The following is a 57,001-nucleotide window of genomic DNA, read 5'->3' as shown; positions in this document are numbered from 1 at the left end:
GAAATGTCTCTTTCGTGCCAGAGAGCTACGTTCTCTAGAGCGACATTCACGTAGGATCTTAAAATTCTCGAAAGACCCGTAATGTTTTCGGCACTGATAGGATTCTTCTTGTGAGGCATGGCACTGGAACCTTTTTGTCCTGGTGTAAAACCTTCTACAACTTCCCCCACTTCTGTTCTTTGCAAATGTCTTAATTCCAGGGCCAATCTTTCTAGAGCAGATCCAGTTTGCGCAATTGCCAAAATCACCTGCGCATGTCGGTCGCGAGGAATCACTTGGGTTGCGACACTTTCCTGTGTGAGTTTTAATAGATCGCCAACTTTTTTCTCGACCTGAACGCTTTGCGCCGAGTAGGTGCCCACTGCCCCACTCAACTTTACAATTTCGATTTGCTCTAGTGCATCTGAAAGTCTTTTTTTATTTCTTTTAAATTCAAAAGCATGTCCCAAAAGTTTATAACCAAACGTTGTTGGCTCCGCGTGCATTCCGTGAGTTCTTCCTGCGCACAAAGTGTTTTTGTATTTCATTGAAGATTTTTTTAAAGTCTCAATTAATTGATCTAAGGTTTCAGAAAGTAATTCTCCTGCATCACGAATCTGTAGGCTTAGTGCAGTATCTAAAACATCCGAACTTGTTAGTCCATAATGAATGTATTTTCCATTGGGTCCAACGTTCTCTGCCACATTAGAAACAAAAGCAATTACGTCGTGCTTTGTTTCTTTCTCGATTTCATTGATTCTCTCAATCTGAAATTTGGATTTCTTTTGAATATCTATAGAAGCTTTTCGGGGAATGATTCCTGCAGCCGCTTGTACGCGCGCGACTGCTTTCTCGACTTCCAACATATAACGAAACCTTGCTTCGGGTTCCCAAATTTTTGCCATTTCCTTACGAGTATATCTCGCTATCACGACCGCGTCTCCTGTGTATGCCTTGTTTATCTTGCTCACCTTGAATAATATCTAAAATCTGAAGTTGGTAATCGAGTAGAAAACTAGTATCAAGTCTTTCCCAAGCTTCCGGGCCACACCACATAAAGTTCTTATGCTTTGGTTTTTTCATCTCAGCCAATTTACTTTGCGAGTAGATTGGAAGATGGGGCGCATGCACTTGAAATTCTGTGGCCAGGCACTCCAGAGGTAATTCCATTTGCTGCACTTTGATTCCGATAAATTTTTCCGTGAATACCCGATGAATCTCTTCACCCACATTCTCCAGCATATTTTGCTGCAGTCTATAGTTTGAAGGAATTCTCACCCACGCGATAAATTCATGGGCTCTCAAGCCTCTATGAATCATTATCAAATTATGATGAGTCCAAGGCATAAAGCGGTCTTCAATCATGCAGAAAGACTGAGGTAAGATCTCCGTCACGTCATTTTGATTGGTAAAGAATCTGTATCGGGTCCAGAACCAATCACTAGTGACAGGGTCCCCATCGATCAAATTTGAATAAGATGTTGGATGAATAGCAAAAAGCTCTTCTTGCGAGAGAAAATTAATAAAGGTTTCGCCCGCGATGTCTTTTGTTATGTCTTTGGAATTAGAAATTTGCAGAGACTCTAGATTTGATCCCGAAGCCTTCACTGATTTCAAAGCTTTTACAGAATGCACCTCAACGCCTTTATCTTGGCTCATCTGAAGAGTTTCTTGAGCTCCACGTCTTGATAAAGTTCGTACCGACCAACTTTCCGTCAGAGGCAGAGTACGATTTTTATTTCTGATCGCAAATGCATTTTCAAAGTAAGTTTGCGAAGCCAGCTGGTGACTCAAATGCAAAAGCCAAGTTTGCTCAAAAGACATTCCCGAAAAATGGTTTTTGAATTTCTGATAAGCCTCATCATTCATGGTGATCGAAGCTCTCAGATAATCCAATTCGTCTTGATCAATGTTATATCTTTTGTAACTTAAACGGTTCAAAGGGCCTTGAAACTCAATGGGTCCTTTTTCTGAAAGAACCGTAAATCCGTTGGTGATGGTGCCCGTGGCAGTCCCTTCACTCAACCAAACATTTTGCGAGTAATTGATTTTTGCGGTTTGAAAATATCCAAAAGGAGCAATCCAAGCCTCAGGACTGAGTCCGCCGAGACGCCCCGAAAAATCCAAGTACACAACCTCATGACCCTTGGACTTGAGTTCATTCGCAAGCCATTGCGCACGATGATATGCAGATAGAATTACAATTTTACTTTTCATGGCTATTGTCCTCAAAGCAAAGATTCAGAACTTTCCTTGAAAGTTTATGTTCTTGGATATGAACCATCATTTTGGTCCACTCCAAATTTTTTTCTAAAGGAACTTTTTTTTGAAAAAGAACCTTTCCAGTATCCACGCCCTCGTCGACAAGATGCACACTGCACCCAGTATGCTTTTTGTCATGAAAAGCTCTCTCGATGCTCTGTAGACCCGGATAATCAGGCAACGTGCTCGGATGAATATTAAAAATCCTACCCTCAAAAGCTTTGATAAACTCGGGAGGCAAGATCTTCATAAATCCAGCAAGCATGATATTATTTATGTTGTGACTTTTTAGGGTTTCGATCAAGTCATTCCACGTGTTAAGCGCATTGTCAGAATGAAGCTTGCTATTAAATACAATCGTAGGAACTGATCTTCTTTTAGCTCTTTTAAGCCCATAGGCATTTGGATTTGAACTCACCACCAACGAAACATGAGCTAAGTTTTGCTTTTCAAGAATGGCTGTCATATTCGACCCTGTTCCTGAAATGAAAACTGCCCATCTTTTCATCATGAAAAATCCTTCATGATGAGCTGATCTTTGCTTTTGACCACTTTACCTAGATCATAGGTTTTATATTTTAACGAGGCCGCAGCCTTCAGAATTTCCGAAACTTTCGCTTCATCTGCAAAAACCACAAGGCCAATCCCGCAATTGAGGGTGTCCATCATTTCTATTTTTGTCATTCCCGTACGTTTTTGCACCTCTTTGAATTCCTCTGGGAATTCCCACGACTTAAGCGCCAAACCTAAACCTTCAGGTAACACTCTAGGAATGTTCTGAACTCCACCGCCAGTAATATGTGCCAGCGCATGAACGCCGATGGTTTTAAGTTCTTTTGCGAGTTTTACGTACAGATGCGTGGGTTTTAAGAGAACGTCTTTCCATTCTTCGAGATCTTTTTCAAAGACCTTCCTCAATAATGAGTAGCCATTGCTATGGAATCCATTGCTTGAAATCCCGATCGCCACGTCACCTTCTTTGACAAGATGAGAGCCCAATCTTTTATCTTCATCCACAATTCCTACGGCAAAGCCTGCGCAGTCAAAGTCTTTTCCTTGATACACGCCAGGCATCTCCGCCGTCTCACCACCAATGAGTGCGCAATCGCTTTCGTAACAAGCTTTCTTAACACCGGTTAAAAATTTTTGAGCAGCATTGAGATCTAATTTTCCCGTGGCATAATAATCTAAGAACAAAAGAGGATCAGCACCTGTTGTGATCAAATCATTCACGCACATGGCAACCATATCTTGAGCCACTCCCTCATAAGATTCAAATTGCACAGCCAAAAGAACTTTCGTTCCCACACCATCAGTGCAAGTCACTAAACATGGTTTTTGAATGTCTTTGAGATTGAGTCTAAAAAGAGAAGCAAATCCACCGATACCTGATAAAATTTGAGATTTGTGAGGAGTTGGAATCTTAGAATGTTCAGGATCTTGCGACAACCAATCAACAAGTGCATCACCTGTTTCTACATCGACGCCAGATTTTTTGTAGAGATCATTACTCAAAAGAGTTCCTCTCAAAATGAATGTGCGGGTCTTAGGTATACATATCAAAGCCCTCAGCACCTGGCAAGATAACATTGGGCATCATTGAAAAGAATTAAGGGATGATCTTCCTCTCAAAAACCAGCTAAAATAAAAAGTTGAATGCAAAAAGAAAAACTCCTCATCATTCGATTTTCTAGCTTTGGAGACATCATTCAAACCTTATCGGTTGTGGAATGCTTCTTAAATAAATATCCGCAAGCTGAGATCCATTGGGCTGTTCGCGCAGACTTTCTAGAATTGCTGAAATATCATCCAAAAATCACAAAAATTTGGTCGCTTGATCGCAAACAAGGCTTTGCAGGTCTCTGGAAACTCACCAAACAACTGCAAAGCGAAAAATACACTCACGTGTACGATGCTCATAACAACCTCAGATCAAGGTTCTTAAGCTTTTTCTTATGGCCAAAATTCTTCTTAAGACGAGGTAAAGATAGACTAAAACGATTTCTTCTATTCAATTTCAGAATCAATTTTTATCCAAAAAGACTTCTCGCTCATGATACCTACATTAATCCTCTTAAGAAATGGAATATCCCAAATGCTCCGCTTAAAAATTCACAACTTTATATTCCCGAGGAATTAAAACAAAAAATTCAAAGTAAAATTCCATTCAAAACTTTCACCGCGCTCATTCCCTCTGCGGCATGGGCCTTAAAGCGCTGGCCCATTGAATATTGGAAACAAATGATCGAAGCCTCACCGGACAAAAACTACGTGATCCTCGGTGGACCTCAAGATACTTTTTTAAATGAACTCGTAACTCCAGAAAATAAATCTCGCGTTTTAAATTTAAGCGGACAACTTTCGCTTTTAGAAAGTTGTGCTGTAGTCTCAATTTCAAATGCATCTGTCGGTTGCGATACCGGGCTTTCCCATGCTGCCGATCAACTGGGCATCCCGATTGTTTTCTTAACGGGACCGACGGCATTTGGTTTGCCCTCCAGAGCAAGTTCAAAATCGATGGAAGTAGATCTTTGGTGCAGACCTTGCTCAAAAGATGGACGAGGCAAATGCAAAAATAGTACTTACAAAAAATGTCTTTACGATATAAAACCAAAAGATGTTCATGAAGAATTAAATACTTTAGGGACAAGCAGAGATACGTCCAACGGCAGGTTATGAGTTTTATTTATTTAGAAGTCTACAGAATCATCTACCCATTTTGCCTTTTCTTGGCGAAGCTCTGTGCGCCATTGAATACAAAATTAAAAAAAGGTTTAAAAATGAGAGAGGATCGCAACCGCGTCCCTCCTTGGCTCAATTTCACAAACATGGAAAACCCGATTCTCATTCACTGTGCATCCGGAGAATTTGAATATGCCAAACCTTTGATCCGTGAAATCAGAAAAAAAAATCCCCAGCAAGCCATAGTTGTCACTTACTTTTCTCCGAGCTTTGAATCCCAAATCAAAAATACCGAGGGCGTCACTTTTGCTTGTCCGCTTCCTTGGGATCTGCCTTATGTCCAAAGAGAATTTTTAGCCAAGCTTAAACCTAAAATGATTTTGATATCTCGAACAGATTTCTGGCCAGAGTTTTTATACCAAGCCAAGGCGATGAAAATTCCAGTATGCCTTTTCTCTGCCATGCTTTCATCTTACAGTTCAAAGATCACAAATCCTTTTTTAAAATCTTATTACCGCTGGCTTCATACACTCATTAGTCATGTTTATTGCGTAAGTGAAGACGATAAAAATAATTTAGCACAACTTACAACTCCCCAAAAGATAACGGTCATTGGAGACACAAGATTTGATCAAGCAATATATAGAATTTCAAAATCCAGTTTTTTAAAAGACGGCCTACTCGCAAAAAAATCTGAAAGATTAAATTCCGTCTTTATCGCAGGCTCTACCTGGCCGGAAGACGAAAGAGAAATTCTTCCGGTCTTCAAAGAGCTTTTAAGAAATACTATTCAAGTGATCATTGCTCCTCATGAACCCACCGAGGAACATATCGCAAAATTAAAAAAACAAATCACGGACATGGGAATAAGACCCTTACTTTATAGCGAAGCAACAAGCTGGCCACCCAATCAAGTTTTGATTATCGATCAAGTAGGTATCTTGGCCGACCTCTATGCCTGGGCCGATTGGGCCTTCGTGGGCGGATCATTCAAAAAACAAGTCCACAGCGTGATGGAACCACTTGCTCAAGGCTGCAAAACTTTTTTCGGTCCTTATTATGGAAACAATCGCGAAGCGATCATTTTTGCAAACATCAACCACTACGCTACACCAGTTCCAAGCGGCGCGCAGATGCTCAAACACATTTTGGACAACCGAAACATGGACACTTCGACATCTTTCAAAGAAGGATTAAAAGAAACGGTTAAGGCTAAAGCAGGAGCTTCAGAAAAACTCGCCCAAATTGTTACTAAACCGACATTTAACTAAATATCACTTGCGGCGCCGAATAAACTCTGCGTTAATTAAATTGTAAGACTAAAATATCAATGGGAGATTTTATGTTTAAAACTTTATTGATCACAGCACTCACTTTTATCGCCACAACATCCATTGCAAGAACTCCTCCGATTTACACCTGCTCTTGCACGCAAACTTTCGAAGACTTTATGGAAAATGAATCTGAAGTAACAGTTCATGTGACTTGTCCAACTGCTCCTAAAGAACTCTTAACCTGTAATTCACAAATTACGAAGAAAACATTTTCTACGATCTGCACAAACACTGAGACCGAAGAATCCAACGTTACTAAAATCAATAACGAGCCCGGCACAAAACCAACATTTGGTTTTGCTGGCTGCTATTTGAATTAGTTCTTAAGTTCTTTTTTTAATTTATTAAAGGATTCGTAGTCCGAAGCCAAAACTACACCCTTATTTATGGCTTCGAAAGTTCGCACACTCCACTCCGTCGAAAAGAGCATCACTGTATTTCCATCAGCATCATTGATAAAGGTCCAATCACTGGATGTTGAATTTTTATATTCATCGGTATCAGTAACCAGGAGCCGTGACGTCACCCACGGAAGCTTAGTCACCTTCACATTCACGCCGTACTCCGAAAGAAGCCGACTTGATAATACTTCAAACTGAAGATCCCCAATAGCTCCCAACGTTGGCAGCACGCTCGATTGAGTAGAGGTGGTTAAGCACTGGATAATTCCCTCGCCTGACAATTGCTCTAAACCTTTATTCAGTTGTTTTCTTTTTTCAGGATCCATCAATCTTAGATCGGCAAACACTTCAGGTAAAAATCTTGTCCACACAACGTATTCAATATCTTTTTGTACAGCTAATGTGTCGCCAATGCGAAGCGAATTGGAAGTGTCCACGATACCAATGATATCCCCAGCAAAAGCGTTATCAATCGGAGTTCGATCTCTACCCAGAATTGAAAAAGCATTGTTCACCTTGTATTCTTTGCCCGTTCGAGGAAGATTCACTTTCAAACCCTTTTCGTAAGCACCCGAACAAATTCTTAAAAACGCCAAGCTATCTCGATGATTCACGTCCATATTGGCTTGAATTTTAAAAATCACGCCAGAAAATTTTTCCGCTTGAGAATGAGTTGTTCCTTTGGTTGTGGCTCTCGGCACCGGACTGGGCGCAAGATCAATAAAGTAGTCTAAGAACAGCTCCATACCAAAATTATTCATCGCGGATCCAAAGAACACCGGCGAAAGATCACCCTTCATGATGCGATCTTTATCAAAGGAATGTCCTGCTGTATTGATCAAATCAATCTCGTTGATAAAATTATCAAGAGCTTGCTGTACAAATGAAGTTTGAAAGTCGGGATGAGTTTTTAAATCTTCTACAGATTCATAAGTTTGAGATTTTGGTTTTTCACCGCGCTCTAAAACCGCAATGTCAAAAGCATGGAATTGCTTATCCAAAACATCATAAACTCCACGGAAAGATTGCCCACTGCCGATCGGCCAGTTCACTGCTGTGCAGTCCATCTTAAGAACGTTTTCAATTTCATCGATGATTTGCAGAGGGTTCTTCGCTTCTCTATCGAGCTTATTGACGAAGGTAAAAATCGGAATTCCCGCCTTACGACAAACTTGAAAAAGTTTTTTAGTTTGCTCCTCGACACCTTTTGCGGCATCGATCAACATCACGGCCGCATCCACAGCCATCAATGTTCTGTAAGTATCTTCAGAAAAGTCTTTATGGCCGGGAGTATCGAGAAGGTTGATACAAAAGCCTTTGTGTTCAAATTGAATCGCCGTTGTAGTGATCGAGATTCCGCGCTTGCGCTCCATCTCCATCCAGTCGGATGTTGCGTGTTTCTTTCCAGCTTTGGCCTTAACGGAACCCGCTTCGCGCACCACGCCGCCATAAAACAACAATTTTTCAGTTAAAGTTGTTTTCCCCGCATCAGGATGCGAGATGATGGCAAAGGTTTTACGCCTTGCTATCTCATCATTGATAGTTTTTTGATTTAACGTTGCAATTTCAGCCACAGAAAAATGTTCTACCTAAAAAATATTAGGATGTCAGTCCTTTTGACGCATTATGGACGCGAAAAACTAGGGGGTACCTTTTTAGAAGGTGAATGCGATGGGAATGAGCACTTCGAATGTCATGAGAATGGGATCACCATTGGGTACGATTCCCACTTTGATTTCTGGTAGAATAAAGAACCTGCCGGACAAATTCAAATCGTAACCCGCACTCAATGTTGCCAGGGCGTACAATGGATCTTCCGTAACGGTACCTTCAAATGATGTATCGATAGGTGTGCTGCCTTTCACGTCAAACTTTGTCGTCTTTGCGATCTCTAGGCCCGGCCCCCACCAGAATATTGCATTCTTTGAAGCATAGAATTTTAAAGTAGATCCCAGCGCCATCATATCTTGCGTGATCGTAAAGTTACCGCTCGCGCCTTGAGTTGCCGCCGAACCTGATCTTTTCATGTTTCTCATTGCGAAATACCCACGGATTGCCATCGTATCTGAGATATTGAAATCTCCAAATAATCCTACAAACACGTTCGCCCCACTCAAACTGGAATAGCTCACCTCGGGAGTAACACCCGGAATGCTGGTCTGTACGTTCACGGAACCCTGAGTTTGATAAACATAAGAAAGATTCCCCATGATTCCTACGCCCGTTCTTCGGCGGTAAGAGATCTGTCCATCCTTTTCATCTTCTTCCATTTGACGAGCTTTTGAGTCTTTGATCCGCGCACCACGAATGTCTTTTGTAAGCACCCAGGCCACAGTTTTTTTGCCTTGAACATCCACGATCACTTTTCTCCAAGCACCATAAACCTTACTGGAAATCGGAACCGTGTCTCCGCGATCATAAACTCCGAGCACTTCTGAATTTTCATTTCGTTTTGAATAAACTTGGGTCTGCTGCCTAAAGATAACTTCTTTCACCGCAAGAGCAGCTTGAGAGACAGAAAGTAATGCTAATAAGACCAGGATGTTGAATTTTTTTTGCATATCTATAGAGTATAAGCCCGACTTCCCACCTCTTCCAGTTTTACATTGAAAAAACCCACCAAAGGTCATATGTTTTGCCCCATGATTATTTCAGCGCGCGATATCCCTCATGAGGGAGAAGATTTTGATTTTCAAGAAGACGGTTTAAGCGTTAAAGGCTTTATATATCCGCTCAAAAATGGCTTCGACATCAACGGCGAAGTGGAAGCAGAAATCGATACGGAATGTTCGTTTTGTACCAGCCCCATGAAAGTTCCGGTAAAAGAAAAATTCCATGAAATGATGATGATAGAGGGAAAGATTGCCAGACAGCTTAAAGAAGTGGATGTGGACCCCAATGATCTTGAAATCCATTACGTGAACGGCAATGAAATTGATTTAAGACCCATAGTTGATGAATTAGTGGGCTTAAATATGCCAATTCAACCAAAATGCACGCAAGAAGTAAATGCCAGCGGCCAACCTCTTTGTGTTGAAGGATCTCCATACCAAAAATATCTACAGCAAAACGTTGAAAGTCCTTTAAAGAGCCCCTTTGAAGTACTTAAAAACCTTAAGAAAAACTAAATCGAAGGGAACCTTAATTTGTGTTTGACAAACATGTGTCAGACAAGCGAAATTACATCCTTTCAAAAAAACTACATAAAAGAACGAGGAACATAGCATGGCTCATCCATCGGATAAGATGACGAGATCAAAAAGAGGAATGAGAAGATCACACGATTTTCTAGTTAAGCCTGGTAATTCAACTTGCGCAAACTGTGGAACTGCAAAAAAACCACATATCGTTTGCAAATCATGTGGTCATTATAAAGGCCGCCTAGTAGTTGCAGCTAAGCAATAATCTTTAATAACTTTTAAGGTAAGGGAGCATCTTTGTACAACTCCAAGATTCTATCTACTGGCTCTTACCTTCCACTCAAGAAACTCACTAATAAAGACATTGAAAAAATGGTCGACACGACAGCCGAATGGATTGTCGAGCGCACGGGCATCGAAGAGCGTTCTGTCGCATCTGAATCAGAAGTCACAAGTGACCTTTGCGTGAATGCCGCGAGGGTCGCCCTTCAAAGAGCCAATCTAAAACCTGAAGACATCGATATGATCATTGTGGCAACCGTTTCCGGGGACCAAGTAATGCCTTCAACAGCGTGTATGGTCCAAGCTAAGCTCGGATGCAGACATATTTTTGCTTTTGATTTATCCGCAGCGTGTTCTGGTTTTGTTTATTCACTCTCTATTGCCGATCAATTTATCAAAACAGGAATGTACAAAAATGTTTTGGTTATTGGCGCTGAGATTTTAACTCGACTCGTAGATTACAAAGACAGAAACACTTCGATCCTTTTTGGTGATGGAGCCGGTTGCGTAATTATTTCGCGAGCTGATGAAAATTCAGACTCTAAAATCTATAGCACTCACCTCTTTGCTGATGGACAATTGGGACACCTATTAGAACTCAAAGGGAACCACAAACCGACTCAACCTTTCTCAGACAAAGTCGTTGAATACGAATTTCAATACATCAATATGAAGGGTAAAGAGATTTTTAAAAATGCGGTAAGAACTCTTGTGGATTGCGCTCAAATGGCTCTGGACCAAAACAATATGCCCTTAGAAAAAGTGGATTGGTTCATCCCCCATCAAGCAAACATGAGAATCACTGAATCCGTAGCAAAACATTTTAAAATTCCAACGGAAAAAGTCGTAAGTACAATTCATTTTACGGGTAATACTTCTGCTGCTTCAATCCCAATTGCTTTTGATCATGCCGTAACTGATGGCAGAATTAAACGTGGCCAACACATTTTACTCTCCGCGTTTGGAGCAGGTTTGACTTCCGGAAGCGCTTTACTTAAATTTTAAATAAACAGGCGACCACAAGGCCGATGAGATTTTTATATTTTAAAAGATTCCGCTCGGCCGCGTAAGTAAAAGAACTTTAAGTAAGTTTTGAGGTATTTAAGATTTCGCCTGTTTATTTAAAATTTAAGTAAAGGATTATATGTTAGGTTTAATTTTCCCAGGCCAAGGATCACAATTTGTAGGGATGGGTAAAGTTTTTTACGAAAACTTCAAAGATGTTAAGCACACTTTCGACGAAGGCAGTGACGCTCTCCAAATCAATCTCAAAAAGCTTCTCTTTGACGGACCAGATTCCGATCTAAAACTCACGCACAACACACAACCTGCAATCTTACTAGTGAGCGTAGCTCTTGATAGAATTCTAAAAGACATTCTAAAAGAAAAGAAAAAGATCTGCGCTGGACATTCTCTTGGGGAATATTCAGCATTGGTTTCCAACGGTGTGCTTGATTTTGCTGAAGCGATTAAAACTGTTCGCATCAGAGGCGAATTGATGCAGAAAGCAGTTCCTCCGGGCGAAGGTGCGATGATCGCAGTTCTGGGTTGTGAAAATGAAAATGTAGAAAAAATTTGTCAGTGGGTTCAAAAAGAATCAAAAGAAATTCTAGAACCCGCAAATTACAATGCCCCTGGACAGGTTGTGATCAGTGGATCTGCAAAAGCGGGAGAATGGTTGATGGCCAATTGGAAAACTTCAGAGCTTGCAACACAAATCAAGGCCAAGTTCATTCCCCTTAATGTGTCTGCCCCATTCCACTGCTCGATGATGATGCCGGCACAACTTGAGATGACTCCCGTGATTTCAAAATTAAAGTACTCTTTGGCTAAATTCCCAGTGGTTCAGAACGTTACAGCGATGCCTACATCAGAGGCAAATGAGATCCAAAAAAACCTAATTTCACAAATTTCTGCCCCGGTAAAATGGGTACAAAGCGTTATAAAGTTGAGAGAATTAGGTGTTACGCGTTGTATAGAGGTGGGCCCAGGCAAAGTATTGAGCGGATTGGTGAAAAAAATTGACTCCGAGGCTCTCTCAACATTGAATATCGAAACTATTGAAGATTTCAAAAAATTAGAGGCAGATCTCTAGGGATTTCGTTAATGAATTTGACCGGAAAGAAAATTTTAGTCACTGGTGGAAGCCGCGGTATTGGAGCCGGAATAGTTCAGCATCTTGCTGAACTTGGCGCACACGTTGCTTTTACATATTCTTCAAACCAAGCATCTGCTGAAAAAATCTTGAGTAGTCTTAAAAATCCCTCCAATCACATGATGGTACAAATGGATGTTTCTAACGAAACTTCCATGAATGAGGCTATCGCAAAAATTTTAGAAAAATTCCAAGGCCTCGATGGCTTAGTGAACAACGCAGGAATCACCAAAGATCAATTGATATTGAGAATGTCTTTAGAAGATTTCGATCAAGTTTATCAAGTGAACTTGAGAGGTGCATTCTACTGCTCTAAGCTCGTACTCAAACCTATGTTAAAAGCGAGAAAAGGTTCTATCGTAAATATCTCAAGCGTTGTAGGTCACACTGGAAATCCAGGACAAACGAACTACACAGCAACTAAAGCAGGTGTCGAAGGTTTTAGCCGATCACTTGCCTTAGAACTTTCAAGTAGAAATATTAGATCAAATTGTGTTGCTCCAGGATTTATTGAATCGGATATGACTCAAGAACTCACGGAAGAACAAAAAGAAAAAATGTTTTCCAGAATTCCTTTAGGAAAAGTTGGAAGCGCAAAGGATGTAGCTAATGCTGTCGCGTTTTTATTGAGCGAAGAATCAAGCTACATCACAGGTCACACGTTGCACGTCAATGGTGGCTTATATATGAATTAGACCAGATATGAATTAGATCGGACATGAATTGGGTTTTTAAAATTAGAATATTAATATACTAACACTTTAGGTGTGGCGAGAATCCGCCACCAAAGGTTAAGAGGAGAGAATTAAAATGGCAACTGTAAAACCAAAGATCAAAGACATCATCGTAGAACAACTTGGTGTAGATCCAGAGAGAGTAAAGTTTGAAGCAAAATTCATCGACGATTTAGGTGCTGATAGCCTAGACATCGTTGAGCTTATTATGGCTATGGAAGAAGAATTCGATATCGAAATTCCAGATGAAGACGCTGAGAAATTAGCTTCTGTTAAAAACGTACAAGACTACCTTGAGTCAAAAGGTGTTCAACTGTAATGATGAACTATACTAGATCAACACCTTCGACTGAGAGACGCGTCGTCGTTACCGGGATTGGACTTGTCTGTCCCACTGGTAACACAACTCGTGAATCCTGGAAGAATATTCTAGAAGGTGTTTCTGGTATTGACCGCATCACGCAATTCGATGCTTCAACCTACGATTGTCAAATCGCAGGCGAAGTTAAGAATTTTCAAACTGAAAATTACATCGAAAAAAAAGAAGTCAAAAAAATGGATCGCTTCATTCAGCTGACAATGGTCGCTGGCCAAGATGCTCTGAAGGATTCAGGATTTGAAATCAACGATCTCAACAGAAAAAAAGTAGGCTGCTTTATCGGCGTGGGAATCGGTGGATTACCGGCGATCGAAGCTCAACACTCTAACCTCCTTGAAAAAGGTCACGGGAGAGTTTCTCCATTTTATATTCCTATGGTCATTGCCAATATGGCAGCTGGCTATTTGAGTATGAGAGTCGGAGCACAAGGTCCAAGCTACTGCATTACTTCTGCATGCTCTTCAGGAGCTCACGCTATCGGCGAAGCCGTAAGGTACGTGAGATCAGGATTTGCGGATATGATGATCGCAGGCGGAGCAGAGAGTGCAGTCGTACCAACAGCAATCGCAGGCTTTGAAAATATGAAAGCTCTCTCTACCAGAAACGATGAACCTAAAAAAGCCTCAAGACCTTTTGATCAAGACCGTGATGGTTTTGTATTGAGCGAAGGTTCTGCTGTTTTAATTTTGGAAAGCTATGAAGCCGCAGTAAAAAGAGGCGCAAGAATTTACGCTGAAATAACTGGCTACGGTTTGAGTAGTGATGCATACCATATCACTTCACCCGCACCGGAGCATAGAGGCGCTCAAGATTCAATGAGAGCAGCTCTCACCGACGCCAGATTAAACCCTGAAGACATTCAGTATGTGAATGCTCACGGAACATCCACTCCTGTTGGTGATGGTTTAGAAACTCTTGCTATCAAACACGTATTTAAAGATCACGCTAAAAAAATAATGGTTTCTAGTACAAAAAGTATGACCGGACATTTGCTTGGTGCTGCTGGCGCTCTAGAGAGTGCGTTCTGTGCCTTGGCCGTTCACGATCAAGTGGCTCCTCCAACAATCAATCTAGAAAATCCATCGCCTGATTGTGATTTGGATTATGTGCCAAAAACTGCAAGAAATACTAAAATCAATCATGTTATAAATAACAGCTTCGGATTTGGTGGAACAAACGCTTCAGTTGTCTTTTCTAAAGTTACCTGACTTTTCCTAAAGGAGGCTCTTTTGAAAATTCTAATCGCTTCAGACCATGCTGGTTATAATCTCAAAAAATATATCATTGAACATTTTCATGAACTTCATTTTGAAGATCTTGGAACTTACGACACTCAAAGCGTGGATTACCCAGATTACGCCGAAAAACTTTGTGAACTTTTGCCTGCCGGAAGCTTGGATCAGAATCCACAACACATGGGAATTCTCATTTGTGGCTCTGGTCAAGGTATGGCCATCAAAGCAAATAAACATTCGCATATCCGCGCAGCTCTTTGCCACAACGTAGTGACTTCAAAACTTTCCAGAGAACACAACAATGCCAATGTGCTCTGCATCGGCGAACGCATCCTACCCTACACTCTAGCAACTGAAATCGTGGACACCTTCTTAAAAACAAAATTCCTAGAAGGCCGCCACACCAACAGAGTAAAGAAACTTTGCTAATCTATGATTTTAAAAATCGATTCTAAATTAGAGCTTAGACAAATTAGAAAAGAAGATGCTTTAGAGTTTTTTAATCTTGCAGATAAAAATAGAGCTTATCTTCGTCAATGGTTAGGCTGGCTGGATCTTTCTAAAGTTCCTCTGGACACGGAATATTTTATCAATTCTACGCTAAAGTTAATTGCAGACAAAGTATCTCTCTGCTTTCTTATTTGGAATGAAAATAAAATCGCTGGGATTATAGATCTTCGAGAAATCAATACTAGCAATAAAAATGCTCTTATCGGCTATTGGGTTGGCGAAGAATCCCGAGGTCAAGGCCTGGCTAAAAAAGCTACCAAAGCTGTGGTTAATTATGCCTTTCATGAGCTGAAATTAAATCGAATTGAAATCAGATGCGCCACTGGAAATACGGCCAGCCAAGCCGTTCCTAAAAGTTTAAACTTTAAAGAAGAAGGAATTCTTCGCGAAAACGAATGGCTCTACGATCATTTTGTAGATCACATCGTTTACAGTATTTTAGCTAAAGAATGGAACCTAAAAACTGAAGTTTAATCTTATTGATCAAGGCCCGTGAAAACTGAAATTTCACATAAGGACTAAAAGCACTGAGAATCTTTATAGTAATGAACTGCAAAGCTTCCATCTGCCTGCACGGTAGTTCCAACCATTAGCTTGCGTTGTTGTTCCGGAAGAGGATGATAACCATCTGTATCGAAACCGCCAGAAATACGATACTCAATCACCGTATAGTAATGAATTGGATAACGAACATGATCATCGCCTTCATTGCCCGTTCGGGTAAAAATTTCTTTTCCTATATGAGCGTCAAAAGCTGGGCAATTCGTAGAGATGGATTCCCGAATGGTATTTTCCATATTTGCAGACAATCTATGTGTACGCTTATTTAAAACAAAGTCCACTTGCGCAAAGCTTTGGCTTGAAGTGAGTAATAAAACACCAACGATAATTTTAGTAAAATTCATAATTGCTCCGTTTATGCGTTAACTTTTTAATAGCCTTTTTATACCATAAAAACATAAAACGTCGTGTTAGGAACAAGTTATTCATAAAAATTACATGACCTGTCTAAAAAGTTGATAGAAACTAGCTCCAATACATCTCGCGCCAAAGGAGCTTTCCATGCTTAAGGACAACGACCCTAAAATTGCCGAACTTATTGAACTAGAAAACCAAAGACAAAAGTTCGGATTAGAGATGATTGCCTCTGAAAATTACGTCTCCAAAAGCGTATTGGAAGCTCAGGGATCCATTCTCACCAACAAATATGCCGAAGGATACCCCGGAAAACGCTATTACGGTGGATGCCACGTGGTGGATGAAATCGAAACCTTAGCCATTGAAAGAGCGAAGCAATTGTTCGGATCTAAGTTTGCCAATGTTCAGCCGCATGCTGGGTCTCAAGCCAATATGGCAGTGTTTTTTGCCTGCGCAAAAGCTGGTGATCGAGTTCTGGGAATGGATTTATCCCATGGTGGACACTTGACGCATGGATCTCCTGTGAATTTCAGTGGATTTTTATTTGACGCACACTTTTATGGGTTAGATGCAAAAACCAGCCTCATCAATTATGATACTGTTAGAAAAAAAGCTCAGGAAGTAAAACCTAGAATTCTTGTAGCAGGATTTAGTGCCTACCCAAGGACTTTGGACTTTGCAAAATTCAGAGAAATTGCGGATGAAGTTGGTGCAACTCTAGTAGCCGATATTTCTCATATCGCTGGTCTTATAGCTGCGGGACTTATTCCTTCTTCAATTCCTTACGCCCATTATACAACAACGACGACTCACAAAACCTTGAGAGGCCCTCGCGGCGGCATGATCATGAGCCAAACTGAAGAGGACGCTAAAAAAGTAAACTCAAAAATCTTTCCCGGAATTCAAGGTGGACCACTCGAACACATTATCGCCGCCAAAGCCGTGGCATTCGGTGAAGCACTTAAGCCAGATTTCAAGGAATATTCTAAACAAGTCATGAAGAACGCAAAAGTTTTGGCCGAAGAATTAATGAAGTTGGATTACGAACTTGTGACTGGCGGAACAGACAATCACCTGATGCTGCTAGATCTATCTAACAAAAGCATCACTGGAAAAGAAGCTGAAGAAGCACTAGATAAAGCAGGAATCACCGTAAATAAAAATACAGTTCCCAATGAAAAGCGCAGCCCCTTTGTCACGAGTGGGATTCGCATCGGAACTCCGGCTCTTACCTCAAGAGGAATGAAAGAATCTGAAATGAAAAAAATCGCTCAATGGATTGGTCAAGTTCTTGCAAATAAAGAGGACATGAAAAATATCGAAAAAGTGAAGGGCCAAATCAAAGAACTTTGCGATAGTTTCCCTATATATTAACCAACATATTAATCGACTTTGGTCCTTAAAAATTTGAAATTCTCCCCAAAAAGTGGCACCATATATGGAGTGGCAAAGAATATATTTAGGACCTACATTTTAGGTATTATTTTAATTGTATCTAATTCTTGCGGAAGTCTGGAAACGGCAGACTACGTTGGCCCTGGCCAAATGCGAATACCTAACGGTGTCGGCACGCCCATAGGAAAAACCTCCATCGTTGATGAGTTGAAACTAAGATGGCCCGTTTCTTCCCCTCGCATCACTCAAGGATTTAAAGCCGGATCAAAAAGATCCAGACATCAAGGGATTGATCTTGGCGGATCAAAAAATACTCCTATACTAGCCGCTCATGATGGAAAAGTCATTTACACCGGTCGCGATTTTCAAGGTTACGGAAAACTCGTTATTGTAGAAAGTCCCAATGGCTATGCGACATTTTACGCTCACTTGAATACAATCAACACGCGTGAAGGCAAATGGGTTATGGCTGGCGAAAAGATCGGTGGAATGGGGCGCACAGGGCGAGCTACCGGCGTTCACCTTCACTTTGAACTGAGAATTGCAGAAGTTGCCGTAGACCCATCATCATATTTCAAAGGCAATCGACAAGCCAACCGGACTCGCAACGAATAAGACTTGATCCTCTCTCTGATTCTTCCTAAAATTATTGCAACAAGTGAGATCAAATGAAATTTTTTGGTTTTTTAACTTTAACTATTTTTGCTTTAACTATTTTTACGGCGTCTTTTCAAGCTATCGCGCAAATTGAAACCACCGAAGAAAATTTTGCAGAATCAAAAGCCATTCTTCAAGAAATCCAAAAAGAAAATTTTTATAAAAAAGGTTCTTTTGATATTCGCACAGGGTTACTGCAGGTTTCTGCCAATAAACCTTCTGATCCTCTAAAATTAAACTCTAGAAATGAAATGCCTTTCGTAGAGTTCGTTTACGAAAACCAAATCTACAAACGCTGGGGCTTTTCTGGAAGCTTTCTCCATGCGCAAAATGCCTTAGGCACCGGGACCTTGAATGGAACCTCTGCTTCTCAGCAGGTCTATCAAGTCGGTGTGATCTATAAAATGATTCTCGATGAAACCATCATCAAAAACTACATCACTTTAAAACTTCAGTATTATGGAATGAGCAATAATTTTAAACTCGAAAATACTCAGGATTTTTATATCAAGTCTGAATCAGGAATTCTTTTAGGCGTAGAGAGAAGTATTCCAGCAACAGAACTCTTTGATCTTCGAGGAAGCTTTGATTTTATTTATATCTCCTCGGCCGACACCGACAGCATCATAGAATACAAACCTCACGGTAACGGTCTTCAGCTGAGAGCTGATGTATTTTATAACTTCAGTAAGGTTTCAAGATTAGGATTGGGATACGGTATCAGCGCGTTCTTCAATAAGTTCACAGAACCCGATTTTGAAGCCAGAGATCGCCATACCCAAACATACAAAGCCATGTATCTTGATTATTCATATCTATTTTAAAGCTTTCCTGAGATTTTTTCGTCGAATATTTTGACAAGCATTTCTTGTTTACAAGTCCCCGTCGGACACATCTTAATCATGGTATGTTGGTGTTGTATGAAAAACTTATTTCTATTCAGTTTTATTACATTCTCCATCTACTTATCTCAATTGAACATTGCCAATGCTATGTCGGTTACTCCAGCAGTAAAAAAAGAGATATCCAATATTGATTTTAGTGGAGATCTCTACATTCACTATTCCTCAGAATCTAAAAGCGAGGTATCTGCTAAATGGGTCAGAAAGTGCGAGATTGCCAACAGATCCTTTAAGACGGGTTCAGACATCAAGTACAAAGTAAAACTACTTAGCCCTATTTACAAGTGCAATGTTGGAGCGATGCCTTTCCAAGGGAACCACTTATTTTTACTGAGTATTAAAAATAAACTTTACCTCAGACACGAATTGACCTGGAAGTCGCTTACCTATGAAGTTAACAGCATTATAGAAAATAAAATTTATGTCGGCGAACTGGCTCAATACGAAACTGCTGATCCAAAAAAATCTTTTTCGGATATATAACTCAAATATATAAGTTGCAGTATTTATTTAATGACAGGTATCACCTCCCTTGAATAAACTAGGTTTATCTAAGGGGAAAAATTATGTTTCGTATTTTCGTTATAGCAATCACAATCAATTTATTTGTTTATTCCAACTCACATGCATGTTCCAGTTTTCAACTGGAACCTCATTTTAACACCTATGTTGGGAAAAATTATGACTGGAGTTTTGGCGATGCCTACGTGATTTATAATCCCAAGGGCTTACAAAAATTCTCGCTCACCCTAAAACCTGACCAAAAGAAAACTCAATGGGTCTCTCAACATTCAAGTCTCACATTCAACCAATATGGATTGGATTTCCCTAATGGCGGGATCAACGAAAAAGGTTTAAGCATTGAAGTTCTTTGGCTCGATGAGAGTATTTTTCCTGCACAAGATGAAAAAGCTGTCTTTAATGAACTCCAATGGATTCAGTATGCCTTGGATACTCAAAGCACAACTGCGGGAGTTGTTCAAACCCTTGAAACTGTAAGAATTGAACCTATCTACGCTAAGGTTCATTATTTTGTTTGTGACCTTGAAAGAAACTGCACCACCATTGAATTTGTGAATGGCAAAGCTGCAATTGGAACTTATGAAAAATATGGATTTGATGTGATCACAAATTCTACTCACAAAGATTCTATGAGCTATTTGTCTTTATTTAAAAATTTTGGAGGAAACTACAATGTGATTTGGGAGAACTATGCATCTCTTGACCGCTTTGTTCGCCTCAATGATCTTTTAAGAACTTACAAAGATACACAAGATCCCATCGAATACGCTTTTAAATCTCTCGACTCTGTAAAAAGAGAAAAAGTCAGCGTAGGTAGCTATACACAATGGCAAATTGTTTATGACAAAGAAAATTTAGTAAGCCACTTTAAGACTACGTTCAGCTCTTTCAAAGTAGCTAACGTTTCACTTAAAAGCTTTCCACCAGAATGTTCTCAGCGACAATATTTTGATTTAAAAAGTAAAGTTCATGGTGATATCAACGACAAATTCCAACCTCTGACCTATGAATTAAACTATCAGTTGGTTAAAACCAGTCTTAAAAAGGTTATGCCCAATGCGCCAGAAGACATGGTAAAGGCCATTTCTGGTGCTCCATTTAAGTTTGAATGCGTTCCATAGGACTTTGAATGTCGTACATTTTTTTGACGATCCAGGAAAAAATTTCTGTCGCCCATAACAAAATGGAATTCATACCCTAAAAGGGATATTCTGTTTACTATGAAAAATATTTTATTATTATTTTTTACTACCATTGTACACATGGTTGGAGCGTTACCTTCTTTTGCAAATTCTGTAATAGGAAATGGAATGTCGCTTGAAGAAATACAGCAAGTGACAGGACGTTTTGTAAGGTTGGCAAATGACTCTACTACTGAATACTTTTGCTCTGGCATTGTTATCGCTCCCAAAGTAGTGCTTACTGCCAGTCATTGTATTGATGGAATACAAGGTGAGAAAAATATTTATTTTGATCTCCCTAACCATCAAGATCTGTCCATTTCTCAATCTGCTTTTTCTATTAAAACTGTGGTGAGAAATAAAAATTTTAATGTGCGTGACTTTAATGGTGAATTTTTCTTGAATGAAAAATCAATTGATCATGATTTTTCTTTTGTTGTTTTAGAGAAAAATATTCCCAACTTACCATTTGTTTCCTATTATCCTGGGAACTTAGAATCTAGAATCGAACTGATTTACATAGGAGCTCTTCAAGAAGGACAATTGAGTCTTCTCGATAATCTTGCGATGCGAAGGTGCAACTCCAATAAAGGTGGCTTTTACAGCAAGAACAGAATAATCATTAAATCGAATTGCGGCTTGGTACCGGGTAATTCTGGTGGACCTATCTTTCTTAAAAAAAAATATGGGAGTGAAATAAAATTTTATCTTTTAGGAACCGCAAGTGGTATTGGTATAAAAAAATCAACTAAAGAGATCTTAGATATAGCAATGTTTTCTAGATATTATCCAGATAGAATTTTTGAATTAAGGGATTATTCTTTAAGAACAAAAATTTGGAAATACATTCAAAATTATTTTGATAAATAAATTTATTAAAATGATAAAATATAATCAGTTTATTTATATATTCTCTTGCCTTATAAGCATCCCTAGGGAACGGGGGATCGTATGGAAAGCTTTGCAAGTCGGCTTAAAAGGCTGAGGGTCGAAAAGGGATTATCCGCAAAAGACATCGCACAAAAAATCGGAGTGTCTGTCTCAACATACCGAGAATGGGAATATGGCAGACAAATCAAAGGCGAACCTTATGTAAGGATTGCCACAGCCTTAGAAGTGACACTCTATAAACTTTTAACAGGCAAAGACTCAGATCCAATACAACTCCACTCGAACCTAGAAAAAATCGAAGAAAATATTAAGGAATTACGCAAAAACCTTCAGTCGTTTTTTTAAGGGATAGATCGTTTTCCAGTACATACAAAATATTATTGTATTAAAAGATCAGGAAAAGATCAGAAAACTAGGGGGACCAAAATGAAAAAAATCGCTGCAATTTTAATTTTAATCGCAATGTTTACACTTAAAGCTCACACCGCACCTCCCACGATGCACGTTTTAGAAGAGCAACCTTACTTTCATTTTGAATGTGAAGTAAAAAATAAAAAATTTGTAGAACGCCAAGCTTCTGCAAAATCTGAACTACTTAAAATCTACAACACCAATTCTCCATCGGATGTTTGGTCGAACCTTCTAGATGCAGACGCTGAATGTAATGATAAAGAATGTTACCTCAACAATGGTTGCGATAATAGCTTTGTATTTACCCCAGATCAAGAAGCGCTTAAGAGGTTTAAAAATAAAGAACTCAACACAGATCTGGTAAAAATCAAAGCAGTATTCTTCATGAATTTCGCTGATAATTCAGAAGAAGGATACCATGAGGCAACTGAAACAGTTTCATGTGTTGTATGGGCAACTAAAAATCCTATAGAAGAACCTTTGTATATGGGTGAAACAATTAAAAGAAAAGAAAAAATTAAAAATCCAGACGGCAAACCCGGCATAATAGAAAGGTAAGATGAAAAAAATTATTCTAGCATTGATCACAGTTTGTTTTATTCAACCAACACTTGCAGTGGAAGTAGACCTAGAGATAGCAGAGTGTCAAGATCCAGTTGAAAATACTGACTCAAAAATTATCTGTTCTGAAGCAGCTTACAAGCTTACAGATAAGGATAGCAGTTCTCGCAGTATTAAAAATATTCCGTTCAATACTTTTGATCACATTTCTTTTAATTACCCAGATCCTGATACAAATGTCGTTTATAACTACGACAGAGTCGTTTTATCAAAATCAACTGGCGAAACTTTAGGATACTTAAATATTTTTGCAGCTGTTAACACGGAGGCAAGCTTTGCTGTTCAATTTAAGGTTTACTATTCTTTAGATGGAAAATTACTGGCAGTTTACGTTTCGGATCTAAACTAAGAGTCCTTTAACAAACTCTCACCCATGCGAACAGGCCCTGACGCAAAGTTAGGGTTTGCTGGGAAAAAATTCTTTTCATAAACCATCACGACTGTGGAGCCCATATGAAAGGCTCCAAGGTCATCGCCCTTCAACACTGCAATAGGTTGATCGTATTTTTTCTGAATTGGATTTCTATCTAAAAATTTATTAGTAATAATATCTTTATCAAAAGTTAACGTCATCTTTCCAACGTTGGTCGCCCCTACCATAACCAGTGAACAAACACCTTGATCCGTTTTAATAGTTACAACCACTCTTTCATTGATTGCAAAAAGATTTTTAATATTACTGGTGCTCCAGTTATTTACCGGCCATAGCTTTCCAGGAATATAATGGATATCTGTAATGAATCCATCTACCGGTGAATGCACACGGTGATAGTCTGTGGGACAAAGATAATAGAGGAAAAAATAACCATCAAAGAGTCTTTCCGCAAGAACATCATTACAAAGAAAATCTTTTAACGAATAAAGCATTCCTTTGGCTTGAATAAGAGTCTCACCTGCTAATTTTCCGTACTGAGTGAGGTTAGAATCTGCAGGATGAACAACCCCTTTACCGATAGGTCTAATACCAATTTTGAGTTTTCTCGTAAAAAAATCATCCAAGGATCTGTATTCTGCGATTTCTTTTTCTGCTTGATAAAGGTCGATTTTATAGATTTTTGCAAAGCCTCTAATCACTTCACGTACGACAAATCCCGGCCATGTGATTTGGGCAAGCAATCCAAACAGATAGCTGACAAGGTTTTTGGGTAAAACGTACAAGATTGAATAAAACATCTTTCCAAATATACCCCAAGTCTATAAATTAAGTGAATCACTTTATTTTGCCCATTAGCTTTGGGCCATAAGGCATAAAAATGAAACTTCTCAAAGACATTAAAGTCCCTTTGGACACATCCCTCGAAGACGTCATTCGTAAAGAAATCCCTGAATTCTCATCCTACCGCGTCCTCAAAAAATCCGTAGATGCCCGAAAAAGACACGCAATACACGAGGTTTATACCTTAGAAGTCTATTTGCCTGGTGAAAAACCCATGGACGATGACTTTCCTGTAGAAAAAATTAAATTCGAAGGTAAAAAACCCATTATCGTAGGCGGAGGCCCCGCGGGACTCTTTTGTGCCTTAAGATTGATCGAAAGAGGCATTCCCTGCATACTTTTAGAGCGCGGCTCCCCCACTGAAAAACGAATCTTTAAGATCAACCGATTTTGGAGATATGGTGAATTTGATCCCGAAGACAATGTCTGCTTTGGTGAAGGCGGCGCAGGATTTTTTAGTGATGGAAAATTAGTCACAAGAATCAAATCTGATTTTATTCCTTATGTCCTCCATAGACTTGTCCAATTTGGAGCTCCTCCGGAAATTCAATACCTTTCCAATCCCCACGTGGGCTCCGATAAAATCAGAAGAATCATGCCTAGGATGAGAAAACATCTAGAAGCCAACGGCTGCGAAATCATTTTCAATACTCGGGTGACTGAGCTTGTTCATACAAAAGATAAAATCACCGGCGTTAAAACTTCTGACGGAAAAGAATATCATTCGGATCATGTGGTGCTGGCGACGGGACACTCAGCTTCAGACATTCTGGATCACTTGTATGATATCGGTGTAAAACTCGAAGGAAAATCCTTTGCCATGGGTTTGCGTGTAGAACATCCTCAAAAATTTGTGAATGAAGTTCAATACAGAAAATTTGCAGAACATCCTAAATTAAAATCTGCCAACTACAAACTCACCTACAATACGGATACTGGCATCGGCGTCTATAGCTTCTGCATGTGCCCTGGAGGATACGTTTTATCAAGCGGTACTGAAGCTGACGGTCTGGTCTGTAACGGTATGAGCAATTACAACCGTAATGGCCAGTTCGCAAACTCAGCGATTGTTATCAGTATCGATCACAAAAAAATATTCGGAGACGATCTTTTCGGAGGAATGAAACTCCGTCGTGAATTAGAAAAGAAATGTTTTGAAGAAGTCAAAAAGCAAGGCGGAACCAAAGAACTCCCTGTGCAAACAACTTTAGATTTTATTAAAAACAAAAAAGGCAAGGCCCTACCCACATCCTCACCATCCGGAGTTTTACCTATCAACTTCAATGACATCCTACCAGACTACATCATCAAACCTTTGATCGAAGGCCTAAAAGATTTTAACGATAAGATGCCGGGATTTATTTCCGAAGAATCACAACTTCATGGAATCGAATCTAGGACCTCATGTCCCTTGAGAGTTCCAAGAGATACTGAGACTTTAATTTCTATTTCTCACAAAGGACTTTATCCTGCGGGTGAGGGCGCTGGTTACGCTGGTGGAATCACATCGGCTGCTGTCGATGGAATCAAAATCGCAGAAAGTATTGCCTCAAACTACATAAACTAAACGCTTTATCGTTTTTGTTTTCGTATTCGTCATGAATGAGCGCATGATTTTTGTGTAGAAAGTTCATAAGCCAATTCCTAACTTGATGTCTACCGACCACCTCAATATTCAGTGTTTAATTTAAAAACTAATGGGGTGAAAAATGAAATCTATTTTATTGGTACTTTCTCTTTTTATAAGTTTAAGCGTTCACGCTTCGGATCAAGATGTTCTGCTGAACAATTACACTCATGTGTATGACTTGAGCCAACACAAAGGACAAACGTTCCTCGCATTCATGAAAGAAACAGTTAAGCCCGCACTTGATGAAGTGGCAACAGAGGGCTACCAGATCGCCGACGGTGAAACTATTAACGCTGTCTATGAGTACGTGGATGAAAAAATCCAAAAAAACGTACAAAGAAATGGAGGCATTGAAGCCGTAATGGAAATCGCGGAAGGCCTTCAAGGAGAAACGGTAACTCTGAATGATCTTCCTCAAAAAATTGCAGCATTGAACCGTAGTGTAGATCGTTACGATCTTTCTACCTTTCTTGGGCTTGCCAGTGGCGGTGGGGTTGCAGTTCAATTTTATAAAAACAATTACGCTTACAATGTTCACTACGATACGACTGAACAAAAATCAGGAAGAAGCTTTAGCGTAGGGACAACAAGACCTGCAAATGATGTTTCCTACAAAGTTTACCTCGATGATTTAGATCAATACACAAGACATCAAGACGTCGACAACTTACCTCAATTTTACAAAGCAATTTTGGAATCTCTTCTTGATAGCAACCCCAAAAATTATGCTAAAGTGACAGACTTTGGACAAACTGTGCTTTCAGATTTTTTAGCTGTATACATGGCAGAGCAAGCCCGAAATCTAATGGATGGACGAGTGACGACTCATTGGGATGCGGCACTCTTAGAAGTGACTCTCCTTGCTTCATTCCATGCGGGCCAAGAAGAATTCAAGCTGTACTACCAAAACCCAGCAGATGGAGAAACAACTTTCACAGGAACCGTTCTTGAGCAAGCACGTTGTGCGATTCCAAGTAAAGATCGTAAAGCCACAATGAGAGACTACTGGCAGTTCAGCCGTCGTGTTGATGACACAAAAAATTGTGGTCGTAGCGGAGTGAATATCACAAAGAATGAGTTCAGAAAATTGGGTGCTGAAATCACTCAGTACATGAAAACCAACCATCCTGAATACGTTGAAGAAGTTGTAAGTGCTATGGGCTTGGATGCAGATGTAGAAAATCTTTACCAAGAACTTTCTGAGTTCATTATCAGCAGCAAAGCTAAGGATTCACTTGGACCAAAAGCTTATAAGATCTCAGCAGCATGGGTCAATTTTTTAGAACAAGTGACAGCTTCAGCAGAAGACATCACAACTGAATTATCAGAGTAGGAATAACAAATGGCTTGGCTTCTCACGCTCACTCTTGCATTGGCAATATCATCAGAAAACATCTGCCCTTACCCAAAGGAATGGTGGAAGCCTGTGACTCAAGATACAAAGGACTGGGAAATTCTTCCGCAGTCCGTATCTTGCGAAGAAAAGAAAGTCATACTTTCTAAGCGAAATGAACTTGGCCTATTTTCAAACTTTGCAGATACAGCATTCACCTTGGATTCTAAGAACTACGCCAGCGTTGAAGGTTTCTGGCAAATGATGAAGTACCCAGAAAATCTCGAAGACTCTTCTGATCCAAGAAATGACCCAAGAGTGGAATGGCCCTACACGCGCAAACAAGTTTCACAAATGGTCGGTGAGAACGCCAAAAACGCCGGAAAAATTGCTAACAGTAATCTTAAAAAATTAAATATCTCCTGGATTACTTATAGTGGTCAAAGAATCGAATACAAAGGTAAGGATCAAAATCTTCACTATGAGATCATCGTCAAAGCTCTAAAAGCAAAGATGGAGCAAAACCCTGAAGTTAGAAATCTACTTTTAAAAACAAAAGGCTTAGATCTTTTGCCAGATCACAAAACAGAAGACAATCCCCCACCCGCATACAGATACTATGATATCTGGATGCTTTTGAGAGATGAAATTTTGGCTTTGCCTTAAGGAATATGGATAGACATTACTAATTGAGTAGGAGGTTTACTAGATGCCATTTTTATTTTTGCCCCCCTAAATACCACTCTATCCATTAAATCAATATGTATTTCCCGACCAAGCGGTAATTTTGATATGATTAAATGAGACTCTAGGCTCTCAAATGGAGTGTTATCGAAAGTTTTACCTTCTTCAGACACATGAATATATTTATTAGCTGATAATTTTAATTTGTTCTCACTAAATGTCACGCGTCCCTTTGATTCCGAACTCAACACTGATGATCTATATTCAATTTTATCTTTATCTTCATAGCTTAATTTAAATTCAGATGGCATCGTCTCTGCATGGATGTCGTAATTTTGGCGCCTCGATGTTAAGAAAAATGACTGGTCATAATAGAAAGAGCCATAAGTCTTTCTATCTAATATTAATTCCGATAAATTATTGCGTGGCGTTCTTAAATCCAACGTTATTCCCCAGTATTTATTAGAGGATGTTGAGTCAGGACTGTTTGAATCAATTGCTTGCAAAGTTACAACTTTATTAAAAGTTTTTCCTTCGAATGCCCACTGGATAATTTGTTCGCTAGCTTCTTTATACAGAAGGCTTTTAGACTTTATGTGGGTAGTTTCTTCCAAAATATTAAAACCAATATCAATCAGTTCAAGCATTTTATATTTATTCGCTTGAGCTTGGTCTTCTTCGTATCCAAAATGGTGCAAAGCTTCGTGCAGTAATTTAAGCTCCAACTTGTAACATGAACCAACTTCTATTTCATTTGCAATAGAGTTGTGTTTAATTTCTACTTTGCATTCATAATTTATAAAATCAAAAAGCCTGCCGTAAGCTACAATATATTTTTGCCCCTTAGAATCGACACCGTAATGCATAGCTAAGGGCTCTTCGATACCATAAGGATTTATAGCTGTTCCAGTTTCCGCAGGTTTTAATTGCAAATGTGAGATAATACCTTTTAACTCTTTTAGAGAAATAGGATGAGCAAATTCTTGATTTATTACCTTTGAAAAAGATTCTTCGTCCCATTTATTAAGTTTTTCCAATAAAGCAGCCTGACTAGATTTAATGATCTTATACACATTTGATTCATAATAAGGAAAGCTTCCTCCTTTGCCCTCAGCTCCAGCATGAGCTTGTGACAATATCGCCATCACACTCAGCGCACTTAAAAAATATTTCTTCATACTATACTTCTCCTATTTTCTTGTTCCCTTGGACAGTGGGTAAAGCTGAATTCCTAAATTATAAACTCGGGTCTGATTTCCATTTTCTAAAAATTGGCAAAGATCTCTTCTAAACTTTGTCATCATCTTCCTTGCTTGCGGCAATTTTGACTCGTCAATTGCCATGGTCATAGAGGTGATTTCTTTTTCTTCGATTGCAACGTTATCAATGGCTTCTAGTGCTCTCTGCAGTACGTGCCGTTGAAACTGTTTGTGCGCCGAACTTGTCACGAAATCGTTTTCACCATTAGTCACAAAGCTTTGAGTTTTTAAGAGCTTTCCTCTTTTTTCTACTAAAAGATCTAATTTCAACAGCCTCTCAATGGCTTGCCTAGCCTCGATGACAGAAATTCCCAGCTCTCTCGATATCCAAGTGAGGTCATATTGAAATCCCTTAACATGAGTTAACTCTAAAATTGCAAAATGATACCATTCCGATAGAACTTTGAAAGATTCTATGGAGATTAGACTGTACTCTTGCGGACTAAAACTCGTATCTCCATACGAGGGATTTTTTGCAAGTGAGTTGAGAATGAACGCATGTTCTTGGGGACTCATTTCTAATTTTGCACAAAGCTTAGTAATATATTTTACAGAAGGCTTTCTTTTGCCAGACAACAAATGCGATACTGTTCCTGAAGGCAAGCCAAGATAATTTGCAAAGGCACGGATCGAATAGCCACTGTTCTTACTTCTTCTTTTTAAAAATTCTCTCTGAAACCAACTGATAAAAGTAGTTGGATGTTCTTTTGGTAAGCCAGTTGTCATTTTTTCCATGAGGAGGCTTATATACAAAATATTTTAAAATAACCACATTTTTTGCTGCAAAGTGCAGCATTTGATTGCTGCGGGTAAAACATTCAAAAATATCGCTAGGCACTTGAGATTGAAGAAAGATCCTATCCCTCTCTGGGATAGGCATGTGATCAATACAAGTTATAAGCGCTGATTGATTAAGTATTTGATCCAGATACACATCGAACAGAGAAAGGCGCGTCTAATGACATGAAGGTAATAACACCGCGTCTACCATCGAATAGCCCCCAATCCTCCGTCCAAAACAAATTGTCATCTGCAACTTTTCCAACCATGTTTGGCATTGCCTTTCGAATACCATTCTTCTCGGCTTCTATGTATTCATCCCAAGTTGGCCTCCTCCATGTAATATCGGTAATGCCTGCGACACCAACTGAGCCATTAACAGCAAGGGAATCAGCATTACAGGCTGTCGTGGACTCAATATAAGTAAATCTACTTGGAAGTCGATCACTCCAAATAAGCCCAGTAGAAAGTTCTTTTCGTACCTCTCCCAAACTAGGCTTTCTGCTAACTAAAATAAAACCTTCTTTTTGAAAATCAGACTGACTAGAACAATCGCTGATTCTCTCATCCACTGTACCGCTTAAACCACATGGAGATCTTTCGCTTGCATACGAAAGTCCATTCATAGTTAGTAAGAAAAATAAAAAAACAGCACATTTTACAAATTTCTCTATGGTATCCAAAACTGCATTTCTTATTGATAATGTCTTCATAAAACCTCCCAAAGAATAAATTTTTACGTTTATGTCTTTAATAAATTAGTATCTCTTAATCAGGGAAGATACATTTGTCCCTACGACTTGTTTTGTAAAAGTAAAACTTCTACTCAACATGTACTGTGAAGACTAAATAGACTGTGCACTTTAAAATGACTATGCTTTTGAATGCAATGTGCAGCATTTGATTGCTGCGGGTAAAACATTCAGAAGGGGTGACATACAATGGTGAACGCCTCGAATACAAAGGTAAACATCAAAAGGAACACTATGAAATTATCTAAGGGATGAAAGCGGATCTTAAAAAACCTTCTCCTTGTGGAGTAAGAAGGGAATATTTTTTTACCCTTGATATTGAGCACTATATAAAAACGCAAAGCGACACCGCGGCGGTGTTGCTTTGCAATATAAAATTTTGATTATTAAACGTCTAATTTGGTTTTGATATCGTCTTCGTCGTCGTCGTCGTCGAAGGCTTTGAAAGCATCAGCTGCGGCGTTTGCAAGTCTTGAAACGTCTTGTTGCTCATCCGCGTTCTCTTGAATCGCCTCTACCACTTCTGCTGCGAGTTCTGCTGCAGATTGCTCTGTAGGTTCTGCTACTTCTTCGGCCACTTCTGTCGTTGATTCAGTCATCGCCTCAGCAACGGTCTCAACAACCGGTGCAGTTTCTGCGGCCAATAACTTCTCTTCGAAACGCTTCAACCAACTGATTTCGTTTTTTTCAACATCTTGACCCATGATCATGCGTTCTCTGATGTCGTCCGCTTTGTCTTTTTCTTTTTGATCGCGTTGTCTTTCTTTTTCTTTTTCGAAGTATTCCGAAGAAGTTGAGATTTCAGATAGGCGACCTGTGATCTTAGAATATTCCTCTTCTGCTTCAGCATCTCTTGCGCCGTAATCCAGCGACAATTCGCCAGTCAAAGTGTCGAGAGTCTTTTTCTCTTCTTCCTCACCGCCAATACCTTCAGGAATCAATTGATCGATCTCTTCTAGTGATGGAAGCTCACGAATGTTTCTTAACCCAAAGACTTCTAAGAATTTCTTAGTTGTCTTGTAGAGCATTGGTTTTCCTGGAAGATCAGATTTACCATCGAATTGCAAAAGTCCTTTATCCATAAGCACTCGGATCAAATGGCCCGACTCCACTCCACGAATAGTGTCCACTTCGGCTTTAATACATGGTTGCTTGTAAGCCATAATCGCTAACACTTCCATGCTTGGGCCCGAAACTCTGAATGGACGTTGTTTTACAACTTGTTTTAAGAATTCTGCATTTTCAATTTTAGTTCGAAGTTGATATCCACCGGCGATCTCTTCGATGTATACGCCACGCTCTTGGCTCGCAAGATCTCCTGCGTAATCTTCAAGAACACGTCTTAATTGTTTAGACTTGATGTTTGTTCCTTTAAAAACGGCTTTGATTGCATCAAAAGTCATAGGTTTTGGTGAAGAAAATAAAATACTTTCTAGTAATGACTTCAGACGATCTTCTTCGATAAAGATTTCTTGTCTTTCTTCTTCTGGAACAGCCATAAGGCCTTCTTTTTCCATCAGCGCCGTCATTTCATCTGAAGTTTGATTTTGCGCATAGGACACTTCCTCAGTATCCGCCGCAGCTTGCATTTCTACTTCGATATCAAGTTCATTCATTTCGTTCATGTCGATATCATTTTCTTCTGACATTGTTCTTCCTTAAATTTCGCCGTCTCTAGGCTTTTCTGAATTGTCTTCGGTTAAGAAAATCTCTTCGTCGATTTCAAGACTTGTAGTTTGGCTAAGACTTGCTTTAATAATATCTTCGATAGGTTCCATGGAAGAAATCATTTCTCCCTCGAGCCCACCCTCTGCTGATTCTAGTCCTAATTCTTTTTCTGCTGACATAATATCCTCATCTGTTGCGGAGTCATCGATGACTTCTTCAACTGCTGCTTTTTGCAAAGCCAGTTCGTTTATAATTGCTTCTGGAGTTAACTCCAATTGCTGATCTGGAATAATAACTTCTGATGCTTTTGCCAGAATTTCGGCCGCCATAAAAGCTTCGCCCTTAGCCAAAATGCTATTTGCCGCTGCGTCCACATCTTGCGACTCATAAGATTCCGCTCTTTGTATCACATCGCGATCAATAATTTTCAATGGTTCAACGTGAATATCAGCATAAGGTTCTGATTGAAATACTTTAACGAAACCCATCTTCGCAAGCTCGAGCATACTCAAAAAAGTCACGAGCAGTTTGTTCTTAGACATTTCTTCTGGCGTGATAAGGTCTCTCATGATTCTTCTCTCACCCGGAATTAAAAGATCTCGAATCTCCATAATTCTAGATGCGATCGATTGCCCCTTCTTCATGACTTTGTGAATTCTCTTTTGAGCGGCCTTTACACAAGTTCTAAAAGCGGCGATCAAGCCAAATAATCCGCTATCGTCGATTTCGATACCTTGATTTTCCTCTAGAATGATATCTTCTTTAAACCCTCTTCTCCAAACATCTCTGTTTAAGATTGGACGATCGAGTAAATCTTTCGAAGCATTTTGATATCTTTGGTATTCCACTAGACGCTGTACAAGTTCTTTGCGTGGATCTTCGTTCACATCTTCTTCTTGATCGTATTGTGGAAGTAGCATTTTAGATTTGATGTGAATTAGAGTTGCGGCCATAGTGATAAAATCACTCGCGCCTTCGAGATCTAATTTCTTCATCATCTGGATATGTTCTAAGTACTTCTTAGTGATCTGATGAATAGGAATGTTATAGATATCCATCTCCTCTTTGCGAATAAGATACAGCAAGAGAGCTAATGGACCTTCAAATTGTTCTAGACTAACGTGTAACCCTGACATTACCCACTATTGAAGTGGGTTTTTGAGGTTCATTCAAGTACTTTCTAAGGGTTGAAGTCTAAATTTTTGATATGTCAGGAGTTATTTCGATTTTCCTTTTGATAAAGGCACTTTTTTTGCCACAAATTTGAGCTTTGTACCTAGCACCCTTTATTGAACGACGATCCAGACGTTTTCGGGTTTGTATTGGCGGACGAGCCGGTTGAAAATTTTTGCGTTGTCCGGGTGGATTCGGATGCAGCCGTGGGACGCGATTCTTCCTAGTTTAGACCAATTGCCTCTGGTGGTTCCATGAATAGCGTAACCGCCGTCAATGAAAACAGCGTAAGGCATATTGCCTAAACCTTCATAGTCCCCGCCCGGATTTGATATAGACATGTATTCATCGTAAATGCGGCCATTGGGATTTTTGTTGAAAGGTGGTGTGGTATAACCGGGAGCCCCCGTAGAGACAGGCCAAACTTCTTGGATTTTTCCGTTCACGTACAGAGTGAGGCTCTGCGAATCTTTATCTACGAAGGCAAACACCGGACATTGAGTATAACGACAAGTGCTTTTTCCTACAGGAATGCGAGCTTTCTTACCCGTGGCTGCTTCATATTCTCGGTCAAATTTTTCTAATTCAGCTTCCGTAGTATTTTTTGGATCCAAATTATCTAAAGTATTCCCACCTTTGGAACAAGCAGAAGAAAGCGCTGCTGCCACCATCAACATCATCAAAAACTTGAATTTCACATGCACTCCTGGGATTTTTGTAAAACGAGTGCGTGTTATAGACAGGATAATGACTTGCAGCAACATTATTCAGTTATGCTTAAAAAATTACATAAATGGAACCCGGTTTGGAACCGGACTCTTTTTAGTCGCAAAAAGCAACTCCCCAGCCGATTGTTAAAATTCCCTTTACAGTCCCTTTTTCGCCTTTGAGCTGAGTTAAAGAGTATCCTGCAGCATCGTCTTCATTGTTTTTGCTTTGATATTCCTTTAACTCTACTGGAGTTTCTCCATTGAGTCTTTCTACCAATACCTGGCCTAAATCATCTTTAGCTAAGTAATCTTTAAGTTCTTGGCCATTCAAAGTAGCAGTTTTTGAGATTTCATCTGATCCTTCGTGCTTGTCTGCTTCCTCTTCTTCTACAGTTAGAAGTGCATCCACGTTGATTCTTAAAAGTTTTTCATCGATTCTTACCACGTTAGCTGTTCCTTCAATTTTCACCTCTTCGCTAACTCCTGAAAGTTTACAAGAAGTGATCAACTCAGAACTGTCTGCAAATGAAGACATTGATACTAAGACTACGAATGTCGCGATTAAAAATTTCATAAAATTCTCCCTTAGTTATTGTTGAAAAAGAAATACCAAGACTAGATTATTGTTTCACCTCTAAAAGGCAGGAAATGAAAATATGTAAAGACTCATATTGAAGCAACGATGAAGCTTTTAGCTAATGATGGATTGAAAGAACGCTACAAGATAGACTGAGACCGCTCCAATAGGCTGAAATAAAAAGCTCAGCATCCCCGTCAGCATCAAGAACATCAAAATCATTCCTGATATTTGTTGGTTCGCCTCTAGTTTATCGTTGGCAGATTGAGGCAAAAATCTTGCTAAAACTTTTCCACCATCTAGAGGATGGACTGGAATCAAATTAAAAATCGCCAAAAGCAAATTGATACGAATAAACGCAAAAAAGAAAGTCTGTACTGCGTTAGAATATTTTTGAACAGGGAAATAAACCATCGTAACAGCCACAATGATCGCTCCCACTATACCCATAAGCATATTGGAAATGGGACCTGCAAAAGCAACCCAGAACATATCCACTCTAGGATTTTTCATATTCCTTTCGTCTACAGGAACGGGTTTTCCCCATCCAATAACAGGGCCATTCAGCCAGAGCATTGAAAGCGGCAATACAAATGTTCCGATAGGATCTGCATGCGAAATTGGGTTTAAATTCAAACGACCTTGTCGCTCTGCCGTCATATCGCCTTTCCACTTTGCCACCACTCCGTGGGCATATTCATGAATGCAAAGTGAGAAAAGAAGCGGAACATAGATAAGAGCTATTTTTGCGCCAAATTCATACCAATCCATATCTTTAGGGACCTTTCGGCAGGGGCCTTTCAGTTTTATTTTTTCTTAGCTTTTCGCTGAATTTTTCGCTTAACTTTTCTTTTAGCTTTTTTCAGAGTCGATGGTTTTTTAGGTACTGGCGAGGATTTTTTATTTGTTAAGCTTTTTATTTTATCAGAAATTTCTGCAATTGTAGCGCCGGGCCCAAAAACCGCACGGATTCCTGCTTTGATCAGCTGTTTTGAATCATCTTGCGGGATAATTCCACCCACAAAAATAGGTTTTAAAACTTTTTCTTTTTTCATCAAACTTTGGATAGCGTTGACGATTGGAATGTGGGCTCCCGATAAAATTGATAACCCCACAACATCTACATCTTCTTGAATAGCTGATTGAACAACCATTTCTGGTGTTTGATGAAGACCTGTATAGATGACTTCATAACCTGCATCTCTCAATCCCCTCGCAACAACTTTTGCCCCGCGGTCATGACCATCGAGACCGGGTTTTGCGATGAGAACTCTAATGACTTTATTTGACATGAATTGAATTTACTATGAGTCCTTTGAATTTGTGAACAGGTTTATTCCCTCCTAGCCAAAGGCAGGATGCGGAGCGTGATTAAAAAACTCACTGCCTATGTTTATGCTGACCTTTAGAGACCCGTATGTTACCCAAATTAATCATATACAAAGACAATAAACACAGGAGTTTTTAGTGAGCCCTTCCCAGCCTGCAATAACAATGTTTTCTGAAGATGAAATCGCATTCAGAGATGCTGTAAGATCATTTGCCGAAAACGAAATCAAACCTCACGTTTCAGAAATGGACGAAAAAGCAGAGATGAGACCCGATATCGTAAAAAAACTTTTCGAAATGGGCTTGATGGGAATCGAATCTCCAGAAAAATATGGTGGCGCTGCGAGCTCATTAACTATGGCTTGTTTAGCTGTAGAAGAACTGGGCCGCGTGGACGCATCCGTGAGTGTACTTTTGGATGTGCAAAACACTTTGGTAACAAACGCATTCCTGAAATGGGGTAATGACACTGTAAAAGACAAATACCTTCCAAAGTTAGCCAAAGAATGGGTTGGAGCCTACGCTCTTTCTGAATCCATCAGTGGTAGTGATGCTTTCGCCTTAAAACTAAGAGCAGAAGACAAAGGCGATCATTATGTCCTTAACGGTAGTAAACTTTGGATCACGAGCGGCAACGAAGCTTCTCTTTTCTTGTGTTTTGCAAATCTTGATCCGGCAAAAGGATATAAAGGCATCACATGCTTTTTGGTTGAAAAAACTTTCCCTGGATTCACTGTTGGTAAAAAAGAAGATAAACTGGGAATCAGAGCCTCATCGACCTGTGAACTTTTATTTGAGAACTGCAAGGTTCCAAAAGAAAACATTCTCGGGCAAGTGGGCGTTGGTTACAAAGTAGCTATCGAGACATTGAACGAAGGTCGTATCGGAATTGGCGCGCAGATGGTGGGTATCGCTCAAGGCGCTTACGAAGCAGCGTTGAAGTATGTACAAACAAGAGAGCAGTTTGGAAAACCAATTTCTTCTTTCCAAGGCGTCCAATTCCAGTTGGCAGAAATGAGAATCGATCTCGAAGCGGCAAGACTTCTGGTTTATAATGCTGCAAGATTGAAAGACAACGGACAAGACTTCGTAAAAGAAGCGGCTATGGCAAAATACTTTTCTTCAAAGGCTGCAGAAAAGATTGCCTCGATGGCTGTGGATTTATTTGGTGGCAACGGATTCACCAAAGAGTATCCCGTTGAAAAATTCTTTAGAGATGCAAAGATCGGACAAATTTACGAAGGAACAAGTAACATGCAATTGCAAACAATTGCAAAAATGGAGCTCACATGAAGACACTCTCTTTATTTGCTTTTATCTCGGCCCTATTTTGTTTTTTTACTATTTCGTCCAATGCTTCTGATCATAGAGAGCACAAAGCACATTCTCATGGGATTGCTAAATTGAATATTTCTATTGAAAAAGATGTAATTGAAGCTAACCTCGATATACCAGGAATGGATCTTGTGGGGTTCGAAGGAAAAGCAAAAACAAAAGAACACAAGGATAGATTAAAAAAAGTCACTGAGCTTTTGACAAAAGATTACAACCTTTTCCTTATTGACGAATCTGCAGGCTGCAACGTGATCAAAAGAAAATTGGATTCTGATTCTCATGATCACGGCGCTGGTCATAGCGAATACGAGTACGAAATTGAGTACAAGTGCAAAGACATTGCAAAAGTAAAAGAACTTGATGTCAATATTTTTAGAGATATAGAGTCTTTGAATAAAGTAACAGTTCAACTTGTCACTGAAAAAATACAAAAAGAAGTTAAACTCAATCGTACAAGCTCTAAAGTAGAACTCTAAGTTCTTTATGCCAGCAAAAAATGCTATTGAAATTTCAAATCTAAAATTCAAGTGGGAAGGAGCTTCCCACTATTTGCTGGATATACCTTATCTTCAAATTCCTAAATCTAAAAAAATATTTCTTCAAGGCTCCTCTGGATCTGGCAAGACGACCCTTCTGAATTTGATTTCTGGAGTTTTAGATTTTAAAGAAGGAAATATCCAAGTCTTTGATCAGAACTTAAATCAAATGTCTTCAGCGCTTCGAGATTCTTTTCGTGGTGATCATATGGGATTTGTGTTTCAGCTTTTTAATCTATTGCCATTTCTCACGGTCGCAGAAAATATTTTACTACCTTTGGAATTTTCTAAAGTAAAAAATAAAAAGGTAAAAGACCGCGAGGCCGAAGTTAAAAGACTCTTGAACGCGTTAGAATTAGACCCGGCTGAATACTACTCTCGAAAAGTGACTGATCTTAGCGTAGGTCAGCAGCAACGTGTCGCCGTGGCCAGAGCTCTTATTGGAAGCCCTGAACTCCTTATTGCAGACGAACCTACATCGTCACTTGATCACGATGTTAGAAATCAATTTTTAAAACTTTTATTTAAAGAATGCGAAAGTCATGGCACTACGGTTTTATTTGTGAGTCATGATCCCACGTTAAAACCCTTATTCGATGAAGTGATATCTCTTAAAGGTGGTCCCTCGTGACGCTCCTAAAGCTATCTTTAAAAAGTCTAATCAATAGAAAAGTAACAACGATACTCACTATTTTATCCATCACTATCAGCGTCACTTTACTTTTATCCTTAGAAAGAATTCGTTTAGGTGCGAGAGATAGCTTTAAGAACACAATCTCTCAAACAGATCTTATCGTAGGGGCTAGATCCTCGCCCCTACAGCTTCTACTTTATTCCGTATTTAGAATTGGTGATCCTACAAATAATGTGTCTTGGGCCTCTTACCAATTTTTTAAAAATCATAAAGAAACAAAATGGACCATTCCAATTTCTCTGGGAGATTCTCACAAAGGTTATAGAGTTGTCGGAACGGATCAGAGCTATTTTGACAATTACAAATTCAGCGGTGGAAAGTCTTTAGAAATTTCAGAGGGCAAAAAATTTGAAGAACTCTTTGACGTAGTTCTTGGATATGACGTAGCTCAAAAATTAAAATACAAAATCAAAGATAAAATTGTTCTCGCCCACGGCTCTGGTGCAGCGACCTTTCAAGATCACGCCAATATGCCATTTAAGGTTGTTGGAATTCTCAATAAAACAGGAACTCCCGTCGATCAATCCGTACACGTTTCTTTAGAAGCCATTGAGGCCATCCATCTCGGTTGGGAAACCGGCGCACCATCAAGAGATGGGCCGACTGCCGATGACTTACTCAATAAAAAATTAAAACCAACCCAAATTACAGCTTTTTTTATGGCTCTAGAGTCAAGATCTGGCGTTCTTAATATTCAAAGAGAGATCAATGATTACCGTGAAGAGCCTTTAACGGCAGCTCTTCCTGGTGTTGTTCTCTCAAGTTTATGGCAGACTCTGAGCTTTGTAGAAAATATTTTAAAACTTTTAACTACGCTGGTGTTCTTAACCAGTTTATTAAGTTTATTTTTAGTTCTTTTGACTTCGTTGAAAGAACGCCGTCGTGAAATGTCTATCTTAAGATCCATGGGTGCAAAGCCTCATTTTATATTTTTACTTTTTGTATTTGAATCATGCTCAGTGACTATTCTTGGAATTTTCTCAGGGATTATCGTGACCTTTGGAACTCTTTTGATCGCAGGACCAATGCTCACCGATAAATTTGGTTTGATTCTAGATCTTGCTCAGTGGACAGCCAATGATGTGACTTATCTAAGTATGATGTTTGGCGCCGCTTTTGTGGTAGGAATTATTCCTGCCTTCTTGGCTTATAGAAACTCATTGTCCGATGGACTGACGATTAAGGTGTAATCTGATGGAACAAAAAAAATTTTTAGCAATAATTGGTATCTTGATCGCACTTACCGCCACAGCCATGGTAATTCAAAAGCTTAAAGACAAATCTACAGACTCTGCAACCGGCGGCAATACCATCACATGGAATGATCTCTACGAGCACGACTACAAGACCGGAAAAACTCCCGAAAAACTCCAAAAATTAAACAAAAAGAAAGTTAAAATTGCAGGCTATGTGGTTCCGCTGACTGACGAATATTTTGTACTGAATGAATTCCTCTTAGTACCGAATGCTCAAGCCTGTGTTCACGTGCCTCCACCTCCTCCAAATCTGATTATCCATGTCAAATTGGACGAGCCTCTACCTGTGGAAAAAGTATATAATCCTGCATGGATAGAAGGCACCTTTGAAATCGAAACCACCACCAGTCAATATGGGGCCGCGGCTTTCAAAATCGATGACGCAACCCTTGACGAATACAAGTACTAGAAGGTAGGTTCGATAAAAATCGGAGTTTAATAGATGCAACAAAATAAAGTTGAAGTTTGGAAGATGTTTGACCGGATTGCTAACCGTTATGATTTGTTGAACAGACTTTTATCCATGAGACAAGATGTTCTCTGGAGAAAAAAACTTCTAGATTTATTGCCCGCTAAAAAAGATTTATACCTTTTAGATGTGGCCACCGGAACTGCTGATCAAATACTTCACCTCTTCGAGGAAACTGACAAAATCACAAAAGCTGTTGGAATCGACATGTCCGAGAACATGCTCGCTCAAGGCCAAAAGAAAATCACGCAACTGAACTTAGATGGCAAAGTGAACTTAAGAGTTGGCGATGCCACTCAAATTCCTTTTAAAAATGATGAGTTCGATGTTTCAACAACTAGTTTTGGCATTAGAAATGTAGTGAATGTTGAACAAGCTTTAAAAGAAACCTTGAGAGTTTTAAAGCCAGGCGGAACAAGTTTAATCTTAGAGTTCTCACTTCCTAAAAGCAAATTGATCAGAAAACCTTACTTATTCTATTTTAGAAGTGTCCTTCCAAGGATTGGATCTGTGATCTCTGGAGATTCCGCAGCATATTCTTATCTCAATCAATCTGTAGAAGAATTTCCCTACGGCGAACAGTTCTGCGATCTTATGAGAAAAGCGGGTTACGAAGAAGTGACAGCCACACCTCTTACGCTTGGAATTGCTACGATTTACAAAGGGACTAAAAGAGTTACCAACTAAAGGCGAAACCGCGATGGAACATATTGATTCATATCTCAATATAAACTTATTCCCTCAGTTCTACTTCCAGCAAAGAGACACTCATAAAATCTTTATTGGCCTCGGCGAAGTTCCACTGTCTCAAGATTTTTTCCAAAGATTTCAAACTTTACCTGAAGAACTGGTTTTCTTTTATAATCAACTTTTCAACGGCAACAAACCTTATGTTACACTGCCAAGATTCCAGATTCAGATCGACGGATCCGATGTAAAAGTACATACGGTCTTTAAAGAACCTTTGCCTTCACAAAAGTTAGAAACCTCTTCTCATCCTCCAGTAGTCGCAACGAGATTTGATAAACCAAAAAAATCAGACTGGCTCAATCTCTTCACAAAAATTCATGAGAAGTTCCAAGACGAAACTTTCAGAAAAATTGTTCCCGCTAGAAAAGTCACAGTGGATTTAGAGCAGAATTTAAATATTTTAGAATTTTTTAAAAAAATCATGAAGGATTCCAATTACAATTACATGATTAGAACCTCGGAGCATTCTGCTTTTATGGGATCAAGTCCTGAAAGGCTTTTATTCTTTCAAGATAGCAAATTCCAAACCGAAGCCATCGCCGGAACTCGTCCCAAAGAGCTTGCCCATGAGCTTTTAGAAAGCGAAAAAGATCTTTATGAGCACAATCTTGTGGTCGAAGACATAATTGCAAAGTTAAAACCTTTCTCTGAAAAAATTCATTCCGAAAAGACCGCGGTGATTGATGCCAAGAACCTTGCACACTTAAAAACAAAAATCACGGCAACACCCTCTTTAGGAAATACCCAAACAGGAAATGCCCAGAGTAAGAATATTTTCAACGTTATTGAGAGCCTTCACCCTACTTCAGCTGTTTGCGGAATGCCAAAAAGAGAAAGCATCAATTTTTTGAGAGAATCAGAGTCCTTCGATCGCGGTCTGTTCGCTTCACCTTTTGGTGTCTTCAATAGAAAATTCACAGATATCTGTGTGGCAATTAGATGCTGCCACATTGAGAAGAACCGGGTAGATCTCTTCTCCGGAGTTGGCGTTGTTCCTCAAAGTAACCCCGAATCTGAATGGCAAGAGCTTGAACACAAGATTCAACCTTATTTGGATTTATTAGGTATTCATGCAGAAGACGATATCTCTATAGCAGCTCCAAAATGAACTTTAAAACTTTAAACGAACTCACAACATCACTTTTTGTCGAAGAACTCGCAAGACAAGGTGTTACAGAAGCTTTTATAGCGCCGGGTTCTAGATCTACGCCATTGGTGCTAGCTTGCGAGAATAACCCAAAAATCACGGTGCATACTCACTTTGATGAGAGAGGATTAGGTTTTTTTGCCTTAGGCTGTGCTAAGAAAACACAAAAACCAACTCTGATCATTACGACTTCCGGAACTGCTGTAGCCAATCTTTTACCTGCTGTGGTGGAAGCATATTATTCACAAACTCCTTTAATAATTTGTTCAGCGGATCGTCCTTCAGAGCTTATCAATGTTGGCGCCAACCAAGCCATCACGCAAAAAGACATTTTCCAAAACTTCACGTGCGATAGTTTTCAGATTCCTCCTGTGAATGAAAAGACACCGCTCGAAAGCATTTTGACTTTAGCAAGTCATAGTGTATTCAGAACTTTATCTCAGAAATCTCCGGTTCATGTGAATTGGATGTTTCAAGAGCCTTTAGCACCACTAACGAATGACTTGGGTTCTTATAAAATCCTTGAGAAAATAAAAAAATGGTATTCTTCTGATAGAGCTTATACCGAAATTGTCTTCTCAAAGACCATTGCTTCTGAAATCGATTTGAGCTTTCTAAAAGATTCTAAAAAGATTTTAGTTTTATTTGGATCACTTCTAGATCAGAAAGACACTTTAAAGATCGCCGCAAAATTGAATGCACCCGTGTTTTGCGATGTACAAAATCCCATGCGCTTTACGAACTTCCCTCAAAATATTTTAAGATACGATCTATTGATGAATGTTGTGGATATTGAAACTCCCGATGTGATCTTACATATTGGGGGACCGCTAACATCGAAAACTTTAAACAAATTCATCGAAAACTTTGATGGTGAATATGTTCAAGTGCAAAATTCAGCGAAACGCTTGGATTTTATGCATAAGAGTAAAAAACTTCTTCATGCTTCTCCTCAAGAGTTCTACTCTCAAATCTCTGAGACACAGTGGAACTTTGATCCCGCGTATCTCACACAATTCAAAATAAAGTCGGAGAAATTAGAACAAGCTCTTCAATCTGAGCTCAAAGATCTAAACGAAATGTCACTCCCTTACCATTTGGTAGCCAATTCAAAGAATACAAATTTTTTTGTAGGCTCAAGTATGCCCATCAGAGATTTAGAAAGATTTGCAGGAACTGGGGATTCGCAATTTATTTTTAATCGCGGGGCCAGTGGCATTGATGGAAATATTGCAACTGCCGCTGGGAGTGCACTGCTTTCAGAAAATAAAACTGTGTGTGTCCTCGGCGATCAAGCTTTCTTATACGATGTAAATTCCCTAGCTCTAGCGAAAAATGCACCTCAACCTTTTCATACAATAGTTATCAATAATCAAGGCGGCGGAATCTTTTCATTCTTGCCCGTAGCCCAGATTGATCGCAAGACCTTTACAAAGAACTTTACTCATCCACATGAATGGAATTTAAAAGCAGCTGCGGATATGTTTTTTCTTAAATACACTCTAGCAAAAACTCCAGAGGATCTTTTTAGGGCTTTGGATTCCAATGAATCTACCCTTATTGAAATCAAATCGGACATCGATCAAAATGTAAAAGCTCACAGAGATCTCACACAAAAGCTTATTGAAATGTTACCCCATGACTAAATTAGTTTTTCTCCATGGCTTTTTAGGACATCCTCAGGAGTTCGAATTTTTAAAATCCTTAGAAAAAAATTTTGATTGTGTCTCATTGGACTTAAACCAAGGCTCCTCCTTTTCACTCAAAGCGCAAGCCGAATATGTAAAGAATAAACTAGATCAATTGGGAATTCACAAGGCTCACTTTTGGGGTTATTCAATGGGCGGGAGAGTGTGCTTAGAACTTTATAAAAAATTTCCAGAAATATGTTTATCATTGACCCTAGAGTCTGTATCTCTTGGACTAGTAGACAAAAATGAACGAAATGAGAGGGTCAAAAAAGATTCAGAATGGGCAGAGCTTACCACCAAAAATCCCAAGCTTTTCTTAGAAAAATGGTACGACCAAGATATCTTTGCAAGTTTCAAAAAGCAAAAGAACTTCCCCATCTACATTTCCCTTCGTAAGAAGACGCTTTCCTCTCTTCATGCTCAAATGATCGTTGAGGCCTCGCCAGGAGCAAATGCTGATCATTTTGACCTTATAAACAACATAAAGGTTCCGGTTCTTGCTCTGGTGGGTCAATTTGATGATAAATACCTTCAGATCTGGGGAAAGTTGATTGATAAATACCCTCAAATTGCTATAGAAATAATTAAAAATTCCGGCCACGTGATTCACATTGAGAACCCAACCGGAGCAGTAAACGCTTTCAAAAAAATGATGATGGAGAAATAGTATGATGGGCAAAAATTTTGATTGGATCAGCGCAGGTGATTACACAGATATTAAATACGAAAAAATGAATGGGATCGCAAAAATCACGATCAACCGACCGGAATCTAGAAACGCTTTTAGACCTCAAACTGTAGACTCGATGATGAAAGCCTTAGAAGATGCGCGCTTCGATAAAAATATCGGTGTGATCATTCTTACCGGCGAAGGTGAAAAAGCTTTCTGTTCTGGTGGCGATCAAAGAATTCGCGGAGACGCGGGTTACAATGATCCTACAACAGGATTCAATCGTTTAAATGTTTTAGACTTTCAAAGACAAATCAGAACTTGCCCAAAACCTGTGATTGCGATGGTTGCTGGTTACGCTGTGGGTGGTGGTCACGTTCTTCATATGATGTGCGATCTTACGATCGCCGCAGAAAACGCCATCTTTGGTCAGACTGGACCAAAAGTTGGATCCTTTGATGGAGGATGGGGCGCATCTTATATGGCACGTATCGTAGGTCAGAAAAAAGCTCGCGAAATTTGGTTCTTGTGTCGTCAGTACAACGCTAAAGAAGCTCTTGATATGGGTCTCGTAAATACCGTAGTTCCTTATGAAAATTTAGAAGCGGAAACTGTAAAGTGGTGCAATGAAATTCTAGAAAAATCCCCATTGGCACTGAGATGTCTAAAGGCAGCTCTCAATGCAGATTGCGATGGTCAATCCGGTCTTCAGGAGCTTGCCGGCAACGCAACTCTCCTCTACTACATGAGCGAAGAGGCCCAAGAAGGTAAAAAAGCTTTTGTGGAAAAAAGAAAACCAGACTTCGATCAATTCACAAGACTTCCGTGATAGTGGATATATTTATAAAAATATGATTTCAATTTGGATTCAGGCTGCAAGGCCCAAAACCTTAGTGTCCTCATTTTTCCCTGCCCTAGCGGGGATTCTCTTGAGTTATAAATTAGGCTTCTTCAATTGGCTTGTGGCTGCCGCAACGCTTTCTTGCGCCATTGGCCTACAAATTCTTACAAATTTAACCAATGACTATTTTGACTTCAAAAAAGGTGCAGACAAAGAAAGACTCGGACCCGCAAGAGTTACGTCATCGGGGCTAGTGACTCCAGCGCAGATCAAACAAGCTATTCTCTTAAATATTTTTATCTGTCTATTACTTGGCGTTTATCTTGTGAGTGTGGGCGGATTTCCAATTTTATTTATTGGCATACTCTCCGTCGCCTTTGCCATTCTCTACACTGCTGGTCCATTCCCTCTCGCTTATAAAGGATTGGGAGATATTTTTGCATTTACATTTTTTGGACCCGTGGCTGCCGCAGGAAGTTTTTATTTGCAATCTGGTTTGTGGGCAGACTCTGCCATTGCCGTCGGAGTGCTCTATGGGTTCCTCGCCGCTTGCTTACTTAACGCCAATAATCTTAGAGATTATGACCAGGACACGCTAGTGAATAAAAAAACCTTAGTTGTAAGATATGGAGAGAGGTTTGGTCGAAGCCTCTATTCAGCCTGCATTATCTTGAGTTTAGTTTTGATTCCCATTTTTTGCATCCTTGAGTTACTTCCCAACATTACCCTTATCACTCTGATTTCAGGGTTTATGACAAAAAATATTTTAAAAGACGTTTGGAACAAAAGAGGTCCTGACATTATTCCTCTTCTTCTGATGACGGCAAAGTTTTATGTAGTTTTTGGACTATTAATGAGTATTGGACTCATTATCGACTGCCTATGACACTTCTACCCTACAAACTCAATTTTATTGATCCCATTTATATTCGAGAAAACGAAAAACTAGAATCTAAAAATGGATTCATCATCAAAGTAGAAAAGAACAACATCATATCTTTTGCCGATGTCAGTCCACTACAGTATTTAAATCTTGAGACGTATGACGACGTCTATCAGGAATGTAAAAAAATCGACATAAATAGAATCTTTGAAGACATCGATTTTTTCTTAAAAACAAAAGAAGAATTTTTCATTCAAGAAAAATTCTTAGATTTTGATTTTTCGAAATACACCAAGCTTCCATCCCTGAAGCATGGTCTTTCTTGTCTTTTTTCTGATCACTACCGTCAAAAATTGAAACTAAAAATCTCTGGCGATGTTTATTTTCACGGATTGATTCCTAATCGACTAACTCAATCCTCTCAAGACGAAGTCGTAAAACGCTCGAATCTTATGGAAAAGAATGGTTTTAAAAAAGCAAAACTAAAAATTGGATCTCTCAAAACGACTTCTGAAACCTTAAAGAATGACAATAATCTTATTAAAAAAATATTAGCAGGCACTACAAATTTACAACTCAGATTGGATGCCAACAAAAATTTTAAACTGGAGGACTTCCCTACTTTACTTGATGGCATTGATCTAAAAAGAATCGACTATGTCGAGGAACCCGTTTCAAAATCTTCTGACTTGGTCCACTTCACAACGAATACAAAACTGTCAATTGCCATAGACGAGAATATTCATCTCATGAAAGATATTATCTTTGAAAAGGTCTCAGCTGTAATCATAAAGCCCACACTTTTAGGAGATTACTACACTCTAAAAAGACTTATTCAGACTTATAGCAAGAGAGGTATTTCTGCCGTATTTAGCTCTTGCTTTGAATCACAAGTCGGTATTTATCAGATCGCACAACTTGCTCACGTTTTTAACCCTCAAGAATCTCACGGACTGGACACCTTTGACTGTTATTTAGAAAGCTTGATGGACTTGAACGTCCACAGTAATGCTATAACTTTACAAGAAAATATAGAGCTCAAAGGGCCTATTTATATTTAAAAGTTATATTTAAAAAGGAACAGAATGGAAGTTTTAGACAAAATAATAGATCCATTGAATTTTAATTCTGATCTTATCTTTTTATCTGATCTTACCTTTTTAAAAGACAATAAAAGAAAACTTTCATTTAAAGAATTCAAGTCCTTTGCTCTTCATGCATCCACTCAGTTACGATCTCTTGATGTTACTCAAAATGATCTTATTCTCTTGGACATTAAAGATCCTTTTTACTTTGCGGCTTACACATTTGCATGTCTTCATCTCAAGCTTAAACCGGCATTTTTAAATTCATACTTTAAAAAAAATCAAATTGATGATGTATTGAAAGACAATATCTATAGCGCCTTTATTACAGACCAGTCACATCCAGAGTTAAAAACAATGTTTATAAATTCCGAGGCTCCTTTTCAATTTGAAGAAGGAGTTCTGAATATTGATATTGATTCTGAACTTATTTTTTTTACTTCTGGAAGTATTCAGAGCAAGGCCTGCATACTTACTTTAAAGAATTTTTTCTTTAGTGCTCTAGGATCCGCTGAGAATATTCCTTTTACAGAAAAAGACTCTTGGGGACTTTGCCTTCCTCTCTTTCATGTGGGTGGATTTTCTATTTTGATCCGCGCAGTATTGGCAAGCGGATCCGTGTCTCTTATTGATTCATCAAAAAGTTTAATAGAACAAATTGATGATTTAAAAATTTCTCATATTTCATTGGTTTCCACTCAATTTTTAAAATTCTTAGAGCAGTATAAAAATACTCTTCACCTTAAATGCATTTTACTAGGAGGAAGTGCGATTCCAGAAACTGCCCTTCTGAAAGCCATAGAGCTGGGCTTACCCATTTACAAATCCTACGGCATGACGGAAATGGCTTCACAAATTTGCACGAGCAAACAACTGAAGTCGAAAGACCAAATGGCTCTATCAGGATATTTATTGAATTATCGAGAACTAAAAATTTCTGAAAAACAAATTTATGTCAAAGGACCTTGCCTATTCAAAGGTTACTTCAAAAACAATCAGCTGGTACAAGCAACAGATACTGAGGGTTGGTTTTTTACTAAAGACTTTGGTGAAATGGATAACGAACAGATTCATGTCCATGGTAGATCTGACCGTATCTTCCAGTCCGCCGGAGAAAATATTTCTCCGGAATTGATTGAGCAAGAGCTATTGAAAGTTCCCGGCGTACTTAGAGCTTATGTCTGCCCTGAACGTGATGAGATCTATGGATACCGCGCCATTGCTTATATTGAAAAAAGAGAAGGTCTTGAAAATGAATCTATATATACTCAATTGGAAACTAAACTCTCAGGCCTTTATCGTCCCAAAGCCCTGAGACCTTGGGGCGAATCTCCTAAGATATCTTGGAAGCAATAAGCTACATTGCTTAGCGCAAAATAGTTAAACCCTTGTTTTATTTCATAAAAAATCCAAACCCATATCCTGACGAATAATTGTCGTATTGAAAATATTTTGTCATATTGACAATTTAACTGTCATATTGTTTCATGTGCCCACTTAGACAACTAAAATAACTCAAATTAAGGGGGAGAAATGAAAAAGTATATTATCGCCGGAGCCATAGCACTCACATCAACATTTGCAGTAGCGGATACTTCCGTGAACGTTAAAAAAGTAAACAAGGTTATTAAATCTGTGGTTGAAGCAGAACAAACTCCACTCATTCCAAAGCTAGAAGTTAAAATTGATGAGAGATCAAATCTTGATAGCATTAAAAAACTCAAAACTGGAGTTTCAATTTCTGCTACAGCGACAGAATCAGTATGGAGCAAAAAAGCAACAACTGTGGATGTAAAAGCTGATCTTAAAACTTTAAACTCAGATCCTGCCGCTACAAAAATGCAACTTGCAGCATCTATAGGTTCAAAAACTGAATCCGTTCCTCTTTATACTTACATTGCAACTGAAGTTCTTAAAGACATGGAAGAGGAACCGATTGAAGATGAAAATGACCAGGCTCTTCGTGCTTTATTGTTAGACGCAACAAAGACAACTCAATTGGATCAAATTCCAGCTCAGTTAGAAAGATTAATCGTAATCATCAAGGCTGAACTCGCAGAAAACACTCCAGGTGAAGACTCTGCTTGGACTGAACTTGTGAACAGCTTAAAAGTCGATACAAAAATTCACAATTTTAAAACTAAGGAAGTGATCCTAAAAACAACTGTTGAAGTGGCTATTGATTTCTTTGATACAAAACTTCTTATCTCAGGATTAGCACTAGAGGTTTCTGAGAGTGGTTTGAGCTTCAACATTGCCATTGCTGCCACTGTTGAAACTGAAGAAGCTACTGGAGTTCTTGAGAACGTTAAGGGCACGTTGAGCGCAATTGAAAATGCAAATGAAGAAACACTTGCAAGCATAAAAGACATGGCAAACGGATATGTTTCTATGGCGGAATCAATTGTTAAAGGCGAAGAGTAATCTTAATATCTGATGAAGCGGGAAAGATCTTCCCACTCATCGTTTCCTAGAAGGTTGTCATGATCGGCACCTTCTACGGAAACAAATGTCACATCATTTCCAGCAAACGATCCTGACAAATTCTTACCCATTTCCCAAGGAACAACTTCATCCTTAGTTCCATGATGAATCAAAACAGGCATTGTTATACTTTTAGCATGATTTTCTGTATCCCATTCATTCCCGATCACAGCTTTTTTACTAGCACTTTCAGATAGGTTTCCTTTTGACTGAACCACTTTCCAAAATGAATCCCATGGCGATGTCAGAATCAACTTAGAAACTCTAGCGTGATTGTTTTTTGCAGTGAGAGTTGCGATCGCACAACCCATAGATCTACCCCAAAGTAAAATCGGAGCATTCGGATACTTTGCTTTTAGGAAATCCAATACCGCCTGTCCTGAGGCCAACACTGACTTTTCATTCAACTCCCCAGTGCTCAATCCATATTTTGGATAATCAAAAATTGCGAAATTCACTTTTTGATTCATCAGCTTCTCACCCAGTCCATTGGCGTAAGAACTCTGAAGGTTTGATGCATTTCCATGAAAATACAAAACCACCGGAGCAGTATCTGAATAGTGATAATACCACCCTACCGTTCTATTTCCAGCCGTATCCTTAATGTCAATTTTTTGCATAGGCGCTGGTGCTTCTTCAGGGACAGTCGCATCACTATTGGCTCTACTGTATTGATAAAGCGTGCTCACAACGATGTTATCAATACAACTGACAAGAACTAAGATCAATGAAATGAGACCTAGTAAACGCTTCATACGATGCTCCCCTCTGAAGTTAGAATAAAAGATTAACACAAGAAAACGCATATCCATATGGCCCTTACCCCAAGGTCTGTAAAAACTAGGTCTAAACCCAGCTAGCCGATGGTGACTTTTTAGGGCATTGATTTTAGTGCTCTAGGCACTCTTTTGCATTGAACTCTAAATAAATACACTTCTAACCGGCACATTATCTGCTAGGTAATGACTCATTAAGAAGTTCGAAGCTTATATTGGAAATAAATCCAACAAACTTTCGGACGGTATCAATATTCGCATGGAGATTTTATGAAGAAAGTATTGTTAATATTTGCCCTTATAACAATGACCTCCGTAGGTTACGCGGAAAAACTCGAGTTCAAGATGCAGGGATTTGTTGGTGTTTCAAAAGATCTAAGTAGAATTTATCTTACGCCAATTTCAGATGGAAGATTAATTCTTCGTACAGTTAATGGTGAAGAGATTGTGAGTGCAAAAGTCATTAGCGATCTTAGAGGCACTGACGGGAATCTATTGCTTGATCTTGGAAAAAATAGAAGCTTAGTTGTTACATCCGGTTTTTCACCCGACGGAAAAATTCAATATATTTTAAAAACAGTAGATGGCGACATTGAACTTCACCCAATTGTTCAATTAAATGTAAATGGAAGTTCTCGCATAGATATTCAGTCAGAGCTTAAACACATTAATTATTAGAATTTTCAATCAGCTCCGACAAGGCGCCAACCTACTTGTGTTTCGCAGCTGCTAAATAAAATCGAATATTTTATTAAAAGGTACCCCTTAGTTTTTCGTACTGTCGTTGCGTCAAAACCCAAAAAGTGCCCTGTACCTTTATGTGTCGCTATTGCGTTATTTAGAAATGTTTTTTACAAATTCATTGACGAGTTTCTTGGTTGATTAAAAGAGCTAGATTGAACTTCTTTTTTCTTACCTTTGGTTTTTATATTTTTACTTAGCTCTCACAGAGGGAAGCTTATATGTAAGCGTAAATCCATTTTATCAATTACGCTTTCGCTTTTCAAAATTGCTAAAAATCGAATTCTAAAACCATATGGTATGTTCTCCTTTGTTCAAAGGAGAAACACATGAACTATAAACACTTATCAGATATCGATCTAGAAATATCACTTAAACAATCTGTCGCTGATGAAACTCATCATAAAATTATTGTTCTTCATAAATTAGCAGAATTAGAAAGAAGAAGGCTTTACTCTAAGAACTACCCATCACTCTTTGAGTATTGCGTGAAAGTGTTAAAGTACTCGAGTGCCTCTGCTCAAAGAAGAATTGATTTCATGAGAGCCATGAAGCTTATCCCGGAACTAGAAGAAAAGATCATTTCCGGGGATTTGAATTTATCTTCCATATCTCAAGCACAAAGCTTTTTTAGGCAAGAAGCTAAAGTAGGTAAAAGCTATTCTATTCTAGAAAAGAAAGAAGTCTTAGAAAAATTAGAAAACAAATCTTCTAGAGAATGCATCCAAGAATTGATAGCCATTTCTCCGCAAAGTGTTCCTCAAGAGAAAAGAAGAGAGCTAACACCAGAAAAAACCGAGCTCAAGGTGGTTTTAAATAAAGACCTCATCTCAAAGCTCGATAAAATTAAAGCTCTCATGTCCCACAAGAACCCAAGCATGACAGATCAAGAGTTGATCGAAGCAATGGCAGAGATCGTAATCCAAAAGATTGATCCAATGGAAAAAGCCAAGAGAGTAAAAATTAGAAGACAGAAAAATAACACGCCTCAGCTTCCGACAGAGGAAGTAAATCATCAACAAAGAAAAAGTATTCTTGAGACTTCACCCACAGAAAATAAACCAGGGCTGAGCCGGGATGGCTCAGGTCTCAAGAATGGACAACCACGGAAGGGCGTCAGTCATAACGCAAGATACATCCCCTCCACACTAAGGCAAGCAGTCTACACAAGAGACAAAGGCCAGTGCACACATTCAAACTGCAATTCCAGAAAGTTCCTCGAATACGATCACATCATACCACTAGCAATAGGAGGAAAGACTACGATTCAAAACCTAAGACTCCTATGCCGAACCCATAACCAAAGAGCGGCTATTGAAAAGTTAGGATTTCAAAAGATGCAGCAGTATCTCAATTTATAATTGGTAATCTCAACCTTGAAAAAGCTTATTTAGGTATCATTTAATATGATTTAATCCACTACCTTTGGCTCTTCTTGCTAAATACTTGATTTATCTCGCTACCACTTAAAATCACAAAGAATCCGTAGAGTTACATTTTTTGTCACTCTGTTGAAAAGACTTCATAAAAAGCATTCTGTAAATGCTTGTAGTGTAAATGGCTTAGGCACATTTCTTTCATTATAAAAAGGAATAGAACCTATAGAAATTTTTGATCGTGAACAAATCAATCTGGAGATTAATGTTATGTTGAACGTAATGAGATCGTTTTTAATTGTTGGGATTTTGGCTTCTGGCCTTCAAGCTGAAGCAAATACGGATGCTTATTCTGTAAAGAAATCCACTTCTGTATATGGGAAATTAGATTCAAAATCAAAATTGGATGGAGAAATCGTTTCAAACCTAAAGTGTGGATACTTTTTAACTAAGGGTGCCGCTTTTATAGCTTGGGGACCGTCTTTGACATTCTTTTTGGAAGATTCTTCTGGAAAAAGAAGTGTGCTCTATCACATGTTTAATGGTACGCGAAATCTAGATCCAATTGAAACGCTAGATATGCAAACAGCTGACGAAAGAAAAATCGATCAAAAGAAAAAAACCTATACTTCGATCTATAAAAGAACCGATGGCTTCCTCAAAAATTTTATTGCAGAAGAAAAAGCAAGTCTGATGATCGAAAGAAATTTAAACGAAAACATTAATTATTCATCACAAAATGACACCGACATTCTAAGAATTGGTTATAAACTAGAACAATTGAAAAAGACTCAAATGTCATATATTCCTACAACGAGTCTTTCGTGTTCTTTCAATAAACAATTCGCTAAGTTTTAATTTAATTTATTGATAAGATACGTGAGGGCTTTTTTATAAGATTCTATGCCCTCACCCAAAAATTGAGCCATACATACATCCTTAATAATTGAAATCCTTCTAAAATCTTCTCTTTTGTAAATATCGGTCAAATGAACTTCCACCGTTGGAAGTTTAATCCCCGATATAGCATCTCTCAAAGCCACCGATGTGTGCGTGAACGCACCAGGATTGATCAGCACAGCATCCACCACTTTTCTGTTCTCGTGAAGACAGTCAATGATGGCTCCTTCATGGTTGGACTGAAAAAATTGAAGTTTTGCTTTCCCACTCGCAAGCTCTTCTAAAACAGCATTCAACTCATCTAAAGTGGTAGAACCATAGATCTCGGGTTCACGCTCACCCAATAGATTTAAATTTGGACCATGGACAATCAATATTTTTGTCATGAAAAATCCTTAAGCAAATTCACGGCTTCGACAAATTCTTCTCTAGTTACCGATTGACGAGTTTTGATATCACCAATTTTTTTTAGTAACACCATATTTACAGTTTGATGATATGATTTTTTATCTTTTAGAGCAATCTCGTAGCATTTCTTAGCATTTAAATTTTTTGGAAGCTTTGGAATATCCATTTTATTCGCAAGATTCATAATGTCTCTAAAATTTTCAAATGACATTAGCCCCTTAGAATAAGAAACAACGCAAGCAAATTTAATTCCCCAAATTACAGCCTCACCATGCTTGTATTTCTTGTAAGAAGTTAACGTTTCCAGAACATGTCCAAATGTATGCCCCAGATTCAAAGCCTGACGAATCCCCTTTTCATCGTGTTCATCTTTTTTCACCAACTTCATTTTGTAGTTCACACAAAGAGGAGTGAGTTTTTGAATTGTCCTTAAAAATTTAGATTTATCAAATTTATGGTCTTCAAATTCTGGAAATTTAATTTTTTTATCTAAAATAGAATACTTTAGAATTTCTCCTAGGCCACTTATGATTTCACGCTTTGAAAGGGTTTTTAAATAATTAAAATCAATAACAATAGAATCTGGCTGATAGAAAGTTCCTACAAGATTTTTCCCAGTCTCTAAGTTTACACCATTCTTCCCACCAATACTTGAATCCACTTGAGAGAGGATTGTCGTCGGAACAGAAATGAACGGCAAACCCCTTAAATAAGTCGAAGCCACAAATCCGGCAATATCGCCTACAACTCCACCGCCCAATGCCACCAATACAGATTTCTTATCTACATTTTTTTTTGATAAGGTTTTATAAATCTTTATAGCTTGCGAAATACTCTTGGATGTTTCTTTAGCCTGAACTGAAATGACACTTACGCTCTTATTTGAAATTTTTCTTATAAGATCTTTCTTATAGTGATTTAAACTAGAATCGCAAATCAAAACCACATGAGAATAGTTCTTTAGACTTTTAATAGATCCAAATGTAATTTTACTGTATTTCATAGACTATCTATCTCTTGAATGACAACATCTACAATTTTTTCCGGTGCAAAATCATCTGTACGAATACTTAAATCCGCCCTCATGTAGCCTCTTCGTCTCTCTTCGAATAACTCATAAAAACCTTTAGTTTTTAAAAGTGGTCTCACATGGGATTTTTCAAGTCTATTGATCAAAGTCTTTTCCTCAGCCATTAAAAAAATCAAATGACCTGATTTTTTAACCTGGTACTGATTGTTTTCAGAAATTAAGCTCCCACCGCCCAACGAAATCACTGCGTCGCGCTCTTTGCACATCACTGCCAATTGTTGATTTTCTATTTTTCTGAAATATTCAATTCCAAATTCTTCGATCACTTCACTGATTCTTTTTTCCATGAAGTCTTCAATAGCCAAATCTAGATCAATGAATTTCTTGCCAAGTTTTTTTGCTAAAGCTCTACCAACAGTAGTCTTTCCACTGCCCATAAAGCCCGTTATAAAAATATTGTTATTCCCATTTTTAGGAGAATTTACTTCTTTCAAGCTCTAACCAATCCTTATAGCGCGTTTTTATTTCTGTCATCGAGTCTCCACCAAATTTCTTTAAAACTTCTTCCATGATCACTAAACACATCAACGACTCACCAATGACCGCGGCAGATGGAACTGCACAGACATCAGATCTTTCAAAGTGTGCTGATTGCTGCGATTTGTCTTTCATAGAAATCGAGCGGAGTGGTTTTTTTAAAGTCGAAAGCGGCTTCATAGCAGCTCTCACCAATAATGGCTGACCTGTTGTCATTCCACCGGTGATTCCGCCCGATCTGTTTGTTTTGTAATCAATTCCATCTTTATTTTCTTTTAAAGTGATTTCATCATGAGCTTTGGAACCACGAACTGTACCTGAAGTAAAGCCTTCCCCAATCTCAACGCCTTTAATAGCATTCAGACTCATAAAGATTTGCGCGAGCTTTCCTTCAATACGATGATTCCATTGAGTATAGCTTCCGAGTCCAATCGGAAGATTAAAGGCCACAGTTTCAAAAATTCCACCTAATGTATCGCCTTCTTTAGCGCAAACTTCAATTTCTTCCATAATTGATTTTTCGACTACGGAATCAAGACATCTCACGGGAGAAGAATCGATGAGGTTTGAAAGCTCCGATGTATATGCTGGCCAAGAAGTCGTGTCTTTATTTTTTCCAATTTGTACCACGCGACTGAGTACCTGGATATTCAGTTCAGATAAAAATTTTCTAGCAACCGTTGCCACCGCAACTCTCATTGCCGTTTCTCTTGCCGAAGCTCTTTCTAGAACATTTCTCATATCTGCGTGATCGTATTTTAAAGCCCCAACATAATCCGCATGACCTGGTCTTGGAACAAGGACTTCGCGATCAGAGGTTTCAATTCCTTCTGTACTCATCGTTTTTTCCCAGTTGGCCCAGTCCTTATTTTCGATGAGCAATGCGATTGGAGATCCTAGTGTCTTTCCGAATCTTACGCCGGATAATATTTCAATGTCTTCTGTCTCGATCTTTTGACGATCGCCACGACCATAACCTTTTTTTCTACGAAAGAGTTCATTTTGAATTTCTTCTTTTGATAAAGCCAATCCAGAAGGACATCCTTCAAAAATTCCCGTTAATGCTTTTCCGTGGGATTCTCCAGCTGTTATGTATCTCACAGGATCTCCTTTAACTTTTCTAAAACATTTGAAGTTTTTGATCCTTGATGACCAAACCAAATTTCAAAGGTCTTTAACGCTTGCAGAGCCAACATCGATTCCCCATTCATAACATGGGGGACTTTATTTTTAAGTGAAATCTCCATAAATGGCGTTTTTTTTGGTGAATAAATCAAATCATATGAAATCTTCGTGTTTGAGTAATCAATATTAAAGAAATCTAAATCTTTCTCACCTTGACTTGTATTGACTAAACCCAAAGTCGTTGCCTGAACAACAATATTCGGTTTTTGATCTCTATAATCCTGTACTGGAATATCAAATTTCTTAAAACCAGAATAATCTCTCGCTTTCACAAAAATATCTTTTACACCCATTTGATAAAGGCCCAAAATGGCCGCTTTTGCTCCCCCTGAAGATCCTAGCACCAATGCAGACATTTCTGTCACATGATGATTTTCCAAAGATTCTTTGAAGGCGTATACATCTGTATTGTGTGCTTCAAATTTGTCTTTTGATTTTTTTAGAACGTTAGCAGCTTTTAAAATTTCAACTTCCGGAGATACTTTAGAGAATTTCAGCATTGAGA

The 57,001-nt window shown here is 38.9% G+C and carries 64 protein-coding genes; 41 read left to right on the top strand and 23 right to left on the bottom strand.

Annotated elements, in window-relative coordinates; genetic code table 11:
• The 4 genes from purB to purM form a co-directional block, all read right to left on the bottom strand.
• On the bottom strand, positions 1–911 hold a 911-nt coding region (gene purB, locus V4596_03230; GenBank protein ID MES2768134.1), incomplete at its 3' end, for an adenylosuccinate lyase.
• On the bottom strand, positions 889–2,196 hold the full coding sequence (locus tag V4596_03225) for a hypothetical protein (GenBank protein ID MES2768133.1): 1,308 nt from the start codon (positions 2,194–2,196) through the stop codon (positions 889–891). The genes purB and V4596_03225, both read right to left, overlap by 23 nt.
• On the bottom strand, positions 2,186–2,752 hold the full coding sequence (gene purN / locus V4596_03220; GenBank protein ID MES2768132.1) for a phosphoribosylglycinamide formyltransferase: 567 nt from the start codon (positions 2,750–2,752) through the stop codon (positions 2,186–2,188). Before purN ends, V4596_03225 begins: the two co-directional genes overlap by 11 nt.
• Positions 2,749–3,756, bottom strand: a complete 1,008-nt coding sequence (gene purM / locus V4596_03215; protein MES2768131.1) for a phosphoribosylformylglycinamidine cyclo-ligase — start codon at positions 3,754–3,756, stop codon at positions 2,749–2,751. Before purM ends, purN begins: the two co-directional genes overlap by 4 nt.
• Before the next feature lie 141 nt (positions 3,757–3,897).
• Here purM and V4596_03210 point away from each other — a divergent pair, with 141 nt between their 5' ends.
• The 3 genes from V4596_03210 (at position 3,898) to V4596_03200 (ending at position 6,577) form a co-directional block, all read left to right on the top strand.
• Entirely contained in the window at positions 3,898–4,920 is a 1,023-nt protein-coding gene (locus tag V4596_03210; GenBank protein MES2768130.1) for a glycosyltransferase family 9 protein, read from the top strand.
• Positions 4,917–6,194: a glycosyltransferase N-terminal domain-containing protein gene (locus tag V4596_03205; protein ID MES2768129.1), complete on the top strand. Its 1,278-nt coding sequence runs from the start codon at positions 4,917–4,919 to the stop codon at positions 6,192–6,194. The genes V4596_03210 and V4596_03205 overlap by 4 nt, the downstream gene beginning before the upstream one ends.
• Before the next feature lie 71 nt (positions 6,195–6,265).
• Positions 6,266–6,577, top strand: a complete 312-nt coding sequence (locus V4596_03200; GenBank protein MES2768128.1) for a hypothetical protein — start codon at positions 6,266–6,268, stop codon at positions 6,575–6,577.
• Here V4596_03200 and V4596_03195 read toward each other — a convergent pair.
• On the bottom strand, positions 6,574–8,232 hold the full coding sequence (locus tag V4596_03195) for a peptide chain release factor 3 (protein MES2768127.1): 1,659 nt from the start codon (positions 8,230–8,232) through the stop codon (positions 6,574–6,576). The two genes, V4596_03200 and V4596_03195, sit on opposite strands and share 4 nt — an antisense overlap.
• 81 nt (positions 8,233–8,313) lie before the next feature.
• Positions 8,314–9,288 carry a hypothetical protein gene (locus V4596_03190; protein ID MES2768126.1) on the bottom strand — a complete coding sequence of 325 codons (975 nt, stop codon included), beginning with the start codon at positions 9,286–9,288 and terminating at the stop codon, positions 8,314–8,316.
• A gap of 12 nt (positions 9,289–9,300) precedes the next feature.
• On the opposite strand from V4596_03190, the gene V4596_03185 reads away from it, so the two are divergent.
• From V4596_03185 to V4596_03145, 9 genes are all read left to right on the top strand, one after another.
• A complete protein-coding gene (locus V4596_03185) occupies positions 9,301–9,786 on the top strand; it encodes a DUF177 domain-containing protein (GenBank protein MES2768125.1) in 486 nt (161 codons plus the stop codon).
• A gap of 97 nt (positions 9,787–9,883) precedes the next feature.
• Positions 9,884–10,063, top strand: coding sequence for a 50S ribosomal protein L32 (gene rpmF, locus V4596_03180; protein MES2768124.1), 180 nt, complete (start codon positions 9,884–9,886; stop codon positions 10,061–10,063).
• A gap of 32 nt (positions 10,064–10,095) precedes the next feature.
• Positions 10,096–11,085, top strand: coding sequence for a beta-ketoacyl-ACP synthase III (locus V4596_03175; GenBank protein MES2768123.1), 990 nt, complete (start codon positions 10,096–10,098; stop codon positions 11,083–11,085).
• A gap of 139 nt (positions 11,086–11,224) precedes the next feature.
• A complete protein-coding gene (gene fabD / locus V4596_03170; protein MES2768122.1) occupies positions 11,225–12,175 on the top strand; it encodes an ACP S-malonyltransferase in 951 nt (316 codons plus the stop codon).
• A gap of 11 nt (positions 12,176–12,186) precedes the next feature.
• The gene (gene fabG, locus V4596_03165; GenBank protein MES2768121.1) at positions 12,187–12,930 is read left to right on the top strand and encodes a 3-oxoacyl-[acyl-carrier-protein] reductase; all 744 of its coding nucleotides are present in this window, start codon (positions 12,187–12,189) and stop codon (positions 12,928–12,930) included.
• 115 nt (positions 12,931–13,045) lie between these two features.
• Positions 13,046–13,288 (top strand): acyl carrier protein, encoded by a 243-nt coding sequence (gene acpP, locus V4596_03160; protein ID MES2768120.1) that lies wholly within the window; start codon positions 13,046–13,048, stop codon positions 13,286–13,288.
• Positions 13,288–14,556 carry a beta-ketoacyl-ACP synthase II gene (gene fabF / locus V4596_03155; GenBank protein ID MES2768119.1) on the top strand — a complete coding sequence of 423 codons (1,269 nt, stop codon included), beginning with the start codon at positions 13,288–13,290 and terminating at the stop codon, positions 14,554–14,556. Before acpP ends, fabF begins: the two co-directional genes overlap by 1 nt.
• A gap of 21 nt (positions 14,557–14,577) precedes the next feature.
• Positions 14,578–15,012: a ribose 5-phosphate isomerase B gene (gene rpiB, locus V4596_03150; protein ID MES2768118.1), complete on the top strand. Its 435-nt coding sequence runs from the start codon at positions 14,578–14,580 to the stop codon at positions 15,010–15,012.
• Between the two features lie 3 nt (positions 15,013–15,015).
• A complete protein-coding gene (locus V4596_03145; GenBank protein MES2768117.1) occupies positions 15,016–15,567 on the top strand; it encodes a GNAT family protein in 552 nt (183 codons plus the stop codon).
• Positions 15,568–15,611: 44 nt separating this feature from the next.
• On the opposite strand, the gene V4596_03140 is transcribed toward V4596_03145, so the two are convergent.
• On the bottom strand, positions 15,612–15,998 hold the full coding sequence (locus V4596_03140) for a hypothetical protein (GenBank protein MES2768116.1): 387 nt from the start codon (positions 15,996–15,998) through the stop codon (positions 15,612–15,614).
• A gap of 157 nt (positions 15,999–16,155) precedes the next feature.
• Between V4596_03140 and glyA the strand changes: the two genes are divergently transcribed.
• From glyA to V4596_03095, 9 genes are all read left to right on the top strand, one after another.
• A complete protein-coding gene (gene glyA, locus V4596_03135) occupies positions 16,156–17,385 on the top strand; it encodes a serine hydroxymethyltransferase (protein ID MES2768115.1) in 1,230 nt (409 codons plus the stop codon).
• 69 nt (positions 17,386–17,454) lie between these two features.
• On the top strand, positions 17,455–18,021 hold the full coding sequence (locus tag V4596_03130; GenBank protein ID MES2768114.1) for a M23 family metallopeptidase: 567 nt from the start codon (positions 17,455–17,457) through the stop codon (positions 18,019–18,021).
• 53 nt (positions 18,022–18,074) lie between these two features.
• Positions 18,075–18,887, top strand: coding sequence for a hypothetical protein (locus V4596_03125; protein ID MES2768113.1), 813 nt, complete (start codon positions 18,075–18,077; stop codon positions 18,885–18,887).
• A gap of 96 nt (positions 18,888–18,983) precedes the next feature.
• A complete protein-coding gene (locus V4596_03120) occupies positions 18,984–19,448 on the top strand; it encodes a hypothetical protein (protein ID MES2768112.1) in 465 nt (154 codons plus the stop codon).
• 83 nt (positions 19,449–19,531) lie between these two features.
• Complete coding sequence (locus V4596_03115; protein MES2768111.1) at positions 19,532–20,608, top strand: linear amide C-N hydrolase; 1,077 nt, start codon at positions 19,532–19,534, stop codon at positions 20,606–20,608.
• Between the two features lie 99 nt (positions 20,609–20,707).
• A complete protein-coding gene (locus tag V4596_03110) occupies positions 20,708–21,538 on the top strand; it encodes a trypsin-like serine protease (protein MES2768110.1) in 831 nt (276 codons plus the stop codon).
• 81 nt (positions 21,539–21,619) lie between these two features.
• Complete coding sequence (locus tag V4596_03105) at positions 21,620–21,904, top strand: helix-turn-helix transcriptional regulator (GenBank protein MES2768109.1); 285 nt, start codon at positions 21,620–21,622, stop codon at positions 21,902–21,904.
• Between the two features lie 81 nt (positions 21,905–21,985).
• Positions 21,986–22,528 (top strand): hypothetical protein, encoded by a 543-nt coding sequence (locus V4596_03100; GenBank protein ID MES2768108.1) that lies wholly within the window; start codon positions 21,986–21,988, stop codon positions 22,526–22,528.
• 1 nt (position 22,529) lies between these two features.
• Positions 22,530–22,940: a hypothetical protein gene (locus tag V4596_03095; GenBank protein MES2768107.1), complete on the top strand. Its 411-nt coding sequence runs from the start codon at positions 22,530–22,532 to the stop codon at positions 22,938–22,940.
• Here V4596_03095 and asd read toward each other — a convergent pair.
• Positions 22,937–23,764, bottom strand: coding sequence for an archaetidylserine decarboxylase (gene asd, locus V4596_03090; protein ID MES2768106.1), 828 nt, complete (start codon positions 23,762–23,764; stop codon positions 22,937–22,939). The genes V4596_03095 and asd overlap by 4 nt on opposite strands.
• Positions 23,765–23,844: 80 nt before the next feature.
• Between asd and V4596_03085 the strand changes: the two genes are divergently transcribed.
• The 3 genes from V4596_03085 to V4596_03075 all read left to right on the top strand — a co-directional run bounded on the left by V4596_03085 (position 23,845) and on the right by V4596_03075 (position 27,436).
• Positions 23,845–25,374, top strand: coding sequence for an FAD-dependent oxidoreductase (locus tag V4596_03085; GenBank protein ID MES2768105.1), 1,530 nt, complete (start codon positions 23,845–23,847; stop codon positions 25,372–25,374).
• Between the two features lie 142 nt (positions 25,375–25,516).
• Positions 25,517–26,770, top strand: a complete 1,254-nt coding sequence (locus V4596_03080; protein ID MES2768104.1) for a hypothetical protein — start codon at positions 25,517–25,519, stop codon at positions 26,768–26,770.
• A 9-nt stretch (positions 26,771–26,779) separates the two neighbouring features.
• Positions 26,780–27,436 (top strand): NADAR family protein, encoded by a 657-nt coding sequence (locus V4596_03075; GenBank protein ID MES2768103.1) that lies wholly within the window; start codon positions 26,780–26,782, stop codon positions 27,434–27,436.
• On the opposite strand, the gene V4596_03070 is transcribed toward V4596_03075, so the two are convergent.
• The 9 genes from V4596_03070 to V4596_03030 form a co-directional block, all read right to left on the bottom strand.
• Positions 27,433–28,632: a hypothetical protein gene (locus V4596_03070; protein MES2768102.1), complete on the bottom strand. Its 1,200-nt coding sequence runs from the start codon at positions 28,630–28,632 to the stop codon at positions 27,433–27,435. The genes V4596_03075 and V4596_03070 overlap by 4 nt on opposite strands.
• A gap of 12 nt (positions 28,633–28,644) precedes the next feature.
• Complete coding sequence (locus tag V4596_03065) at positions 28,645–29,448, bottom strand: TIGR02147 family protein (protein ID MES2768101.1); 804 nt, start codon at positions 29,446–29,448, stop codon at positions 28,645–28,647.
• 176 nt (positions 29,449–29,624) lie between these two features.
• Positions 29,625–30,206 (bottom strand): hypothetical protein, encoded by a 582-nt coding sequence (locus tag V4596_03060; GenBank protein ID MES2768100.1) that lies wholly within the window; start codon positions 30,204–30,206, stop codon positions 29,625–29,627.
• 425 nt (positions 30,207–30,631) lie between these two features.
• Positions 30,632–31,894: an SMC-Scp complex subunit ScpB gene (gene scpB / locus V4596_03055; protein ID MES2768099.1), complete on the bottom strand. Its 1,263-nt coding sequence runs from the start codon at positions 31,892–31,894 to the stop codon at positions 30,632–30,634.
• Positions 31,895–31,903: 9 nt separating this feature from the next.
• Positions 31,904–33,049, bottom strand: a complete 1,146-nt coding sequence (locus tag V4596_03050) for a segregation/condensation protein A (protein MES2768098.1) — start codon at positions 33,047–33,049, stop codon at positions 31,904–31,906.
• Positions 33,050–33,199: 150 nt separating this feature from the next.
• A complete protein-coding gene (locus V4596_03045; protein ID MES2768097.1) occupies positions 33,200–33,784 on the bottom strand; it encodes a L,D-transpeptidase in 585 nt (194 codons plus the stop codon).
• Between the two features lie 124 nt (positions 33,785–33,908).
• Positions 33,909–34,370 (bottom strand): hypothetical protein, encoded by a 462-nt coding sequence (locus V4596_03040; protein ID MES2768096.1) that lies wholly within the window; start codon positions 34,368–34,370, stop codon positions 33,909–33,911.
• 117 nt (positions 34,371–34,487) lie between these two features.
• On the bottom strand, positions 34,488–35,144 hold the full coding sequence (locus V4596_03035; GenBank protein ID MES2768095.1) for a site-2 protease family protein: 657 nt from the start codon (positions 35,142–35,144) through the stop codon (positions 34,488–34,490).
• A gap of 35 nt (positions 35,145–35,179) precedes the next feature.
• Positions 35,180–35,665 carry a cobalamin B12-binding domain-containing protein gene (locus V4596_03030; GenBank protein MES2768094.1) on the bottom strand — a complete coding sequence of 162 codons (486 nt, stop codon included), beginning with the start codon at positions 35,663–35,665 and terminating at the stop codon, positions 35,180–35,182.
• Between the two features lie 202 nt (positions 35,666–35,867).
• Here V4596_03030 and V4596_03025 point away from each other — a divergent pair, with 202 nt between their 5' ends.
• The 14 genes from V4596_03025 to V4596_02960 all read left to right on the top strand — a co-directional run bounded on the left by V4596_03025 (position 35,868) and on the right by V4596_02960 (position 49,483).
• Positions 35,868–36,995 (top strand): acyl-CoA dehydrogenase, encoded by a 1,128-nt coding sequence (locus V4596_03025; GenBank protein ID MES2768093.1) that lies wholly within the window; start codon positions 35,868–35,870, stop codon positions 36,993–36,995.
• Positions 36,992–37,513 carry a DUF2796 domain-containing protein gene (locus V4596_03020; GenBank protein MES2768092.1) on the top strand — a complete coding sequence of 174 codons (522 nt, stop codon included), beginning with the start codon at positions 36,992–36,994 and terminating at the stop codon, positions 37,511–37,513. Before V4596_03025 ends, V4596_03020 begins: the two co-directional genes overlap by 4 nt.
• Before the next feature lie 7 nt (positions 37,514–37,520).
• Positions 37,521–38,204: an ABC transporter ATP-binding protein gene (locus tag V4596_03015; protein MES2768091.1), complete on the top strand. Its 684-nt coding sequence runs from the start codon at positions 37,521–37,523 to the stop codon at positions 38,202–38,204.
• Positions 38,201–39,457: an ABC transporter permease gene (locus tag V4596_03010; protein MES2768090.1), complete on the top strand. Its 1,257-nt coding sequence runs from the start codon at positions 38,201–38,203 to the stop codon at positions 39,455–39,457. The genes V4596_03015 and V4596_03010 overlap by 4 nt, the downstream gene beginning before the upstream one ends.
• A gap of 4 nt (positions 39,458–39,461) precedes the next feature.
• Positions 39,462–39,932 carry a DUF3299 domain-containing protein gene (locus V4596_03005; protein ID MES2768089.1) on the top strand — a complete coding sequence of 157 codons (471 nt, stop codon included), beginning with the start codon at positions 39,462–39,464 and terminating at the stop codon, positions 39,930–39,932.
• 33 nt (positions 39,933–39,965) lie between these two features.
• Positions 39,966–40,679 carry a bifunctional demethylmenaquinone methyltransferase/2-methoxy-6-polyprenyl-1,4-benzoquinol methylase UbiE gene (gene ubiE, locus V4596_03000; protein MES2768088.1) on the top strand — a complete coding sequence of 238 codons (714 nt, stop codon included), beginning with the start codon at positions 39,966–39,968 and terminating at the stop codon, positions 40,677–40,679.
• A 13-nt stretch (positions 40,680–40,692) separates the two neighbouring features.
• A complete protein-coding gene (locus V4596_02995) occupies positions 40,693–41,850 on the top strand; it encodes an isochorismate synthase (GenBank protein MES2768087.1) in 1,158 nt (385 codons plus the stop codon).
• Positions 41,847–43,535 (top strand): 2-succinyl-5-enolpyruvyl-6-hydroxy-3-cyclohexene-1-carboxylic-acid synthase, encoded by a 1,689-nt coding sequence (gene menD, locus V4596_02990; GenBank protein MES2768086.1) that lies wholly within the window; start codon positions 41,847–41,849, stop codon positions 43,533–43,535. Before V4596_02995 ends, menD begins: the two co-directional genes overlap by 4 nt.
• Entirely contained in the window at positions 43,528–44,247 is a 720-nt protein-coding gene (locus tag V4596_02985) for an alpha/beta fold hydrolase (protein MES2768085.1), read from the top strand. Before menD ends, V4596_02985 begins: the two co-directional genes overlap by 8 nt.
• A 1-nt stretch (position 44,248) precedes the next feature.
• Complete coding sequence (menB, locus tag V4596_02980) at positions 44,249–45,079, top strand: 1,4-dihydroxy-2-naphthoyl-CoA synthase (protein ID MES2768084.1); 831 nt, start codon at positions 44,249–44,251, stop codon at positions 45,077–45,079.
• A gap of 22 nt (positions 45,080–45,101) precedes the next feature.
• Complete coding sequence (gene menA, locus V4596_02975) at positions 45,102–45,977, top strand: 1,4-dihydroxy-2-naphthoate octaprenyltransferase (protein ID MES2768083.1); 876 nt, start codon at positions 45,102–45,104, stop codon at positions 45,975–45,977.
• Complete coding sequence (gene menC / locus V4596_02970; protein MES2768082.1) at positions 45,974–47,035, top strand: o-succinylbenzoate synthase; 1,062 nt, start codon at positions 45,974–45,976, stop codon at positions 47,033–47,035. Before menA ends, menC begins: the two co-directional genes overlap by 4 nt.
• Positions 47,036–47,059: 24 nt before the next feature.
• Positions 47,060–48,415: an AMP-binding protein gene (locus V4596_02965; protein MES2768081.1), complete on the top strand. Its 1,356-nt coding sequence runs from the start codon at positions 47,060–47,062 to the stop codon at positions 48,413–48,415.
• Positions 48,416–48,592: 177 nt separating this feature from the next.
• Entirely contained in the window at positions 48,593–49,483 is an 891-nt protein-coding gene (locus tag V4596_02960; GenBank protein ID MES2768080.1) for a hypothetical protein, read from the top strand.
• Between the two features lie 2 nt (positions 49,484–49,485).
• On the opposite strand, the gene V4596_02955 is transcribed toward V4596_02960, so the two are convergent.
• Entirely contained in the window at positions 49,486–50,298 is an 813-nt protein-coding gene (locus V4596_02955; GenBank protein MES2768079.1) for an alpha/beta fold hydrolase, read from the bottom strand.
• A gap of 291 nt (positions 50,299–50,589) precedes the next feature.
• On the opposite strand from V4596_02955, the gene V4596_02950 reads away from it, so the two are divergent.
• The 3 genes from V4596_02950 to V4596_02940 all read left to right on the top strand — a co-directional run bounded on the left by V4596_02950 (position 50,590) and on the right by V4596_02940 (position 53,294).
• Positions 50,590–50,997 (top strand): hypothetical protein, encoded by a 408-nt coding sequence (locus V4596_02950; GenBank protein ID MES2768078.1) that lies wholly within the window; start codon positions 50,590–50,592, stop codon positions 50,995–50,997.
• Positions 50,998–51,389: 392 nt separating this feature from the next.
• On the top strand, positions 51,390–52,421 hold the full coding sequence (locus V4596_02945) for an HNH endonuclease signature motif containing protein (protein MES2768077.1): 1,032 nt from the start codon (positions 51,390–51,392) through the stop codon (positions 52,419–52,421).
• Between the two features lie 285 nt (positions 52,422–52,706).
• Entirely contained in the window at positions 52,707–53,294 is a 588-nt protein-coding gene (locus V4596_02940; GenBank protein MES2768076.1) for a hypothetical protein, read from the top strand.
• Here V4596_02940 and aroQ read toward each other — a convergent pair.
• From aroQ to V4596_02915, 5 genes are all read right to left on the bottom strand, one after another.
• The gene (gene aroQ / locus V4596_02935; protein MES2768075.1) at positions 53,291–53,722 is read right to left on the bottom strand and encodes a type II 3-dehydroquinate dehydratase; all 432 of its coding nucleotides are present in this window, start codon (positions 53,720–53,722) and stop codon (positions 53,291–53,293) included. The two genes, V4596_02940 and aroQ, sit on opposite strands and share 4 nt — an antisense overlap.
• Positions 53,719–54,747, bottom strand: a complete 1,029-nt coding sequence (aroB, locus tag V4596_02930) for a 3-dehydroquinate synthase (GenBank protein MES2768074.1) — start codon at positions 54,745–54,747, stop codon at positions 53,719–53,721. Before aroB ends, aroQ begins: the two co-directional genes overlap by 4 nt.
• Positions 54,744–55,268: a shikimate kinase gene (locus V4596_02925; protein MES2768073.1), complete on the bottom strand. Its 525-nt coding sequence runs from the start codon at positions 55,266–55,268 to the stop codon at positions 54,744–54,746. Before V4596_02925 ends, aroB begins: the two co-directional genes overlap by 4 nt.
• Positions 55,246–56,412 carry a chorismate synthase gene (gene aroC / locus V4596_02920; protein ID MES2768072.1) on the bottom strand — a complete coding sequence of 389 codons (1,167 nt, stop codon included), beginning with the start codon at positions 56,410–56,412 and terminating at the stop codon, positions 55,246–55,248. The genes V4596_02925 and aroC overlap by 23 nt, the downstream gene beginning before the upstream one ends.
• Positions 56,409–57,001: hypothetical protein (locus V4596_02915; GenBank protein ID MES2768071.1), on the bottom strand; the 593-nt coding region annotated here is incomplete at its 5' end. The genes V4596_02915 and aroC, both read right to left, overlap by 4 nt.

This window comes from Bdellovibrionota bacterium (genome assembly GCA_040386775.1).
GTDB lineage: Bacteria > Bdellovibrionota > Bdellovibrionia > Bdellovibrionales > JAEYZS01 > JAEYZS01.
This window is presented reverse-complemented; position numbering and strand designations above follow the sequence as displayed.

What these genes read in the sequence shown, in the direction of transcription:
- V4596_03225 (MES2768133.1), bottom strand. Translation starts at nt 2,196, where the DNA reads ATGAAAAGTAAAATTGTAATTCTATCTGCATATCATCGTGCGCAATGG.
- purN (MES2768132.1), bottom strand. Translation starts at nt 2,752, where the DNA reads ATGATGAAAAGATGGGCAGTTTTCATTTCAGGAACAGGGTCGAATATG.
- V4596_03210 (MES2768130.1), top strand. Translation starts at nt 3,898, where the DNA reads ATGCAAAAAGAAAAACTCCTCATCATTCGATTTTCTAGCTTTGGAGAC.
- V4596_03205 (MES2768129.1), top strand. Translation starts at nt 4,917, where the DNA reads ATGAGTTTTATTTATTTAGAAGTCTACAGAATCATCTACCCATTTTGC.
- V4596_03200 (MES2768128.1), top strand. Translation starts at nt 6,266, where the DNA reads ATGTTTAAAACTTTATTGATCACAGCACTCACTTTTATCGCCACAACA.
- V4596_03190 (MES2768126.1), bottom strand. Translation starts at nt 9,288, where the DNA reads ATGACCTTTGGTGGGTTTTTTCAATGTAAAACTGGAAGAGGTGGGAAG.
- V4596_03185 (MES2768125.1), top strand. Translation starts at nt 9,301, where the DNA reads ATGATTATTTCAGCGCGCGATATCCCTCATGAGGGAGAAGATTTTGAT.
- rpmF (MES2768124.1), top strand. Translation starts at nt 9,884, where the DNA reads ATGGCTCATCCATCGGATAAGATGACGAGATCAAAAAGAGGAATGAGA.
- fabD (MES2768122.1), top strand. Translation starts at nt 11,225, where the DNA reads ATGTTAGGTTTAATTTTCCCAGGCCAAGGATCACAATTTGTAGGGATG.
- fabG (MES2768121.1), top strand. Translation starts at nt 12,187, where the DNA reads ATGAATTTGACCGGAAAGAAAATTTTAGTCACTGGTGGAAGCCGCGGT.
- acpP (MES2768120.1), top strand. Translation starts at nt 13,046, where the DNA reads ATGGCAACTGTAAAACCAAAGATCAAAGACATCATCGTAGAACAACTT.
- fabF (MES2768119.1), top strand. Translation starts at nt 13,288, where the DNA reads ATGATGAACTATACTAGATCAACACCTTCGACTGAGAGACGCGTCGTC.
- V4596_03145 (MES2768117.1), top strand. Translation starts at nt 15,016, where the DNA reads ATGATTTTAAAAATCGATTCTAAATTAGAGCTTAGACAAATTAGAAAA.
- V4596_03140 (MES2768116.1), bottom strand. Translation starts at nt 15,998, where the DNA reads ATGAATTTTACTAAAATTATCGTTGGTGTTTTATTACTCACTTCAAGC.
- glyA (MES2768115.1), top strand. Translation starts at nt 16,156, where the DNA reads ATGCTTAAGGACAACGACCCTAAAATTGCCGAACTTATTGAACTAGAA.
- V4596_03125 (MES2768113.1), top strand. Translation starts at nt 18,075, where the DNA reads ATGAAATTTTTTGGTTTTTTAACTTTAACTATTTTTGCTTTAACTATT.
- V4596_03120 (MES2768112.1), top strand. Translation starts at nt 18,984, where the DNA reads ATGAAAAACTTATTTCTATTCAGTTTTATTACATTCTCCATCTACTTA.
- V4596_03115 (MES2768111.1), top strand. Translation starts at nt 19,532, where the DNA reads ATGTTTCGTATTTTCGTTATAGCAATCACAATCAATTTATTTGTTTAT.
- V4596_03110 (MES2768110.1), top strand. Translation starts at nt 20,708, where the DNA reads ATGAAAAATATTTTATTATTATTTTTTACTACCATTGTACACATGGTT.
- V4596_03105 (MES2768109.1), top strand. Translation starts at nt 21,620, where the DNA reads ATGGAAAGCTTTGCAAGTCGGCTTAAAAGGCTGAGGGTCGAAAAGGGA.
- V4596_03100 (MES2768108.1), top strand. Translation starts at nt 21,986, where the DNA reads ATGAAAAAAATCGCTGCAATTTTAATTTTAATCGCAATGTTTACACTT.
- V4596_03095 (MES2768107.1), top strand. Translation starts at nt 22,530, where the DNA reads ATGAAAAAAATTATTCTAGCATTGATCACAGTTTGTTTTATTCAACCA.
- asd (MES2768106.1), bottom strand. Translation starts at nt 23,764, where the DNA reads ATGTTTTATTCAATCTTGTACGTTTTACCCAAAAACCTTGTCAGCTAT.
- V4596_03085 (MES2768105.1), top strand. Translation starts at nt 23,845, where the DNA reads ATGAAACTTCTCAAAGACATTAAAGTCCCTTTGGACACATCCCTCGAA.
- V4596_03080 (MES2768104.1), top strand. Translation starts at nt 25,517, where the DNA reads ATGAAATCTATTTTATTGGTACTTTCTCTTTTTATAAGTTTAAGCGTT.
- V4596_03075 (MES2768103.1), top strand. Translation starts at nt 26,780, where the DNA reads ATGGCTTGGCTTCTCACGCTCACTCTTGCATTGGCAATATCATCAGAA.
- V4596_03070 (MES2768102.1), bottom strand. Translation starts at nt 28,632, where the DNA reads ATGAAGAAATATTTTTTAAGTGCGCTGAGTGTGATGGCGATATTGTCA.
- V4596_03065 (MES2768101.1), bottom strand. Translation starts at nt 29,448, where the DNA reads ATGGAAAAAATGACAACTGGCTTACCAAAAGAACATCCAACTACTTTT.
- V4596_03060 (MES2768100.1), bottom strand. Translation starts at nt 30,206, where the DNA reads ATGAAGACATTATCAATAAGAAATGCAGTTTTGGATACCATAGAGAAA.
- scpB (MES2768099.1), bottom strand. Translation starts at nt 31,894, where the DNA reads ATGTCAGAAGAAAATGATATCGACATGAACGAAATGAATGAACTTGAT.
- V4596_03050 (MES2768098.1), bottom strand. Translation starts at nt 33,049, where the DNA reads ATGTCAGGGTTACACGTTAGTCTAGAACAATTTGAAGGTCCATTAGCT.
- V4596_03040 (MES2768096.1), bottom strand. Translation starts at nt 34,370, where the DNA reads ATGAAATTTTTAATCGCGACATTCGTAGTCTTAGTATCAATGTCTTCA.
- V4596_03035 (MES2768095.1), bottom strand. Translation starts at nt 35,144, where the DNA reads ATGGATTGGTATGAATTTGGCGCAAAAATAGCTCTTATCTATGTTCCG.
- V4596_03030 (MES2768094.1), bottom strand. Translation starts at nt 35,665, where the DNA reads ATGTCAAATAAAGTCATTAGAGTTCTCATCGCAAAACCCGGTCTCGAT.
- V4596_03025 (MES2768093.1), top strand. Translation starts at nt 35,868, where the DNA reads ATGTTTTCTGAAGATGAAATCGCATTCAGAGATGCTGTAAGATCATTT.
- V4596_03020 (MES2768092.1), top strand. Translation starts at nt 36,992, where the DNA reads ATGAAGACACTCTCTTTATTTGCTTTTATCTCGGCCCTATTTTGTTTT.
- V4596_03015 (MES2768091.1), top strand. Translation starts at nt 37,521, where the DNA reads ATGCCAGCAAAAAATGCTATTGAAATTTCAAATCTAAAATTCAAGTGG.
- V4596_03005 (MES2768089.1), top strand. Translation starts at nt 39,462, where the DNA reads ATGGAACAAAAAAAATTTTTAGCAATAATTGGTATCTTGATCGCACTT.
- ubiE (MES2768088.1), top strand. Translation starts at nt 39,966, where the DNA reads ATGCAACAAAATAAAGTTGAAGTTTGGAAGATGTTTGACCGGATTGCT.
- V4596_02995 (MES2768087.1), top strand. Translation starts at nt 40,693, where the DNA reads ATGGAACATATTGATTCATATCTCAATATAAACTTATTCCCTCAGTTC.
- menD (MES2768086.1), top strand. Translation starts at nt 41,847, where the DNA reads ATGAACTTTAAAACTTTAAACGAACTCACAACATCACTTTTTGTCGAA.
- V4596_02985 (MES2768085.1), top strand. Translation starts at nt 43,528, where the DNA reads ATGACTAAATTAGTTTTTCTCCATGGCTTTTTAGGACATCCTCAGGAG.
- menB (MES2768084.1), top strand. Translation starts at nt 44,249, where the DNA reads ATGATGGGCAAAAATTTTGATTGGATCAGCGCAGGTGATTACACAGAT.
- menA (MES2768083.1), top strand. Translation starts at nt 45,102, where the DNA reads ATGATTTCAATTTGGATTCAGGCTGCAAGGCCCAAAACCTTAGTGTCC.
- menC (MES2768082.1), top strand. Translation starts at nt 45,974, where the DNA reads ATGACACTTCTACCCTACAAACTCAATTTTATTGATCCCATTTATATT.
- V4596_02965 (MES2768081.1), top strand. Translation starts at nt 47,060, where the DNA reads ATGGAAGTTTTAGACAAAATAATAGATCCATTGAATTTTAATTCTGAT.
- V4596_02960 (MES2768080.1), top strand. Translation starts at nt 48,593, where the DNA reads ATGAAAAAGTATATTATCGCCGGAGCCATAGCACTCACATCAACATTT.
- V4596_02955 (MES2768079.1), bottom strand. Translation starts at nt 50,298, where the DNA reads ATGAAGCGTTTACTAGGTCTCATTTCATTGATCTTAGTTCTTGTCAGT.
- V4596_02950 (MES2768078.1), top strand. Translation starts at nt 50,590, where the DNA reads ATGAAGAAAGTATTGTTAATATTTGCCCTTATAACAATGACCTCCGTA.
- V4596_02945 (MES2768077.1), top strand. Translation starts at nt 51,390, where the DNA reads ATGAACTATAAACACTTATCAGATATCGATCTAGAAATATCACTTAAA.
- V4596_02940 (MES2768076.1), top strand. Translation starts at nt 52,707, where the DNA reads ATGTTGAACGTAATGAGATCGTTTTTAATTGTTGGGATTTTGGCTTCT.
- aroQ (MES2768075.1), bottom strand. Translation starts at nt 53,722, where the DNA reads ATGACAAAAATATTGATTGTCCATGGTCCAAATTTAAATCTATTGGGT.
- aroB (MES2768074.1), bottom strand. Translation starts at nt 54,747, where the DNA reads ATGAAATACAGTAAAATTACATTTGGATCTATTAAAAGTCTAAAGAAC.